Genomic DNA, 46,782 nt, shown 5'->3' with positions numbered 1-46,782 from the left:
TCCGAACCGTCCGGCGTTCGCCCCGGCGGTGAAGACGATGAAGCCGAGCAGCAGCAGCCAAGGGTTCGTGCTTACGGTGCCGGCCATCAGGAACATGAAGTTCAGCATCATGCCGAAGAATGCCGCCGTCAGCGTAAGTCCGCCGAGAATGAGTCCGAGGCCGATCAAGAATTCGCCAAGCGGAATCATTACGTTAATCACCTTCACATTCGGTAAAGCGAAGTGTTCGAGGAAGTAGGTGAAGTTCGGGAACAGCACCGCATTCGTGGCGTGATCCGCGACCGGCTTACCGACAGCTCCCTTCAAAAATCCGCCGGCGTCAAAGCCGCCGCTCAATTTATGCCAACCTGCATCTATCCACTGCCAACCTACGTAAATCCGCAACAGCGTAATCGCAGCAGCCGCCCACACGTTTTCTTTGAACCATCTCATGATGGTCATCTCCCTTCAGGGATTAAGATTTGTTTTCCTTACATCCTCAGTATGGAGGAGATTGGAATTGCTGGATGTGAAGTTCATCACACTTGGGGTGAAAAAATTGTGAAATTAGGCACAAGTATAGGCGATCAAAACAAAGTCATATTCTCTTAGTCTTCGAAGTGCCATCATTATGCTATAATTAGTTCATCTACTATCGGGAAAATAGTGATACACTATGATAGGATTATATTGTCGAGAAAAGTTGTGTGACTAGGGCTTGCTGCGGCGCCCAAACAGGCGCGCCTACATCTAATCTGCAAATCTTAGGATATAAGGAAGGTTAAAATGAGCAACAGAGAAACGACGAAAACAGACGTTATCTTAATCGGTGCCGGAATCATGAGTGCGACTTTGGGTTCTCTTCTGAAGGAACTCGTACCGGACTGGAAAATTACCGTGTTTGAGAAGCTCGCGAGCGCAGGAGAGGAAAGCTCTAACGAATGGAATAACGCGGGAACTGGGCATTCCGCTCTGTGCGAGCTTAACTACACCGTGCAAAAACCGGACGGATCCATAGATATAAGCAAAGCTGTACAAGTGAATGAACAGTTTCAGGTTTCAAGACAATTTTGGTCTTATCTTGTACAGAGAAATCTGATCCGCAATCCGCAGGACTTTATTATGCCGCTGCCTCATTTGAGTTTTGTAAGAGGGGAACAAGATGTCACGTTTTTGAAAAAACGTTTTGAAGCTTTGTCTCACAATCCCCTGTTTCAAGGAATGGAATTTTCCGACGACCCGGACAAGCTGATGGAATGGATCCCGCTCATGATGAAAGACCGCAAATCGGATGAACCTGTAGCGGCCACAAAAATCGACTCTGGCACGGACGTCAATTTTGGCGCCTTAACGCGCATGTTGTTTGACCATTTAAAGAGTAAAAACGTCGATATCCATTACAAACATAAGGTTGATGATATTAGACGTTCGAGCGACGGATCATGGGAATTGAAAGTACGGAATATCGACAGCGGCACCGTCCAACGCTACCATTCAAAATTCGTATTTATCGGCGCCGGCGGCGGAAGCCTGCCGTTGCTTCAAAAAACGGGAATTCCAGAAAGCAAACATATCGGCGGTTTCCCGGTAAGCGGACTATTCCTCGTATGTAACAAGCCGGAGGTTGTCGCGCAGCATCATGCCAAAGTGTACGGCAAAGCTGCTGTCGGTGCTCCTCCGATGTCCGTTCCTCATCTGGATACAAGATTCATCGATAACAAAAAGTCATTGCTCTTTGGACCGTTTGCCGGCTTCTCGCCTAAGTTTTTAAAAACGGGTTCAAATTTTGACTTATTAGGCTCCGTAAAACCGAATAATGTCATCACGATGTTAGCGGCAGGCGCCAAGAACGTTGCCCTGACGAAATACTTGATTCAACAGCTTATGTTATCGAAAGAAAAGCGGATCGAAGAGCTGCGGGATTTTATTCCGAACGCCAAAAGCGAAGATTGGGATATCGTGGTAGCCGGACAACGTGTGCAGGTCATTAAGGATACTGCCGCCGGCAAAGGTACGCTTCAATTCGGGACGGAAGTGATCAGTGCCGCCGATGGGTCGATCGCCGCATTGCTCGGCGCTTCTCCGGGCGCTTCTACTGCTGTTTCCGTCATGCTTGAGGTTATGAGTAGATGCTTCCCGCAGCATATCAAGGCGTGGGAGCCGAAAATCAAAGAAATGATTCCTTCTTATGGCGTGTCACTGCTGAAAAAACCGGAGCTGATCGACGAAATTCATCATTCAACAGCGCGGACGCTTGGTCTTAGCCAACTCCAAGCTGTCGGCGTATAAACAATGACAAACAAAAGCTGCCCTCCGCGATGGATCGGGCAGCTTTTTTATCCCCAAAAAAAGTGACCCGCAGCATTGCGGGTCTAAGCTCACGCCGGGAGTTCCCGTCTGGCCATTGCTCCGGCAAGCTCGTAGTCTTCCGGTTTGTGAATCGTGAACGTGAACGCTCCGACGTTGTCTTCTTCCGTCCAACCGTCGGCGGGTATTCCCAGCCACGGAATGCGGCCGAGGAAAGCGTCTAATCTCTTGTCGCCGGCCATGAGCAGCTTGGCGGCGGCGTCTGCGTTCCGTTTGTCGTATACGCCATGCAGCGGGAACGGCTGTTTTCCGATGATCGGGATGGCGGCTTCGGATATCTGTGTTTTATCTTCGGCCAACCGACGAGCCGCTTCAGCCGAGATGAAAGGCATGTCGGAGCCGACCACCCAGACAAGCGGATTGCGCGCCAGATGCAAAGCGGCATGAAAGCCGCCTAACGGACCGCAGCCGGGAAAATAATCGGTAATGAGCCGCACTTGATGATCGAGAACCGGAAAAAAGGGTCTGGGCGTGTTGGTCACCACGATAATTTCCCCGCATATCTTTCTCATTTCCCGGATTTGCCGCGCGATCAGGGGCTCGCCGCCAATCGGCAGCAGCGCTTTTAACGCGCCGGACATTCCGCTGTTCGGACCTCCCGCGAGAATTGCTCCGGTAATGGATGACGATCCCATTGTACTCCCTCCTTCGCAGCGTTTCTTCTTTTCGCAATTAGCCGGTACGATGTGTACTCTCCTCCCATATCCGGCGAAGTCATCCGCCAGTCGGATCAACAACGGTTATATTCGATTTCTTCCATCAATTTTTCGGTGACCGGTACGACGGATTCGTCTTCTACTCGAAAATGCTCAGCCACGATCATCAGCACCTGAAGCAGCAGAGCGAGCGCTTCTTCCGGAGGTGCGCCGCTTTTGACCGCATCCAGGTACTCCTGAAAGAACGTTTCCGCTATCCGGCCGTCCTGCTCCAGGACAGCCGCCGGACCCATCTTGCCGCCGCAAATGGCGGATTGGGCAATCGGGTAGATCGCATTGCGTTCTTTGGCCAAGTGCCGCTTCCAGTCCCGCATGAAAGGCAGAAACCACAGATCCTTCACCTTGCGGTGATGAGCTTCCCAATTGGCGTGTTCGTAATTGCCCGGGTTCCATTTCATCAACCGGCACAATTCAAGCAGGCGGGATTGCAGCGCATCATGCTCTTCTTTCCACTCGTCATAGTTAAGATAGAGCTCTAGCAGCGGGGAATCCTTTCGTTCCATGGACAGTTCCTCCTTCATTACCGCCCGCTCAGTGGGGCAGGACTTTGCCGTTCAGCGCACCGCCGTTGCCGGTACCGGTTTTCCGGGTCAGCTTCGTCCAGCCTTTGCGAAGCAGCGGAAGCAAGTAGGCGTCAATCCCGAACCGTCCGGCGTTCGCCCCGGCGGTGAAGACGATGAAGCCGAGCAGCAGCAGCCAAGGGTTCGTGCTTACGGTGCCGGCCATCAGGAACATGAAGTTCAGCATCATGCCGAAGAATGCCGCCGTCAGCGTAAGTCCGCCGAGAATGAGTCCGAGGCCGATCAAGAATTCGCCAAGCGGAATCATGACGTTAATCACCTTCACATTCGGTAAAGCGAAGTGTTCGAGGAAGTAGGTGAAGTTCGGGAACAGCACCGCATTCGTGGCGTGATCCGCGACCGGCTTACCGACAGCTCCCTTCAAAAATCCGCCGGCGTCAAAGCCGCCGCTCAATTTATGCCAACCTGCATCTATCCACTGCCAACCTACGTAAATCCGCAACAGCGTAATCGCAGCAGCCGCCCACACGTTTTCTTTGAACCATCTCATGATGGTCATCTCCCTTCAGGGATTAAGATTTGTTTTCCTTACATCCTCAGTATGGAGGAGATTGGAATTGCTGGATGTGAAGTTCATCACAACAACTTCGAATAGTGGGGAATCAATAATCTTATCGATTCGACCGGTCGGTTAGCTCTTCCATCACTTCCTCTTCCTCTCGGAACCGGTTCTTCAGCACCGCATAAGCTTGGATCAAATAGGACGCCATTCTGCGGGCTTCCTCGCGGGGAATCGGAATATGAGAGCGCTGGAGTTCCTGCAAAAATGCCCGGATATACTGCTCGGCCAGTTCGTATTCTTGTTCCATCAATGCGAAGCAGTCCGGCTCCGTTCCCAAGTACCAGCTTGCATAGGGAAAGAACTCGCGATCCTCCCAAGATGTATGGTCGCCCCAGTGCTTCATGAAGTGTTTAACGCTGTCGTTTAACTGCCCGATCTGCCGGTTTAATCGTATTTCGTCTTGGCCGGAACGGATGGCGCAAACCTGTCCGAAAATGTCCTGAAGCTCCTCTTTCAGCAGCTCATGCTCTTGTTTGGCGCGGTCAAGCGCATTTTGCAAAACGAATTCGCTCATCCGAGACGGTTCGACGTGGATATGCGTTGTCATCCCGCATTCCTCCCTCACTCGTTTTATGACCTCAGTGTATCTCGGGGGGAGGCCCATTTATGTGAATAAAATCACATGTTTGGCGTTGTCAAACAATAGTCACATGTACTGCATCGAAAAAGAAAAAGCCAACCGGTTTCCCGATTGGCTGCATCATTTGCTTAACCTTCCACGATCAGCGTTCCGACCATGTCTTTGTGCCCTGCGCCGCACATGATCGAACATTCGAATTTGAATTCGCCCGCTTGATCGGCCGTGAAAGTGACCGACTCATTTCCCTTGACTTCCTTATCGTAGCCTTCGATTTTCAATCCATGATTGCCTTGGCTGTTTTTGAGCGTGATCGTGACCGTTTCGCCTTTCTTGACTTTGATTTCTTTTTGGTCGAACTCGAAGTTTTTGGCGTCGACCGTTATCGTTTTACCGCCCCCCGCTGCTTGACTAGCCGCCGGAGACGAAGCCGGCTCCGACTTTTTGCCGCCGCACCCCGCCATCACCAAAGCAGCCGTCAGCAGCAGACCGAGCGTCAATATCCATTTCTTCATTTTTGTGTCCTCCCTTGATTTAGGTTCGGATTCATCATACATGCGCCGGTCTTCCGTCAACTGTGACAATCGTCACATTGGCAGAGAATCCATAAAACGGACACAAAAAAAGACCGCCCAGGGAACAAAACCCGAACGGCTCTCCTATCATCGATCTGTCGGCACGCTAAGCGTCACGGTCGTTCCTTCTCCTGGTACGGAACGGATCCGGAGCTGGCCGGACACCGCTCTCGCCCGTTCTTCCATACTGAACAAGCCTACTCCGCGCCCCGCTTGATCTGTCGTGAAGCCGACGCCCCGATCCTCGATCACGGCTTTCACAAACGAGTCCACCTCACGAAGCGTAACGCTCGCTTCCGACACCCCCGCATATTTGGCGATATTGGTCAGCGCCTCTTGTACAACCCGGTAAATGGCAGTCTCCGTCAGAAGATTCGGCCTCCTGCGAAGCTCGCTGACGAAGCGGACTCGTATGCCGTAATGGCTCTCATAGCTTTCTACGTAGGTTCTGAGTGCGGGAACGACGCCCAAATCGTCCAAAACCGATGGACGCATCTCCCAAGCGAGGCCCCGCACTTCCGCCATCAGCTGCTGCACTTGCCCGCTGAGCGCCTGAAGTCCCTTCGAATCTCCGTCCTCCGAGATCATGCGATCCAAAGTGATCTTCAGCGCAAAAAGACTTTGTCCGATGCCGTCGTGCAAATCCCGGGAGAATCGTCTTCTCTCCTCTTCCTGCACCTGCATCAGCTGGGCCATCATCGACTGCAGTTGGGCTTCCGTCTCCTTGAGCTGCGTGACCTCATGGCGGATCGCCAAGTACTGATATGGTCTTCCTTCCGCATCCACGAAGGGAACGATGGTCGTGTCCACCCAGTATTCCCGGCCATCCTTGGCGCGGTTTTTGATTTCTCCGTGCCATACTTGTCCGGAAGAAATCGTTTCCCACAGCTCGCGCATGAACGCTTTGCCGTGATAGCCCGAGTTTACCACCCGGTGATCCTTCCCGAGCAATTCCTCTCTGGAGTAGCTGGAGATTTCGCAAAATTTGTCGTTCACATATTGGATCTTCCCTTTGTGGTCAGTCACCGCCACAATCGAGGCCTCATCCAGCGCAAACTTGACGTCGGCCAGCTGTTTCAGCGAACGCTGCAATGCTTCCCGAAAACTGGAATCGGTAATATGCTGCTCTAATTGTTCCAGCAGCAAATCGACATTCGACGCAATATTTTCCGAGGGGTAGCGCGCTTTGGCGTTTTGGTCACTCAAAATTCAGCAACCCCTTTTTCATGGCGAATTTGACCAGATCCGGGCGCGTCTTCAAATCCAGCTTCTCCATCAGGTTGCTCTTGTGGGATTCGACTGTTTTGACGCTGATAATGAGCTGCTCGGCGATTTCTTTATTGGAGTAACCTTGCGCCACCTTGGCCAAAATTTCTTTCTCACGGTCGGACAAAGACTCGTAAGTGCCCGCGTGTTCGCCGCTTTTCATTTTTTCGAGATAATCGCTCATGAGCCGCTTGGTCGCTGTCGGATGCAAATAGGCGTTCCCCGAGGAGATGTGACGGATCGCCGTCAACAGTTCATCGTGGGGAGCGCTCTTCAAAATATATCCGGATGCTCCGGCTTGAATGGCGCGGAACAAATATTCCTCATCATCATGCATCGTCAAAATCAAGATGGCGATGTCCGGCAGCAGCTTCTTCAGCTCCCCGGCGGCCGTTAATCCGTCCTTGCCGTGCGGCATGCTCAAATCCATGAGCACCACATCCGGCTGAAGCTCTTCCGCTTTGGCGATCGCTTCGTCGCCGTCCGCCGCCTCTCCCACGACCTGCATGCCGTGTTTTCCATCAAGCAGCATGATCAGTCCTGAACGGACCACCGCATGATCGTCTACCACCATAATTCGAACCATCCGTCGTCTCCCTCCGCAAGCATGCCGCTATCCTTTTTTCATTTTAGCATAAAGGATTAGGAAGAAGCCGCTTCGGACGAGTTTTCTGCGAATTTGCGCGATATCCGTTCCGCCGCCAGCTTGATGCAGTTTCGTTCTTCCGGCCGGTACACGCGCTTCCAACGGTCGCCTGCGAGCAGAACACCCATCACCGATGCGCCCTCCGTCAACGGAACCGCATAGGCGGAGCGCAATCTCTCTGCGGTCATAATCGGATATTCATGAAGCGTTCGGGACATGATCAGATCCGCGAAGTTGACCGGCATGGCTCTGCCCACTTTCACGACGGTTCCGGTCAATCCCCGCCCAGGGCGATCGGATATGCTGCTATAGCGTTCGCCTTCGTTGCCGGAGGCCGCCTTCCAATGAAGAGACCGCGATTCGCCCTCCACAAGGCCTACGCAACAGAAGTCGCAGTCGATTTCGGTCCGCAGCTGCTCCATCACTTCGAGCCAAAATGCCGATTTCCCGCCATCCACGCCGGATCCCCCCCTTCTTCCTTATCATGTTCTTTTAGTGTAGAACCGCACCGCGGGCAAGTCAGTCAGGGAACTCCCTGAAAAAGCCGGCGGGAATTACCTGATTTTATTCTCCGGTGTGATTTTTCTCACAACAAAATAAGGGAATCCCCGCCGAGGTTTTCAGGAAATTCCCCGATAACGGTTTTTAGCTCAAGCGATTATGCTATTCCCATAAGGTCAAAAGGAGTTGGCGGACATGGCGATGAGCGTGGAAGCGATCGAACGGAACGGCAAAGCGGCGGAGAAGACGAACAATCCCCTCGGGATCGATAACTTTTTCTCGGAAGAACAATTCGAACGGCTGCAGGAGCTGATGTATCCGAAGCAAGCCGAAGCGGGCAGCTACTTGTTTTGGGAAGGCGAGCCGACAGGAAAGCTTTACTACATCAAATCGGGCAAAGTGAAGCTGCGGAAATCGACGGAGGAAGGCAAAGACTTCATTCTGTCCATTCTGCAAGCCGGCGATTTGCTTTGCGAGCCCGAGGACGGCATGCGGGCGGTCCACAGCTTCAGCGCGGAAGTAGTGGAAAATGCCGATATCGGCGTCATCCAGTGGAAAGACCTTGAGATTTTGTTGTATCGGCACGGGGAATTCGCGGTTCGGTTTATGAACTGGATGGCTTTGATGCACCGGGTGACGGATTCCAAATTCCGAGATCTGCTGCTCTTCGGCAAACCTGGAGCGCTGGCCTCCACCCTGATCCGACTCGCCAACACGTACGGAGTCGCCGGGCCGGACGGCATTCGCATCCGCTTGAAGCTGACGAACTCGGAGCTCGCCGATTTCATCGGCACGACGCGGGAAAGTGTGAATCGGATGCTGAGCGGCCTTCGGGATGAAGGCACAATCGACATTCGGAAAGGGCGCATTGTAATTCTCAGCCTGAACGCCTTGAAGCAAATTTGCCACTGCCCGTCTTGTCCCGCCTGCCCCAAGGAAGTGTGCCGTATCTGATCGCAATCCGCCGACTCACGCCAATGAAATGCCCGCAAACTCCTGGGAGTTGCGGGCATTTTTATTATTCCGAATGCTGCTCCAGCCGCTTCATGAAATCTTCCACCGCACTGTAACCTTGCTGCCGGAGGTACCAGTTGTTCGCAGCCGCTTCAACTAATCCCGCAACGTCTCTTCCGGGCTGGAGCTGGATTTCAAGATGCGGGATTCGAATGTCCAAATATTCGGTAAACATCGGCTCCATCTCCAGTTGGTTGTTGAGCGCCTGGTCCTCCCACTTTGTCAACTCGATGTCCAGAACGATGGGCGTTTCGTCCTGAAAAGCCTTGCGCCCATATAGCCGGGAAACGTTGATGAGGCCGATGCTTCGCAGAGCAAGAAATTCTTTCGTTTTTCCGTCATGCGTGCCTATAATCGTGTCCGGACTTATTTTTTTCAAGACAACCGCGTCATCGGCGACTAGACGATGACCTCTGCGAATCAGCGTGTGCGCCGTTTCGCTTTTTCCAACGCCGGAAATCCCGCGAAGAAGAATACCGATGCCGGACACATTGACGCAAACGCCGTGGATCGTCATCTCGGGCGCCAGCTGTTTCGCCAAATAATCATCGACCAGTTCCATGAACTTGGACGTCGGTTCCTTCGTTCGCAGAAGAGGAATCCCCTCTTCCTCACAATATTTGATCAAATATTTCAGCCCGCCCTGATTCCGGGTCACGATAAAACAAGGCGGATGGTACCTCACGATGTTTCCGATCCGACTATTCCGCTCTGTCTCGCTTAAAGTGTGTAAATAATTGATCTCTTTTTGCCCCAGGATCTGCACATGGGCATGTGAAAAAAACTCGAAATACCCTGCAAATTCAAGTCCCGGACGATTCACCCGGGACTTGGTAATCGCTTGATTCAGGTGCGCACTTCCTGCCAGAACTTCCAACGAAAACCGCTCGACCAAATCATGGATGGTGACACATTTCATCTTTCCCAGTCTCCCTCACTTACGATCAATCGGCTCTGATCAAGCCGTACGTACCGTTATGGCGCCGGTATACGACTTCCGTTTGATGGGCACACCCTTGATGCGTTCCACTTGAAAATATTCTTCGGGCGCTTCTTCCTCTTGATAGTCCTGCACCGAATCGTTGAATTCCGCCCGCTTCAGCCGGGTTCTCAGCTTCTCTCTCCATCTGCGGAACTTGCTGTTCAATTTAACGGCGGCTTGATCGATCGAAGTATACATATCCTCTGTCACCTCTTCGGCCCGAATCACGGTACCTCCGTCGAGTAAAGTCACCTCCACTTTATGAAGCGGTTGATGGCCAAGTAAAGACAGGATCACGTGTATTTCCGCCTCTTCGACCGGCGCCTTGTTCAACCGGCCCAGTTTCAGCTCGGCGTATTCCTTTAAGGCTTCGGTAACCTCTACGTTTTTACCGCGAATGATCATTTTCAATGAACTCATCCCCTTTTCTCTTGGCTGATTTCATTTTATACGCTGCTTGCGCCGCCGGCTGTGAGATGCGTCACAGTTCCATTAATCGATAGTTGAAAAAAGCCCGGCTGCGCGAAGGGCTTTCCTTCCGCGCAAACAGGCTTTGAATTCATGAAAACTCGTCCGGACTTCGCTTGATTACTTCACGATTAACACGGGAATTTGCGCCCGTTGGACAACATAATGGCTGACGCTTCCGAGCATCCACTCCCTGACGGCTCCCAGCCCTCTGCTGCCCATTACGATCAGATCACAGTTGTTTTGTTTGGCATATTCCAAAATCGCGGAAGCCGGGTAACCTGTCAAGACCGCAAAATCGACATTCGACAGGGAAGCCGCTTGATCTTTCGCTTCATCCAGCAGCTTGGCCTCATATTCCTTTACTCTCCTGTCATAGTCCTCCGGCGGGATAAAACCGAACTCTCCGAAAGCGTACGTAGGCTGATAAAGGGCGTGGACAACCGTTAGTTTTGTGCCCGGCGCGCCTTTCGCGATCGCAACTGCCTGTTGCAAAGCTTTCCGGGATGCCTCCGATCCGTCGTATGCAGCCAAAATGTGTTGATACATCCTAACCCCTCCGTTTCTTTGATACTTGTAATGTACCCTTTTGAACCGGCCCAGTCTGTGATATTGATCACACCAAAAAATCCGCATTGCGCGGATTTTCACAAATTTGTTACATAATCCAGTTCTTCACGATAAGACGGATGACATCGCCTCTGCTGATTACGCCTACAACTTTTTGCTCGTTGTCTAAGACCGGGACTTTTTTGAAGTGATGCCTGGACAAAACGGTAACGGCTTCTTCCAGGTCATCGTCTTGAGACAAGGTAATGAGGTTTTTCCTTTTCATGCAATCCTTTACCGGCTTTTCTAAATCGGAAAGAATCTTTTCCTCCATGTGAATTTCCCACTCTAAGTAATACAGAAAAAAGTCGTTATGCTTGGCCGAGATGGGCTTTACAAAACGTAAAACATCGCCGTCGCTTACCATCCCGGCCAGTCGATTGTTCTCGTCGACGACCGGTACGCCCCCGATTTTGTGTTCCACCAGCTTGACAAGCAATTGCCTCAGGGTGGTTTCGGGGTGTACCTTGACAACCTCTGTAATCATAAAATCTTTAACCTTCATAGGAGTCCCCTGTTATTCTTCATTCAAAATCGCGGTCGGGCTAAACACTTCATAATGCATATTTCCGCTTTCCGTGGGAGACGTGTAACAGGCAGTCGATTGTACCATTTCAATCGTTTTGCTGTCGAGCATTGCCGAGGTACCATCCTTTGCTTGGTCAGTTATCGCTTTAAGCATGACCAAGTAATGGAACGGCTATTCCGTTTTCATCCCGCTTCAATCTGTTTTAATAAAACAGAGAGAGGGTGGGGTCTGTGGAGACGTCGAAGCCGAGAGATTATTTCTTCGATAATTTGAAATTTATATTGATCGTGCTGGTCGTCGTCGGGCATGTGCTGGAACCTCTCTGTTCCGTTAGTCGCACAGCGAATACGATGTATAACTTCATCTACTTTTTCCATATTCCGCTGTTTGTTTTCGTTACCGGGCATTTCTCCAAAAAGCTGGACAAGCTCGGCCATCTCGTCGCATTATACGTGGTCTTCGAAACGTTGTACGCCATTTTCGATTTTTATGTGAACCGCCGCACCGAGTTCAACATCACCTTTTTTACACCTTATTGGGTCAATTGGTACTTGCTCGCGGTCGTATTGTGGAAAATCATATTACCCTATTTCACCAGGTTGAGATTCCCGGTGTTGATCGCCGTCGTAATCGCCGTCTTGGCGGGGTACACTTCATCGGAACTCGGTTATTTTTTGTCTATCATGAGGGCCGTAAACTTTTTTCCCTTTTTCTTGGCGGGATACTACATGAACAGGGAATCTCTTAACGTGCTGTTTCGGCGCTCGGTAACAATTGTTTCGGCGATTACGGCGGCCGTTACCTATACTGTCCTTTACGCTTATGGTCAGGAGCTGAAATGTGAGTGGCTTTGGGGCAGTTACAGCTATGAGGCGATCGGCCATCCCGAGTGGTACGCCGGAGTCTATCGCATTGCCGTTTTCTTGGTCACGGTCATTTTATCGGCTGCGGTGCTCTCCCTCACTCCGGCCGGCAAGACGCGGGTCAGCGAGCTGGGGACGAGAACGATGTACCCTTTCTTGCTGCACGGCTTTCTGTTGAAATATGCGATCGCACAAGGTCTCTATAAGTACATCGATACCAGCCTGGAGCTTTGGCTGCTGGTCGCCGCTGCTGTTGCGGCAACGATTCTTCTCTCGATGAAATGGATTGCCGCCGGATTCGTATGGTTGTTCCGTCCCAACCTCTCTTTCTTGGTGAAGAAGCGGGATCCGGCATCCGGTCATGTGCAAACTTAATAAAAACTTCCCTGTCGGTGCGGGTAATTGCGGATTCTGTGCAAAATGTGCGTTCGTACTGTCCGCACTTGGGGCATCGCACATAAACTGACAGCGTGATGAATCCATCACAAAATTTTCAGCCGGTGGTGATGATCATGAGTGCAGGAGTCGGTTTCGGGTTCGGCATAGGCCGCTTTGCTGCTTTCGTATTGGTGCTTTATATCCTGCTGGTCATTGTTTTAAGCGCAGGCTTGTGGATCTAAGACGTTTCCCCTTATTCCTCTCCCTCGTCAACCCGAAACGGTTTGGCGAGGGATTGTCTTTACAAGAACGGATGCGGATGCGGGTTCAAATCTTCTTCCGTCAGCTCGCGGGTCGCGTAACCCAACTCCACCGGAACTTTCCGCCATCTGTCCAATCCGGTCAAACGTTGGAACGGATGTCCGAACGACATCGGCAGCATGCCCGGGATGATGACTTTCACACAACGTAGCCCAAGGTGAGACAATTCAGGAGCGGTTTGGTCTACGACAATAATGTCGAGTCCCAGCTTACGGAATTGTTGCAGCACGGATTTCAAATCTTCGGTAAGATCCGAATGCGTCGGCATCCATTTAAACTCCTCGGTGAATGACCGGGCCTCACGGCCGGATTCGAACAAAAAATCGAATCGCGCTTCCGCGCCGGGAACGGTGTACAAGCACGCATGATCCGGCATTTCCGCCACCAGCTCCGGTTCGTTCAGCATCCTGGAAAATTCCTCACCACGGGTGTTATACATATCATCCAAATAGGCGGCATGACCGGCCAATTCGAAAATGGCGCTCTTCGCGGCGCGGACCGGATCCAAATGGGCGCCGGCCGCGCAGATGAGATTGGCGCCGGTGTTTTTTCGGTTCTTAGCGACCGCCCAAATGCTCGGAATCCGGTTTTCCGTTGTGGCGTTAAATAAAGCAACATCGAAACCGGAAACGGCTCTCACGCGCTCGATCATGAGCATCAACTCCGTATCCTGCGCCGTGTCGGGTTCGAGCCGGGGAATAGGCATCCGCGCATACCAGGCGAGCAGAAAAGCATCTCTTTCCACGACCTCCAGCAGCCCGTGCAATATCGCTTCCTCCATATTTCCTCCCACGGCGCATCCGTTCGATCCCTCCATCACGAATCTGGCTCCTGAAACAGTTCCGTAGTAGGCGAGCTCTTGCGGGACCAAAATCGGGCGATCCTCCGTCAACGATTGTCCCCATACCCAAGGAATGACGGCTTCCTCATCGAATTTCTCAAACGGAAAATCCGGCGATGCGTACTGTTCCTCGGAATACAACCCTGCCGAGACAAGATGGAGCGCCTGTTGCCGCACTTCGCGGTAACTGGATTTGACCACGATTCGTTTGCCGCGCGGCATCATGCCGCAGTATCGTTCTAGGCCCTCCAAGATCGCCGTATCCCCGCTTTTCTTGTAGGAGTGGGAGCGGCCGGCGGTGATTTCGTTGCCAGTGCCTGACGGCAGCGTTACAAGAACATCGCAGAACGGAGACTGCGAATCCTTCGTTTTCGTGTGGAGCAATCCTGTTCGTTCGTCCTCATACGCTTCGATTAACGTCTCCGCAAGCTCGTCCGAGGACTTGCTCCGATAGGCATCCTTATGCATTTTAGCTCTCGGTAAGAGAGTGATTCGAGCGCTGTCCGGCGAATCCTCAGACAGTGAACCGCATACCGGACATGCCGGATCCGGCAAGAAACGGTGCAGAGAACCGGTGAAGCTGTGCAAGTCCAGTAAATAGATTCGCTTTTCGGTGCGCGCCGTCTTTCCTTGAAGAAAGAGTCGGACCTCGTCGCGAATAAAGCAACCCAACTGCCATATCGCGGCATCGGAGATCGTGGGATCGAGCCGGATGACTCCGTCTTTCCATAGCGCCATTAGGCGGATAATTGATTCCTCTCTGCCGCTTTCCGCTTCCATCTGCCGGTTTTGCGCACATAACGAGCAGCCTGTAATACCCGGGCGCACGAGAGGGCCGGCCGCTCCTTCGCTGGAAGCAACAAAGCCGACAAGCCACGGTTTATTCGTTTTGTACAGAACCTCTGCCGCCGCCTGATGATCGGAAGGCCGAAATTCGTCGCTCATCACGAGACACAAAGACGCCGATGCCGGAATTTCGGACCGGAAATCCCGGTTGCATACCACCTTATAGGTTTCCGACAATTGGCGGATGACCATCTCCGCTAACCGGCCGGTTCCGATGACCGCAATCACGGCACTCATCCGATCGCCTCCTTTTTTCAACTCCCAAAATACATATGTTTCCGGTGCGTCCGATGTGACTTAATAAAGCTCTACATTTACTAAGTTGCCGTTCTGTGGTATAATAGGACGTTCCATTTCCCGATAGAAAGGTGGCCCATCATAATGACCTTGTATCGTATTTTACTTTTTTATAAATATGTCGCCATTCCCGATGCCGAAGCCTTCGCGGCGGAGCATCTCCAATATTGCAAGGATCTCGGAGTCAAAGGACGAATTTTGATCGCGAACGAAGGCATCAATGGTACGTTGTCCGGCACGGTGGAACAAACAGAACGTTACGTGACGGATTTGCGGCGCAATCCCCTGTTCTCCGATGTCGTGTTCAAAATCGACGATAGCGAAGAACATGCCTTCAAGAAAATATTCGTACGTTACAAAAAAGAACTGGTCACGCTGCGTTACGACAAGCCGCTGAATCCGAACACCGACGGTGGAGCACGGCTTAAGCCCAAGGAGTTCCACGACCTGCTGCAGCGGGATGACGTGATTGTGCTGGACGGACGCAGCGGTTACGAATACGACCTGGGCCACTTCCGCAACGCCATTCGGCCGGAAGTCGATTCCTTCCGTGAATTTCCGCAATGGATTCGGGATAACCTTACGGACCATAAGGACAAGAAAATATTGACCTATTGCACCGGAGGAATCCGTTGCGAAATGCTCACCGCGGTTATGCGCAATGAAGGCTTTGAAGACGTGGCTCAGCTGGACGGCGGAATCGTCACTTACGGCAAAGACCCGGAAGTGAAGGGGCGGCTGTTCGACGGGAACTGTTATGTTTTCGACGAGCGTGTGTCCGTGCGGATCAACCAAACGGATGAGCATGTCCTGGTGGGCAAATGCCATCATTGCGGCGAGCCGACCGACCGCTATATCAATTGTGCGGACGATACCTGCCACCTGCAGCATCTCGTATGCAGCGACTGCGAAACCGAATTCCAAGGCTATTGCTCCTCGGAATGTGCGGAGAACGATCACGCGGTGTCCATCGGATAATCCAAACGCCATCTCAACCGCTAAGGTGAGATGGCGTTTTTTTCGTTGTCAACCGACATTTACTTTGTTCCTGCCTTCCGCTTTGGAACGGTATAAGGCGGCATCCGCCGTTTCGATGAGTTCGTCGGGAAAGAGATCTCCGCCGTCATAGGAGGAAATGCCGATCGATACGGTCACCGCAGCACCGGTAGGGGAGATTGACTCTGCAAGCTTTGCTCTTAAACGTTCCGCAATCTCCGCGGCCGTTATCGCATCCGCCTTTTTCACCAAAATGCCGAATTCCTCCCCGCCGAAACGGAAACATAAATCGTGCTCCCTGGAGACCGTGGGCATGATGGAAGCGAGAAACTGCAGTACATGGTCGCCGGTCAAATGGCCAAAAGTGTCGTTTACATCTTTAAAATGATCGATATCCAACAATAGGAGTGAAAAAGGAACTTTGGCATTCACCCATTCGTGGATCGTGAGGTCGAACGCTTTTCGATTCGCCAGCCGGGTTAAGCCGTCCATTTGAATTTCATGGTTTAATTGATTTAAATGCTGAAGGATTCTCTGGTTCAATTGGTTGACTTCATAAATCCTGGATTTCACCACAGGGGGAGAAGCCGCAGTTTCCGAACGGCCTGAGGCCGCTTCTTCCGAATACTTGGCCAGCTGATAAAGCGGCTTTGCCATGTAGTGCGCGACTAGCCACACGAACAGCAAGATCAGCCCGAGCATCGGCAGCGATTCCAGCAGCATTCGGTTGATCAGCCGCTTTTGCGGCCCTTCTATCACGGTAATGGGCGTTTGCGACACAACTCCCCAGCCGCTTTTCGGCACGAAGGCATACCCCGCAAAGAAAGGGTCTCCCTTGGAGTTAACGACTTCCTGTGCGCCGCTCTGACCCCGCAGTACATTTTCAATGACGGGATTATTCTTCACCGCTTCGTTTATCCGATTTTTGTCCGGATGGAAAATTAAATGTCCGGTCGCATCCACGACGTACATGTAAGAGCCGTTCCCGTAAAAGTGATGGCCTAGCAATCTGCTTAACGCATTATCTTCCTGCAGATAGATCGTTCCCCCGACGAAACCGGCATACGTTCCGTCCTTACGAAAAACCGGGCTCGTGATCAGAAGAATTAACCTTCCAGTCGTCCCGATGTAAGGCTCGGAAATCAGCGGAACCTTGGACTCGTTCGCCAGTCGGGACGCTGCAGAAGTCAATTGGGTGCCTTTGGTCACCTGATTTTGCAGACTCGTCTGCCGCACCACCCGATTGGAATCCACATAGAGGATCGAGTTGAAATACTGCTGGGTTCGGGTGTATTGAAGATTGAATTCCGTTTCGCCGAAATGGGGGTTTGCCGCCGCTTTGGCGATATCTCCCAAGCTTTTTTGCATGATCCCCAACATATCGTTCGTATCCATGGCGAGTTTTTTCGCATATTGGGAGTTGCTCTCCAAATAACTGGCAGCCAATGAATTCCGGATTGCTTTCATACTCGTATAACCGCCTACCAGTCCCGTCAATAAAACCGAAAAAATGACGAGCAGGCTTAAAGCAGTTCGAAGCGTAATCCCTTTACTTGACTGCATGTTTGTTGTTCTCTCCACTTCCCTGACCGTGCTGTTCACGGATGACGTTCGTATACGCGATGGTATTTCCTTTCTTATCCCGGACCGGCGATATGGTCACCCGAATCTCCGCTTGTTTCCCGTTTTTGAGCCGCAGCGAAGTGTGATATTCCTTCACGATATCCTTGCAGATCCCTTCGAACAGCTCCGGCTCCAACGGTGCCGTTCGGCCGGCCAGCTCTCGGAACGTCCAGCCGAACCGATGCTCGAAAGCCGAATTCACCCTCAGCACGGCATGCTTCCAATCCGTAATGCATACCGCTTCCCCCAGGCAGTCCAGTAAGGAATACAATTGCCCCTGGGCCGCAATCCGTTCCACCTCCGAACGGACTCGTTCGGTAATATCGACACAGGACACGATGATCTCGGCAACGGTACCGCCTCGTCGAATCGGGCGCAAAAAGGCCATATACCAAATCCCGTTTAGCTGGCCTTCATCAATCACTTCTTCTCCCTGCCATGCCCTTTGCAAGTAATCCATCATCCGTGCCGCGTCGGCGGCAGGCAGAAATTCGTGCATCTCTTTGCCAATGACCTGCTGAGGGACGAGTCCCAACCGGTACAACAATTCTCCGTCGCATAACGTATGGATGAATCGGCCGTCTTTTTTGGTTATTCTGAGCGTCATGCCCTGCTGTTGCCGAATCGTATATTCATAATCCCGTCTGACCATGCGAAGCTTCTCTTCCATCCAAATATGATCCGCAAACTGCGGCTCGATTCCATTACGCGCGAGAACTTGTGGAATCTCCGGGAATCTGCATTCCAACTCTTCGGCCGGAAGCGGCCGGCTGAACAAATATCCCTGCGCCTGATCGCACAAGTTCTGCTGCAGGAACATGAGATGTCCCGGGTGCTCGACCCCCTCGGCAATGACATGGAGATTCAAATTGCGCGCCATTGAGATGATGGTCTTGACGATGGTGGCATCCTGAATGTCACTCATGCATTCTTGTACGAAAGATCTGTCGATCTTCAAAGTATCGATCGGGAATCTTTTCAAATACGCAAGCGAGCTGTAGCCTTTGCCGAAATCGTCCATGCTGATCGACACGCCGATTGTTTTGAGCTTCTGCAGCGTATCGATCGAACGGTCAACATCCATCATCATGCTTTCGGTGATCTCCAAATCCAGGTACCGAGGGTCAAGGCCGGTCTCCTGCAAAACCGCTTCGATCTTCTCGAACAAATCGGGCTGGGCAAATTGACGCGCCGAAAGATTGACGGATACCGACATCGGCGGATGTCCCTGATCCTGCCATCTCTTATTTTGCAAACAAGCGGTTTGGAGCACCCATTCGCCGATCGGGACTTCCAAGCCGACTTGTTCGGCAACCGGAATAAATTCATTCGGAGACACAGTGCCCCATTTCGGATGGTTCCACCGGAGCAATGCCTCGTTACCCGTTACGACTCCACAGCGGAGATCCACTTTGGGCTGATAGCAAAGTGACAATTGGCCGCGATTCAACGCTCGGCTTAGTTCCTTCTGCATGGCGGTCATCGAACGTCGAATCATTAGGTATCACCTGCATCGATATATTTCAACAAAATTCGACAACAATGGAAAAGACGAATTTCTATTCTTTTTTATCGGTAGAACGACACGAATCCGTGAGGTATAATCAGCATAATCTTCGGTCGGCTGCAAGGAGTACGTGAACGTTGAACAAAGTACAATTTTTCCGTGGTGTAAGAGATTGCATTCCTACTTTGCTGGGATATTTGAGCATCGGTTTCGCTTCCGGCATCATCGCCAAAAGCGCCGGATTAAGCGTGGCGGAAATCGCGCTGCTCAGCATTTTGGTGTACGCCGGATCGGCCCAATTCATCTTTGCCGGAATGATCGCCTCCAACCATTCTGCGGCGGGTATAGTGGCGACCCTATTTTTTGTGAATTTGCGGCACTTACTTCTAAGCGCGGCGCTGTCGCCCTATTTTCAGAAATTGACGCCCTTCAAAAACTTGCTGATCGGATCGCTGCTGACCGATGAAACCTTCGGCGTCTCTTCGGCGCAAGGGGCCAAGGAAGGCGCCATTCATCCGAGCTGGATGCACGGCTTGAATCTGGCAGCCTATTTGAATTGGATCGCGGCCAATGTGGCCGGTGCTTGTTTGGGGCAATGGATCTCCGATCCCGAGCGGTTCGGACTGGATTTTGCGCTGCCGGCCATGTTCATCGGTCTTCTCGTTCTTCAGATGATCAGCCGGAAGAAATATAAGTCGGATATATTAGTCGCGCTCTGTGCCATCATCGTCGGGGTAGGCTGCGAAGCCCTCTTCGGCAAAAGCGTAAGTATCATCGCGGCGACGATCACGGCAGCGACTTTGGGATTGGTGGTGGAAAAATGGAGGTAAGCCGGAGCATTTTCATCCTGATTGTGTGCTGCTCCCTCGTGACGCTGCTTCCGAGGGTGCTGCCGCTGATGGTCCTCAGCCGGTTCTCCTTGCCGGATTGGGCGCTTAGATGGCTGAGCCATATTCCGATCGCCGTTATGGCTGCCTTGGTCGGGCAGGAGCTGCTGCAGGTGAAAGACAGTTACCGACTTGCGGATCATATGGACCTGCTGGCCGGAATCCTGACTTTCTTCGTAGCCGCGAAAACCAAAAGTTTGCTGTGGACCGTGATTTTCGGCGTCATGTGCACGCTCGTCCTGCGGTGGATGGCCGCATGACGGCGTCTGCAGGTTAACCCTGCATGTCCTTAGCTAAAGCGCAAAGCTTATTCATTGTGTTCCAGTTGCGTACGGTCACCGGAACGCCGAGCTTTTGCAAATTGTTCCCCAGCTTGGAGTCCGCTTGGCCTTGGCGAAAGAGCAGATGAATTTCGCGGCCGATCACTTGATAATCGTCCGGCCCCTTATACGGTGCAAGCCGGTCAATCGCTTCCGGAGGCGGTGCTTGCCGGAGCAGGCCGACATTCACGTTTTTGCCGTCCGGCGCAACTTCCGACTTGTACGGGCACTCTTCCATGATGCGTTCCAGTTCTTCCGAAGTTCTTAAGATGACCGGAATGGTCAGCCCGAATTTGGACTCGATTCCCGCTTCAATTTCCCGCTGCATCGAAGCTTCATCGGACGCAGACTCGAATATCACATTCCCGCTGTTAATATAAGTCTGCACCCCGCCGAATCCCATCGATTCGAACAGCTGCTTCAATTCCGCCATTTTGATCATGTTCTTCCCGCTCACATTAATGCCTCTTAACAACGCGACGCACATCGCCATTTGTATGGCCTCCTCCTCGGTTAACCTTTAGCTTTCCTCAGCTTAAACTCCGCTCGGATTTCTCCCGCAACTTTGCCCGCCATGTTGTGTATCGGAGGGTTCGTATACTCGGACAAAGCATCCAGCGCTCCCCCCGCCCCGATCCCTAGCTGACGCAGCACTTCGTTGACCACCGCGTAGATCGCGCGTGCTCCTCCGTCTTCGATTTTGACGGCGATCCCGAATCCGGTCTCCCTGTCGCCTAAACAGTACACGGACTCCGCGCCTGCCTTGCCGAAAATTCGCCCGCAGAAAGCCCGCATCAGATCCGTGCAGTAACGGCTCTTGCCGCCGACCAGGCATCACCATATTCATATAATAGATAACCGCTTGCATCAACGACCGCAATGTGGCCAAGGTGAGAGCTTTCCACCACACCTCCGCGGTACACGTTGGCGACCCGATTCATGAGACAGCTCCTTTAAGCGTAATGTGTAAACTTTCAGCAACTGTTTATTTCGGTCGGCACCATCGGTCTTCCTCTCATGTAAGCAAAAAATCCCTTGCTGAGCAAGGGATGCTAAAAATGCTGCTGGGGGTTAGTGAATCCACTTTTCTTTCAGAAGCTTGATATAAATACCACCTACGACGCTGCGGTGTTGAAAATTCATTTGTCTGGCCGTCTTCGTATCATACCAATCCGTAAAGGGAACGCGATCCGGAGTTTCATTCAAAAACTTCCACAACGGTTCCATCAATTTCATAAAATCTTGTTGCTCTGTCGCCAGAGAAGCGGCCCAAATCAACCAATCGGCTTTCGTGTAGGCTTCTCTGCTATCCAACGGGACGCCATATGGATTCTGCCGCGTAATATACCAGGCGATTTCCTTATTTACGATCTTTCGATCGAAGATGTCGGTGCCAAATAGAGTATCCCATATCAAGTTATACTTGAGGCTCCAAGTACCTTCCTGACCAAAGGCCAGCTTGTAGTGATCCTGATCATTCGCCAATTTCCCCCACTCAGCCGCCATATTCTTAGCCGCTATCCTATACCGTTCCGCTTCATCGGAATGACCCCGCATGCCATTCAGGAGAGAATAGCTGGCAACACCCATGATGGCCTTCACGGACAAGTTGGCATTACGAGCTAAGTGGCCGGCAAAATCATCGGTACATAATTGATTTTCGGGATCGAGACCGTGCTCGATCAAATAGTCCGCCCACTGAGTCAAGAGCTCCCAATCCTCTTCGGTAAAGTCCGTTTGCCGATCCGCTGAACAAACTGCAGCTGCCATGATCAGCATATTACCGCATTCCTCAACCGGCATTTGCCCTTCCCTTGCGTTGTCCGAATAAACCTGCCCGTTGGCCAGCGGATATTGTCCGACATCATGCGGAGCAAACTCGAACGGCCAAGCTTCGCTTGCAGCATATTTCATGATGGGCCTCATCATCGCTCGCACCAATTCGGGTTGATAGAGTAAAAACAAGGGAATGGAAGGGTAGCTCACATCGACCGTTGCGATACAACCGTTACTGAAACACTCTTTGGATAAAAACAAAAGCTTCCCATCCCGATCAGCCACCAGCTTGTGCGCGGCAATCGCCTGCCGATAGGCCAGCATCAACAATTCGGCATATTTCACTCCGCCGGCCTGGACGCCATCTTCCCACAGTTGCCGATCGAATGCGGCACAGCGCGCCAAGATTTCAGGATATTCGGCGAATGCCGCCGATAGGAGGCCGGATACCGTCATACCGTTTCTTTTCCAATAAGCCTGCAATTTATCGCCGAAATATTCGATTGAGTAGACATCATCGTAAGCCAGTACGATAACATTTGACTTTTCTTCAGCCGTCACATCGCCGCAATCCCAGGTACACGCCATGACCAGATTATTTTCGCGAACAGCTTGAGGCATCTCCAGCCGATGGGCTGAAATCATCTCTCCTCTATTCACAAATTGTTTACGAATGGAAGCTGAATCTATGTAGGTTCGCAGGCCGTCGGATTTGTTCACCGCAAAATAAAACCGGCCCCAATCGATTCTGACATCGTCACCCGAACGGTTTAAGTAAGCCTGCTCTTCATGACCCACTTGCAGAACGACAAGCCCCTCTTCCTGATCCTGCCGCCAAACCACCTTCTGATCGCTGGAATTTACGCACCATTCCGCTGTGACATCAAAGTAAATTTGCACACGGTGGGGTTTGCCGTCAATCGAGCGTACAGAGAGCCCGACATAGGATGCGGGTCTGGATAAGAGATCCAGATCATCCAAGAGCAGCGGGCTTGTGAAACTCACCTTCAAGCCGATCCCCAGTTCCTCATAATCATAAGTGCTGGAAAGCGCCGTTAGCCGAAAATCCTTTTGTGTCATGGCTTTCGGCTCACTGTAGTAGTTTTCAGCGTTCGGTTCAACCAAGCCGGCAAATCTCCGGGGGACTCCATCGATCAGGATCAGGCCCGTCATGGCGTTTCGTTTGCCGGTCCAATGCCTTGTAAAATCGTCAGTCAGTCGGTCCGCCATCGACCAAACGCTGAAATAAGGATCGATGGTAACTAAAGGCACAGCAGGCGGGCGAAGGTTGGTTTTCATTGTCGTGTTCCTCCTTTGATAATCGTAATCCGGATGCCGCCGGAACGATGTTCATATTGAAGAAGCAGCGTTCGAGTCTGCTCATCCCAATCGATAGAAAGCGGAATTTCGATACCGTCGGCATGCATGATGATACGGGCCGGCAGCGCCGAGCAACGGATTCTGGCGACCGCATTCAACTGTATCGGCCCTTTGGCTAGGAACTCGATGCTGCTAGAATCTTCGATAAAATTTTCGATTCTAGAGGAAGCTGCAACGATGCCGCTGCCCGCTTCTTCTGTATATTCCAGGTCATACAGCAAAACCTGGTTTCCGGGTTGTACCGCAACTTGACGAACGATAGGGAGACGAGGACGCAGTAAATCGACGAAACAGCCCTCCAGTTCGAGCGGCCGCTCGTGAACGGACTCATTCATGACCGATGCGATGACATAAGGACCTCTCTTCATCATGAAATGATTCGTGGGATTCCAGCGCATTTCGCCGACATTCAAAGCTGCCATCGTTTCCCGAACCGCCGCCCGGAGCCGTTCAGCCGACTCGGCGCTTTCCGCCAATCGATCCGGCCGAACGCGCAGGAAGTTGACCCACCCCTTGCCGACAGGTGTCAGGCCTTCCTGCGAGTTTACAGCCAACCCCAGACATTCGAACAAATGCTCTCTGGGTGAAGGATAGACTCGCTTTCCTTGGTTCCACCACTCTTTCACCTTGTGATACGGATCGCTGTCATCCCCGACATAAATTAAGGCTCCGCCGTCTCTCACCCACTGAGCCAATGCGTTGTGAAGATCCGGGAATTCCGGCTTCATGAATTCGTAACTCAAAATCAGCAGCCGATAGTCCTCCAAATAACCGGGAAAACGTCTTACATTATCGAGTTGAACCGGTCTTACCGGCAGGCCATGCTTGATCAAAGGCAGCGTCAATCCGTAAAAGGATGAGAAATTCAGCAATTCCAACGCGTACTCGTCCGTCAATTCCACTTCGTTCGTGCCGTCGTATTTCAGCATGAAGCCGGCGGTATCTACGCCCGGACGCATGCGTTGATACATCGCAGAATCGGCCAGCAGGACGCCCACCTTGGTTTCGTTGCCGAAAACTTTCACGTCCGGCTGATCCATGTTGCCAAGCGTATGCATTACGGTTAACAGCACAGTCGCATAATCCGCCGGAATGCCTTCCTTGCCGTTTCTGTCTTCGCGGGGATACAGCCCCTCAAATACGCGCTTCGGCCATGGGGCGACTTCGTAATGGGAAACTTCCGGATGCAGCAACGATGCCGTCAACGTTTTAAAGTAATTTTCCTGATAGTCTTTCCATGTCCGCTTCGGGTCGTCCTCGATCGGATCGTGCAAAAACCACATTCGGCGGCCGGTTCCCCGTACGAGCTCCTGCATCATGCCATACTCCAAATAGGCGGTTTCGAATGTTCTTTCCGCCCTCTTGCCCTCGTAGACATTCGCGGTACGGGACGTGCCGGTCCAAATCTGTGCAATATATCCGTTAATGGACGGCACATCGAGAAGTTTCGATTCCGGACTGACGATCCGCCACTGGGTATAATTAATGAGACTGTGAGTCGGCACGAAAAACCGGATCGGCCGATTGTACCGCACCATCGAATATTCCTTGAGCGCCGAGCAAAGGCGATCCAGGCATCGGGTGTACAAATAAGCCTTCAATTTCGAAGCGCGGTACTGAGCATCCTCCGACTCATGCGGCGCGATCCACGGCTCGTTGTAATGGTTTTGCCACTCCCGTTTGAAGGCTTCCGAGTACCCTCCTTCTACCCAAAATTCCGGTTCCTCCAGATGAATGGCGTCGACACCGGCATCCACGGCAGGGCGAATCCGATCGATTAAAAACTGGGAGTAAGCGACCGTAGGCACCATATAGGGGATATCTACCGACGTGCCATGAATGATGTACTCCCCGCTCTTGTACTTTTGCGCTTCGTCCCAGTGGGAGCGGCCGTCAAATTTGCCGTTCAAATAATCCTGATAGCCTCCCCACGAAACCCCGGTCATCAAGTGCACGCGGTAGCCATATTCTTTCCATTGCCGTATCCGTTCGGGCATACTTTCATTTATACCGTAGACCATCACAAAATCCGTCTGTAAATCATACTTTGGCCCGTAACCGCTCCCTTCCTGAAACCCTGTGCGTTCTTCCTCACGTGCTCCTCTGTTCAACGCCTTCACTCTCCCTTCTCCACATTGTCCGCGGTCGCTCTAAATTGAACACGCAGAGTCTTGATCTCAAATGGGGTGAATGGCAATTCCACTCTGGAGTCGTTTTCCTTCAATTTCCCGATCGGGTTTTCCATCAGATCTGTCTCTTCTATTAATTGACATGGCATACCGAAGTACACCGTCGCGTTCGCCTCGGTTCCCGCCGTTTCAAACAAACGAAAGATCAAATGATCGCTGTCTTCCGCCTTCTTCACCGATTCCACCATCACGTACGGATGCTCGATTTGTACCAGTTGAACCGGCGATCGCTGCTCTACGTCCGCACGCCGCGCTTCCACGATGGTCAGGGGGATGTTGGATTCGTAGCCTTTGCGATAAACACCGGCATCTATAAAATCTCCCGCGTGCGGATAGAGAGCATAAGTGAACTCGTGTATAGCACGATCCGCGTTCGGATCCGGATACGACGGGCTCCGGAGCAAATTCAGATCCAGCACGTTCATTTGCGCGGTGTGACCATATTTGCAGTCGTTGATCAGCGCGACACCAAAGTCGGGTCGGGATAGATCGATATATTGATGGGCGCAAATTTCGTCTTTCGCAAATTCGATCATCGTATTGCGGGTGGTTGGCCGTTTCAAATAGCCAAACTGAATTTCGCAATTCACTAGATCGCTCGACACGGTTGTCGGGAAAGACACCCGAAGCATTTTTCCGGATTCCCGCCAGTCCGCTTTCGTTTGAAATTCAACTGTTGATCCGTCCATTGTCAGCGTGATTTTTTGTTCAAGTGTCGATTCCCCGTACCGGTACTCCTGCTCGACGATCGCTTTAGGCCCGTTAATATAAGCTGTTGTTCTTTCCAGATTCATCGTCCCGGCCGCCATATCTCGATAATCCCGCGGAAAATCCCAAGCATCCCCGTTATCATGATAGACCGTAAACACGTTTGCCTTGCAGCCCGGCTGAATCGCCTCCCGTCCGATCGTCTTGTCGTACACCGACAAAATGCTGCCGTCTTCATCGAAACGGATAGACAGCCGATTGTTCTCCAAAGCGCGATCGTCCGCCCTTAACCCGTCGATAATAGGTTCCTGCGCGGCCTCCCGAAGCGTTCGGTAGCCCATCGCAGGAATAAGGACGTCATACCATTCCCCATTCCATTCGACCCACTCCCGCCGATCCCACGGCAGTGAATTGAACAGCACCGGCTCGTGCGCCCATCCGGTCAGCCCGGCTACGGAACAGTACGTCTCTTCCAGCATGGAACGCACTTGCGTCAACAGCGTCTCATACCGGATCAGCGACTCATCGTATACTCTGCCGATCGAGGAACCGGGCAAAATATCATGAAATTGGTAGAGAAGCACTTCTTTCCATATTTCTTCGAGCCTGGCGGCAGGATAGGATTCGCCGCAGAGCATCCATAAGAGCGATGCTGCGAACTCCAGCTCACGCAGACTTTTCTCCAACTTTCGGTTATATCGTTTGTTTCGCGCCTGGGTGGTCAGCGTTCCTTGATGCTTTTCCAGGTATAATTCTCCTTTGTACGTTTGAAAGCGCGAAGCCTCTCGCTCTAATCGCCTGAAGAAGGAGATGGACGGCTCCTGAACGACCGGCGGAATACCCGACAAATTTTTCTCACGTGCCAGCCGTTCCAAATGCTCTTCTCCCGGACCCCCTCCCCCGTCGCCAATCCCGAACAGCATCAGGGCGTTCTCGGACACGCCCTTGTCCGCATAATTGCTTTCTATTTTGACCAGCGACCTGGGTGCGGCCGGACTGTTATAGGTCTCTTCAGGAGGAAGGTGCGTAAGCACCCGGCTTCCGTCAATTCCTTCCCATAGGAAGCTGTGATGCGGATGCGCGTTATACACATTCCAAGACAATTTCTGCGTCATCATATAGTCCACACCGGACTTTCGCAGCAGCTGAGGAAGACTGCCGGTGTATCCGAATACGTCCGGCATCCAAAGCACTTTCATTTCCTTGCCGAATTCCTTTTGGAAGAATCGTTTGCCATACAGAATTTGACGCACAAGCGCTTCGCCGCCGGAAATATTGGTGTCCGGCTCGACCCACATCGCGCCTTGAGCTTCCCATCTCCCTTCCATAACACGTTCTTTCACCTGGTCATAGAGCTTCGGGTGATGGTCTTTTATCCATTGATAAAGCTGCGGCTGGCTGGCGCCAAACACATAATCCGGGTATTTCTCCATATTGCGCAGCACCGTAGAGAATGTCCGCGCCCCTTTGCGTATCGTTTCCCGTATCGGCCACAGCCAGGCGAGGTCGATATGCGCGTGCCCGATGGCGCTGATCGTGAGAGCAGGATCTCCGCCGCGTTGGGCCAGTTCTTCGGAAACCTTGTTCTTTGCGCGACGCACACGACCGGCATCGATCTCGGCCAATTCGTTCGAAGCCTCGTAAAGACATTGGAGAATTCGTGCCCTCCTCGCGCTTGAGTCCGGCAAATGTTCGGCTAACTCGATCAACACTTCGAAATCGTAGTATAGCTCCCGGACCTCATCCTCACATACGGCGATATCGGCTTCCTTCAACGTCCCGCTTCTATAACTGCCGAACAAATCGTTGCAGCCTCCGTCCGCCCACAAATCGATCACTTCACCGCCTCTAGCCGAAGGAATAATGTCCACCACCCTCTTGCCGGGCAGACCAAGACGATAATCGAATTCCGAGTTGACATTGGTGAGTCCTTGCCGAGGAGTGCCCTCGCGATCTACCAAGCATAATTCTCCGTTAACGTCGATTAACAGCACAACATGGCTGCCGGCCAGGGAATCAGGCACGATCCCTTCAAAATGAAACCAGGCGCAGTCCCACAGTTTTCCCCATTGTTCTCCCGGTTTCAGTTGCACTTTCCGGCCTTGCGTTCTTTCCTCGAATGGAACCGGCTCTGAGGTGACCCACGCCGTTACAGTCAGGGAGGATACTGGTTTATATATGTGCCTTTGCAAATCGGAAAATATAAGTTTCGCCTTGTTCAGAATGATCTCATTTCTCTCGTATGGCATGGCTGATCCGCTCCTTCATGGCAACGAAATAAAGAGGACTGACGCGCGGCAGTCCTCTTTTTTCGTCTTCTCTGCGAGGTTACTTCGTTATGGCCTCCGCTCTTTTTTGAGCGTCATCCAATATGCCTTTGATATCGCCGTTTGTCATAATCGCCTTGGCCACGGCGTCGCCGAAGATTTGCCATACTTTCGAGCTTTCTTTGGCGAACGTCGGAAGCCCTTGTACGTTGCCAGCCATCGCCAGGTAATGCTGGTACATTTCCGGATGCTTGGTCTTATAATCTTCGGATTCCGCTACCGACTTCAGAACCGGTGAACGAACGCCCGTATCCGCAATGAGGTTTTGAATTTCTTCACTGTACAGCGTCTTGATGTATTCGAAGGCCGCTTGTTTGTTTTTGGCATCCTTCGGCACCGAGTTGAAAGCCGCTCCGATCGTAATATTGCCCGGTTGTCCGTCTGAAGACAGAGGAATCTGAGCCATGCCGTATTCGATACCGAGCGCCGCGCTTTCGGCTGCGCGCCAAGGACCGTCGATCAAGTAGGCGATTTGCCCTTTTTTGAAAGCGTCAAAATAAACGCCTTCGTTCGTATTCACCATGACTCCTGGAGGATGATTGGGATTCAGCTTCTTCAGGAACGTCACCGTTTCTACGTTGGCATCGCTGTTGAAGGTCGGCTGTCCCTGTGCGTCCGCGAAGCCGCCGTTATTGATGATCAGCAGGGTGCCGTACCGCAAAAATCCGCCGGCGTTCGGGCCTGCATACACACCGCCGCCGTAAAACTTTCCTTTGCCGGCTTCGGTAACCTTTTGAATGTTCGCGAGTAACTCATCCCAGTTTGCCGGAGCCTTATCCGGATCCAGACCGGCGTCTTTCACCAATTTCTTGTTCCAGAACAAGCTGTTCACGCCCGGTTGAGCGGCGAAGCCATAAATTTTCCCGTCATATTCCATCGGCTTCCAAGCTGCCGGCGCGACGTTATCGCGAATTTCCTGCGCCATATCGTCCGGGAACGGCTCAAGCAGTCCTTGCTGCGCAAATCCGGGCATCTGGGTCTCTCCGATAATGACATCCGGCATGTTTTTTGCGAGGAATCCCGCCGTCTGTTTTTGAATCAGAGGTTCGCCCCATCCCCAGTCTTCCGTTTTCAATGTGATGTTTTTGCTTTTCAACTTCTCGTTGATGATGGATTGGAAATGATAGCCGAATACGTTGGCATTCATGGTTTTGCCTTTGGTGTAAGTAAAATCTTCCTCGGTGACTTTCGGTTTCAGCGTGGCGTCTGCCAGCAGGCTTTTCTTTTTCGCACCGAGCAGATCCGAGATGATGCCAACGCCGATGCCAACGGATCCTTCGTTCAATACGGTGATGGTGGCGGCTCCTCCGGCCGCATCGGACGACGGCGGTTGGGATGCCCCTCCGGACGATGGCGCTTCGGATGAAGGCGATTCGTTCCCGGTCGATTCGCTTGCACTGTTGCTTTTCGTCGAGCAGGCGGCAATTCCGATTGTCAAGATGAAAGCGAGAATGACGACAGACATTTTTTTCAGCAACATTCTTTTCCCTCCAAATCAATTTGAAATGCAGAGCCTTTATCTTGGATGGGGTTACCCTTTGATGCCTGTGTTAGCCAAACCTTGCACGATGTATTTTTGCAAGAAGAAAAAGATGATGAGCGCCGGAATTGTGATGCCCAGACTCAATGTGATAATCATTGGATAGTCGATGACCGCGCCAGGACTGACGCCAATGGATGAAATTCTAGTGATCGCTGACGGAAGAGTCTGCAGATAATCGCTGTGAGTATAGAAAAATGGCGTAATGAAGTCGTTCCAGGCTGCGAGAGCGGTTGTGATGGCTATATAGGCCATAATCGGAAGCTGGAGCGGAAACAAGATTTGAAAGATCAATCGAAAGGTTCCGGCGCCGTCTATTTTGGCCGACTCGTCGATTTCGACGGGCACTTTTTCCAACGATTGTTTGACCAAAAAGGTGCCCATGATGTTAATCGCGGGACCGCCGATAAAATAAACCCACCAAGTATCCAAAATGCCACTGCCTCCTGTAAATACGTGATTCCCTCCAGCGAAAGGAAATCTGGCATACTCCAGGTATGTCGGAATGATAGCCAATGTTGTCGGTATCATTTGCGTTGCAAGCATAATGAGGAAAATCTGGTCTTTCCCTTTGAATTTCAGTCGGGCGAACACGTAACCGGCCAAAAACGAAGTGAGGAGCGCCCCAAACGTGTTGTAAACCGCCCGGATAACCGAGTTTCGCAAATATACCGCCGTCGCGGAATCCGTGGTACCGAATATCAACATTTTGAAGTTGTCCAATGTCGGCTCTTTGGGGATCGGGAACACCCCCAAAACCGTCGACATAAATTCGGTTTTATTGAAAAAACCGGCGAGCACCATAAATATTAGCGGATAGAGCAGCACAAGACCGATGCCGAAAAGTAGAATATGGCCGAGCAGATGAATGGGTTTGAACTGATTCATAATTTTTGCGCGCAACTCAGCCGGCATCATTTATTGCCCCCTCTTCAGCGGTTTTACCGGAATGGTCGTCTGCCGCTCCGCTTTCGACGACCGATTAAAATAAAGCACGGCTACCGCAATGACGACGATCGCCATGATCAAGGATGACGCCCCCGCCATTCCGAGGTTGAAATCCCAGAAACCGTCGCGATAAATTCGAAAGACGAGCACTTCCGTCTGTCCGTAAGGGCCTCCGTCCGTAATAAAAAGCACCTGTTCATAAATCTGCAATGCGCTTATGAGGCTGGTGATCACAATGTAAGTTGCGAATGGCTTGAGTCCCGGCAAAGTCACATAACGCAGCTTCCCCCACCGGTCTGCACCGTCGATTTCCGACGCTTCATACAAAGTTGGATCGACCGATTGCAAACCGGCGAGCAAAATAAGCGCCGTTCCTCCCACTCCTTTCCAAACGGAATAAACGACAATCCAAAAAATGCCCCAATTCACCGAATACTGCCACACTATCGGTTCTTTCCCCATGGATTTCAGCACATTATTGATTACGCCGTTATTGGTATCCAATAAGGTGTTGAACACCTGCGTTGTCGCTACCGTGGAAGTCACCGCCGGAATATACCAAATTGTCCGATAAAACCCTTTGGCGAATAACGGCATATTCATGAGCAGTGCTGCGCCGAAGCCTGCAATGACCGTAACCGATGTGACCAAACCGCCCAGCCAGATCGACCGCCACAATGCAGCCGTATAAACCGGATTTTTGAAAAAGCTTACAAAATTATCGAACCAAACAAAGTTGGGTGTATCATTCAAGCCGATCCAGTTAAAAAAACCGAGCAAGAAACCGAATAGGGTTGGAAACCCCGAAGCGATCAGCCAAAACAAAAACATCGGCGTAAGTATAGCGGCTGCGATCCAAGCATCTTTATTCCTTGTCTTTGCACGCTTGACCGAAGCTTCTCGGACTCGCAAGGCGGTTTGAGCCATATCTCAGCACCTCAATCTGTTTGTAGATACACCCATAATATATTATAACCATTATACATATTCAATATCTTTAATATTACAAAATCAAAAAAAGAACCTTCTCACGGAAGAGAAGGTTCTTGCGGTCAGCTTTTTTTGTTCAGATGGTCAGTGTGGAACCGGACCGGTCGTTTGCCGGACGACCAGCTCCGGATCGATCAAGGTTTTGGTGTATTTGCCGTCCCGGTTGTCTTCGCCGCGTATGAATTCAATCAATTTCGAGGCAGCTTGATATCCCATGTCGGATTCGAACTGCTTGATATGCGTGAATGTGCTGAACTCTTCGACAATCGAAGTGGGATCGTCAAAGCTGACGATGGACAAATCATCCGGCACGGATAAGCCGGCTTGGCGGGCCATCTGATAAATCTGCACGCCGAGCCTTCCGTTCAGCGTAATGTATGCGGTCGCCATCCGGTTGCGGATGTACCGGTACAAAGGATGTTTCGCAGCATCTTTTAAACTCTCCACCCGGAAACCGGTGATGATGTGCGCAGGGTTAATCAGCGCTCCCTTGTTTTTCAAGGCGTTCATGTATCCTTCGATCCGCTCCTGGATCGTTACGGTTTGAAGCGGCGAGTCCGAACAGATCGCAATTTCACGGTGACCGAGCTCCCAAAGGTGATCGACCGCGAGTCCGGTACCTTTCCGCCCGTCGGCGGCAATGTAATTCGTTTCGACGCCCGGCAAATAACGATCAATCAAGAGGAATGGGAAGCCTGCAAACTTCATGCTCAAGATTTCCTCATTGTACTGTTCTTCGTCCACCGGAAAAATAAGAAGTCCTTCCGCGCCAATCTCTTTCAACGTCGTAATGGCTTCTTTCTCTTTATCCAAGTCGCCCTCGGAAAGCAGAATCATGCTTCGATAGCCATTTTTTCTCAACGCGGACTGTATGCCGTCGATGAGCCGGATGGCGAAGTAATCCACGATGCTCGGCATCACGAGGCCAATGATGCGCGTTTGCAGACCGCCCTCCTGCCGTTCGGGCTGTTGTGCGCCGCCGCCGGAAGACATGGATTCGGCAGCAGCATCATTGACGAAGCTCCCTCGGCCGGGGACGCGGCTGATTATTTTTTCGTTGGCCAATCCGGACAACGCATTGACCACCGTAATTTTGCTGACGTTGAATTTCTCCATCAACTCTTTCTCCGTCGGGATCCGGTCGCCGGCCTTCAGTCCTTCCGATTCGATCTGATCGCGGATATAGTCTTGAATTTTCTGATAAAGCGGAATACGGTCCGTCGTATTCATTTCTCTTTCATCACCAAACTTCTGTCTCAATTTGTAATATATAATATATCCTTTTATCGAGATGTGCAATAACTATGTCCGCAGAGCACAATAGGAGTGAAGGAATATAGGAGTTACTTCATTCGCATTCCATTCGACCTATCCTGTACTTTGAAGAATGTTTTTATTTGAAAAGTTTTGTCGAATCCATTGAATAATACATATGTAATATATTTAATATGAATTGAGTCAGGTCGTTCATGGGTTCATCCTACATAGCCACGGGGGAGGTGCAACGAGCTGGCAGAACGATCACTCACCATTCCATCGGCAAATGAGGTGCTCATTATGATTCGAAAGCTGACAACCGTTAGTCTCGCTTTGCTGTTCGCCTTGTCCTTATCACTGCCCGTCTCAGCCGAACAGGCTTCCGGCCGGCAACCATCCTCCGTTGTTTGGCCTGAGAAACAGGCGCTTCCAAGCTTTGCGAAAGTCAAACACCTCACCGTGACGGACGTCTATGACGCACCAGGAGACATGAAGCTGCTGCTCGCTACGCTGCAGGGTATCGTGAACCGGGAAGAGCCCCGGATCTATTTGCTTGAAAGTGAGGAGGAAGGTAAATTTACATGGCTCAATGACCTGCACGTCCCTTACCAAGTCGTTGACGATAACTGGGATGTCGTTAAACAGTTCCAAAACGAAATCAAGGGCGTTATCGTTTACGACCCGAAAGTCCCGGACTCCATCAACGTCGCCACCACAATGGCCGGTCTTAAGGACGCTGTTGTCGCCAGCCCGGAGCTGGCAGCCAAACTCTCTTCTGCCCCCTACAACTTCAAGGTGCTCGACGATTTGCGCGGAAAATTCAAAAATCGAATGGACGCCTATACATGGCAGTATGAGAACCTGTGGAACCAGACAACCCATCGTATGCTGATCGGATTAAGTCCCGACACGTCCGTCAAAGTGCCTCCGGGGCTTCCTCCCTCCTTCCGCACGATTGCGCAAGAGACCACCCAGGAGCGGAACGCCGCCAACCGTAAAACGTATGAATTCGACTTATCCGAGTTTCTCGGGAAAGAAGCCATCTATCTGCGCTTTGATGACGCGTTCCCGCAAGACGGCTGGGGACCTGCCGTACATGAAGTCACTGTGAAGGCGGACGGTAACGTGATCGCGCGGTTCATTCCAGGCACGCCGGAAGAAGAACCGTTCCTTTATGACCGCCAAAACTCGCAGCTTTCCTCCGGAAACGGCGGTCACCGGTTCGCAGACAACGGAAGATATTTTGTCTACAAATTCACGTCCCCCGCCGGCACCAAGCAGTTGACCGCGTCCGTCGACATGTGGAACCAGTACAAGGTTTCCGCGGGCAACGAACAGCCTCCGTCGTCCGAGGGCAGAGAACCGTACGGTTTCCTGCGCGATTATGCGGTCGCCAACAAAGCGATGGTATTCTGGTTGGACGCCAACGTTCCGGAACAGAAAGCCTTGTTTGAGAAAATTTTGTCGGATGTACAACCCGGCACGCCCTATTTGGGTTGGTTCAGCAATGACGTGGAGGGTGAATTCAGCGGAGTTGAAATCACTTCGAGCCACGGCGTGTATGTGCTGGCGGCCGACTGGTTCAGCAACCTGACCGTTTTCTCCGGAAAGACAGCACCTTCACCTGCTCCGAAAAAAGTGAAAACGCCTAAGCTGGAGAACAAAATATATGTTACGTATACGTTCAGCGAAGGCGACAACCTGCAATACAACCAGCACCGGATGCGCAACCTCTGGAATGACCCGAACCGCGGCAAAGTCCCGATTAACTGGACCTCTAACCCGCTTTTGTATGATGCGGCCCCAGCTATGCTCAATTACTACCGGTCGACCGCCACGGACAATGACCAGCTGATCGCCGGTCCTTCCGGAGCCGGCTACTTTTATCCCGCGGTCTGGCCGAAATCTTCATTCGCCGACTACCTGAAGAGGACCTATTCCTATCTCCATAAGACCGGCATGACTATTCCTTATGTACTCAACCGGATCAACGGGCAAAACGTACCGCTGAGCAGCGACATTGCCGCTGCCTACCGGGACGGATACAAAGCTCCGGGACTGTTCCTGAGCTGGGAAGACCGCTACGGCACCGAGGTGATGAACGGTAACCTCCCCGTATCGACCATTCAAGGCGTCAGCACCGTGCAGGATGCCAAAAACGTCCTGTCGGCAGCCAAAGCGAAGTGGGATGGACAATCTCCGTTGTTCGTCTCTCTCGGATTGCTGGCTTGGAGCATGACGCCTACGGATGCCCTCGCCATTACCGAGTCACTCGGACCGGAATATTCCGTCGTGAGAGCAGATCAATACTTCTCGCTCCTCCGCGAAGCCAATGGATTGGCGAAGCAGCAGTCCGAAGACGATTAATGCCCCGCCTGTTCCTGTATCCATGAAAAAGACCCCTGCAAAGGGGTCTTTTTCGCTTAAGCGGGGGTTCGATACACTGCCGGAATCGTGATCCTGACGGTTGTTCCGATTCCGGGGCGGCTGTAAACATTTACCCCGTAATCTTTACCGTAATGAAGCTTGATCCTCTGATCCACATTTCGAACGCCGTATCCGGACTTTCCCGTCTCCTCCGGGTCCAATATCTCATGAATCCGCTGAGCCGTCATGCCGACGCCGTCGTCGATAATGCGGTAGACGATTGTATCCCCCGACAGCTCTCCGGTAATCCGGACATGAATCCGATCCGCGCACCAGGCGTGCTTCAACACATTTTCCAAGAACGGTTGCAAAATCAATTTCATCGTATCATACCGGATCACTTCCGGCTGGATATCGAACTGCACGCTTAGGCGTTCTTCGTATTTGACCTTCTGAATGTCCAGGTAGGCCTGCGCCTGCTCCAGCTCCTTGCCGACCGGGATGATCATCCGCCCGTCATTCAAAGACAAGCGATAGAACGTCGCGAGATTCATAATCATTTGATGCTGCTTCTCCACCTCGCCGAATTTGGCCAGTCGGCTGATGGACGAGAGCGTGTTGTAAAGAAAGTGCGGATTCACCTGCGCCTGCAGCGATTCCAGCTCCGCTTCTTTCTTTTTCAGATTCGTCACGTACACTTCTTCGATCAATTGATGCGTATTTTGACCCATCTCGTTCAAAGCCTGAGCAATATGATAAAATTCGTCGTTCCCTTTCAAATACAGCCTTTTGTGGAAGTCACCTTCCCGGAACGCTTTCAGCACCGCCACTATCTTCATTACGCGTTTCGTAAAATAACGGGAAATGAAGACGGCCACCACCGAGAATACCAGGAAGCAAATGAGACAGACGACCGCTGTCAGCGTCGTCACCTTTTGGGCGTCCTTCTCCAGGATGTCGGCCGATACGGAGGCAATGAGCTGAAAAGGCAGCCCCGGCAGCGGCTGACGAATGATCAACCGGTCGCTCGCCGTATATTGATTCCAATCGATTCCCTGTAAAGCGGAGGGATCTCCTGAGGAATAGATCGCCCGGCCACGATCATCCGCCACGACCAGCGCGCTGTTTTTTCCGATCTCATGATGATCGACGCTTTGAAACAACTCGGATAAATGCACGCTGACGCGCATGAACCCGACTTCCTGTATTTGTGGCGGGAACGGTACGTCTACCAGCCGGCGAATAAAGGAGACTCTGCGAAACCGTTCGTCATCTTCGATCTGCTGCCACTGTTTGGTCGTTCCGTACTCTTCTTTCGGAAAATGAAGGTACCAATCCTTGTCGGCAATTCGTCGAATATTGTATATGTCCAGCAGTTGCGCTTCTCTCAAAAGCGGATCCGCCGCCCCGTAATCATGATAGATTTCCGGCATCAGTTCATTGTGCACGTACACGGATAACCAAATATTTTGCGTCGTGGTCTCGAGAGCCGTACGAAATTTCGGCAGCGAATATTCGGTGAGCGCATAGTATTTTTCCCATCCCGGCTGATAGCTTCGCAGATGTTTGGCAAGTGTTCCATCTCTGTAGAGGACATCTACAACCCGCTCGATATCCTCCTGCTGATAGGCGATGTTGTCCTCCATCTGTTTCAACGTGCCTTGGATGTTGACTTGGGTCTGATTCCGTATCGATTCGTTGAAAATGGAATAGGAAAAATACCCGACGACGAGTACGGGAATCGTGATGAAGACAACATAGGAGAACATCAGCTTGTAGCCGAACTGAACAAACCTCCGCACGGTTAATGTCTCCTTTTGTACTCGACGGGCGTCATTCCGTATGTATCCCGGAATTGCTTGCTGAAATAGGGCATATAGCGGTATCCGACTTGATCCGCCACTTCATAAATCTTGAGCTTGGTATCGCGCAGCAGCTGAGAGGCCTTCTCCATGCGAAGAGAAATCACATATTCGTTAAAGCCTTTTCCCGTTTCTTTCTTCAGCAAATGACTCAGGTAATTCGGAGAAAATTCAAAATGCTCCGCTACCTCACGCAGCGTAATCGATTCGCGGAGCCGACTCTGGATATGCGCAACGACTTCATGGATCAGTTTCCAGTTCTTATTCTGCTTTTTGCGGTAAAGCGTTTCCGAAATTTCATAAATTCGATGCACAAGCCAGGAACGAATATCGTCGATCGTCTCGAATTGCCGAATGATGTCCAGACTCTTGAAGTCCATGCCGAGAAGCTTGAACAAATCCTCGTTCTGCGTCTGTAAATAGTTTTCCAATTTCAATAAGATATACATCGCAAAATTATGAACCGACCACTTCGACTTCAGATTGACACCAAGCCGGAACAGTGCGTCGACCTCGTCGTGTATCCTGACAAGTTCATATCCGGACATGGCTTCGAATAAGATGTCCAATTGAATGTTGAGATTTTCCGTTTGATCCGTCTCGGCCAGGCGTACTTCCGCAAAGTCGATTACTTTGCCTTTGCCTTGAAACATTTTATATTCGAGCGCCTGCAGAGCCTGGGCGTACGAGAATTGGATGTTCGCAACGTCTTTCGCCGGTTCCCCGAAGCCGATCGTAATGCTGAACGGATACCGTTCCTTGGTGTAGGTGATCAAATCTTTCAAAAAAGTTGAAGGAGCGGCGCTGCCCAAAATAAGCGCCCATCGGTACTTGGCGATTCTCCAGACGCACGCGACGTCCCTCTCTTCCGAGATCCGAACCAAATCAAGCGAATATTCGTTCAGCAGCGCGGATTTATCTATATCTTGACCGGAACTGAATTTCCAGGACAAATCGTCGGTCTCCAGCACGGCGACGTTGGCCGGCCATCCGATATCGCCGAAACCGTATTGCTCGCTCAACACTTTCAACGTCTCGGGATCGAACGAGCCCTCCAGCAGCTGCAGCAGCAATTCGTTTTTGACCATCGGGACCATTTGCCGGTAAGCGGCTTCGGTCTCCCGCTGTTTTCGTTCCTGATTCAATTCGTCCGTAATCTTCCGCAAAGAATCGATCAGCTCACGGTCGTCCATCGGTTTCAGCACATAGCTGGCCGCATTCATGGAAATCGCCTGTTTGACATAATGGAAGTCTTGGTAACCGCTTACGAAAATCACTTTGAGATCCGACCAGCATTCTCTTGCTTTGCCGGCCAGTTCGAGTCCGGTCATGTTCGGCATTTGGACGTCCGTGACAAGAATGTCGATCTTTTCCCGCTTTATCACTTCCATCGCTGCGAAGCCGCTGTTCACGGCATCCACGACTTCAAGCCCCATCTCATCCCAGGGGACGAACCGGCGCATTCCTTCCAAGTCCAGCCTCTCGTCATCGGCAAGTAAAACCTTGTAGATGGTCATCATCTCCGAAAATAGAGTAGAGCAAAGAGTATACGTTAAGTATACCCTTTGCCCTTGTTTTGGAGAATGTGCTTTATTTACCGTTCATTTTCTTCACGTTATCCTGCCATTTGGTCGTCATGAAGGACAGCACTTTCTCATAGCCCATCGCCTGCGCGTCGGATTCCGCCTTGTCGAAGATGGAGAGAACATCGGCTTCGCTCTTCGCCATCAGCGCTTTCGCGCGTACTTCCTTGAACATTTCGTCGAGCTGAGTCCAGATGATGCCTTCCTCGCTGTCCGGAGCCGGTGAAAGGTTAATGTACTGCGTCGAGTTTGCCTGTGTTTTCCAGGTAATCTCGGATTGCCATTTCGTCGCCCAGTTTTTGCTATCTTCCGGCAGCGACGCTTCGAATGCGGCTTTCGACTTGTCAATATACACCGTGTTGCCGTTCCATTGGAAGCTGTTGGTGATGTTCATCAGTTTATCGCGGCCCTCATGATCCGTTACATATTTATCCGTGAACTTGGCGAATCCGTCCGGACCGCCTTCTCCGCCGTCTTGATACAGTCCGGGAGGTCCCCAGAAAATCGTGCGCTGGCCTTCAGGCCCCGTAAACCAGTCGAGGAACGCGAAGATTTTTTCCGGATCCTTGGCGGCTTTTGTGATGACGCTCACGTTCCAACCCAACTGATTGTAAGAACCCGGAAAAATCTTATTTTTGTCAAGTCCTTCTTTGTGAATCGGCCAAATCATGAAATAGCCGGCCTTCGGGTCTTTCGCCTTCAGCGTCACGTTGCCGATATCGCCGAATTCCGTCGGACTTGAATCTGCAAACACAGCAATTTGACCGTTCAACACTTTCTCTTTGTACTGGTCTCTTGTTTGGGTCAGCGCGTCCTGCGTCATCAATTTCTCACGGTACAGCTTGTTCGCGAATTGCATCGACTCGCGGAACACCGGGTCGGTGAAAATCGACGTCAACTTGCCGTCTTTTGGAACAGCGCGGTTTGCGACGAAGGTCGGAAAATGATCTTCGCCGAAAGCGGAGTACAGAACGTCCAGTGCTGCGCCGTCCTTGGCCAAGCCGCTTTCGAACGGAACGACTTTCGGATATTTCGCCTTTACTAACTTCAGGTAGTTGTACAGATCGTCCGTCGTTTCCAGCTTCGGAGAGCCAAGCTCCTCGTAAATTTTCTTGTTGATTACATAACCGGCGTTGCCGTTCGGCTGGTTCGTGTACCAGTTCGGGAACTGATACAGCTTGCCGTCTTCGGAGCGGAGCATGTTGATGCCGGCATCACCCAGCCAAGTTTTCAGGTTCGGATACTTGTCCAGGTAATCGTCGAACGGAACCAGCATATCGGCTTGGCGCAGCTTCTCTACGTCCGGGCCGCGTTCCATCCACATCACGTCCGGGAGGTCGTTGGAAGCGATCATGGTGTTATATTTCGTTTTGGCGTCGCCGCCCGATTGAACCGGGATGACGTTAATCTTCTTGTTTTCCTTGATCCATTTGGTGGCGAGGTCATCGCCCCAATTCGGCATCGTATACCAGTCGTAGTTGCCGTAAAAGGTGAATTCCAGCGGTTCGGATCCCAGCTCGAACTTGTCTCCGGCGGCGGCTTGGCTGGCCGGTGCGCCTGCGGAGCTGGCGGGTGGTGTTCCGGATGCTTGCCCGGCGGACTTCGTACCTTTGTCGGATGAGCATCCGGCCAGTGCCGTAGCGCTCACCATGACCGCCACGACCGAAGTCAAAAGCAGCTTCTTCATGCTTTGCATTCCCCTCTCTTGTTTTGGAGCTTATATATGTTTAAAGGCCCGAAAGCCTCAAACACCATACGTGACGTGCAACGGATTCTACTCTTTCAGGGAACCTACCAAAACACCTTTTACGAAATATTTTTGGACGAAAGGATACACCATGACGATCGGCAAGGTCGCCACCATCATCGTAGCCATGGAGAGCGATTTGGTCGTGATGCCTCTCATTCGGCTCGCTGCCCCTTGCGCGGCGGAATCCAACTGGGCCATTTGCTCGGTCATGATATTGGAATTCAGAATCTGCTTCAGCATGGTCTGTATAGGGAGCAGGTTCTGTTTGGTAATGTAGATTCCGGGCGTGAACCAGTCGTTCCAATGATAAACGGCGGTAAACAGCGACAACGTCGCGAGAACGGGACCCGAAAGCGGCAGCACGATGCGAAAAAAAGTGCCCCAGTGCCCGCATCCGTCGATTTTGGCTGATTCGTCCAAGCCGGCGGGAAGCCCCATGAAAAAGGTGCGGAAAATAATCATATTCCAGACGCTGATGGCGCCCGGGATGACCATGACCCAAAAGCTATCCCGCAAGCCAAGATCTTTGATGAGCAGATAGTAAGGGATCAAACCGCCGCTGAAATACAGTGTGATAATGCCGAAAACCATATAAAACTTCCGGCCGATCAGCTCGCGTTTGGTCATACCGTAAGCGAAGATGGCGGTGCAAATAATAGAGAGCACCGTACCGGCGGCCGTTCTGAGCAGCGCGATCACGAAACCGTTCAAAAGCCGTTTGTCCTGAAATACAATGTTGTAATTTTCGAGCGTAAACTTCCGGGGCCAGAACGTGATCCCGCCGAGCGAGGTGTCCAAACCGTTATTAAACGAGATGGCGAGCGCGTTCCAGAACGGATAGAAGGTCGAGAACGCCAGCAGGGTCAGCAGGATATAAATCGTGACGGACAATACCCTGTCACCGAACGTGTAGTGATGCATCTACAACCCCCGCTTTCGTGTGGATTACCATAAGCTGTTCCCGGTTCTGCGGGCCAGCAGATTCGCAATGGTAAGAAGAATGACGCTGATGATCGCTTTAAACAAACCGACAGCCGTCGCATAGGAGAACCTGGAGCTTTGAATGCCCATCCGATACACGTAAGTATCCAGCACGTCGGATACGTCCCGAAGAGCAGGGTTCGTGGCGAGCAGCAAAATGTCTTCGAATCCGGCGTTGAGCAAATTGCCGATGGCCAAGATCATGAAGATGATGATGACCGGCAAAATGGACGGAAGCGTAATCAGGAACATTTGCTTCAACCGGTTGGCGCCGTCAATGGCGGCCGCTTCGTACATATCCTGGTTGACTCCGGCAATAGCCGCCAGGTAGATAATGGAAGCGAAACCGATATCTTTCCAAACGTTGGTGCTGACCAGAATGGTCCAAAAATATTCCGAAGCCGACAGCCAGTTGACCGGCTCGTCGATCAGGCTCAATTTTTGAAGCATAATGTTGAAGCTGCCGTTATCGGTTGAAAGCATCGAGATGGTGAACCCGGCCACGATGACCCAAGACATGAAGTGCGGCAAGTACGTGATCGTCTGGACGACCCGTTTGAACACCATTTTCCGGACTTCGTTAAGCATCAAGGCGAGAAGAATCGGGGCGGGAAATCCGATGAGCAGTTTGAGAAGGCTGATCACGAGCGTATTCCGCATGACCGGCCAGAAATCCCGGGAGTGGAAAAACATTTCGAAATGCTTAAATCCTACCCACGGGCTGTCCCAAAAGCCTTTAAAAATGTTGTAATTTTGGAACGCCATCAAAGTGCCGTACATCGGGATATAGCTGAAAATGAAGATGAAGATGATCGCGGGAACCACCATCAGCTGGAGATCCCATTGTTTGAAGAAGCGCGTGATGGTGCGGGCTCGTAACCGTTTTTGGGGCACGGCCTGCAGAACTTCGACTGTGGTTTCCGACAACGCGATCCCTCCCGGCTATCATGTACATAGTGAAATAGTATAGGAATGAAAACGCTTTTACTATGGGAGGATTCAACTAAAAATGATACATTTCACGGATTGGCGTTTCGAACAATTTTCTTTTTGAGCCGTCTCAACTTTTGCGGAGTTCAACCGTTATAATAGAGAGGAATTATTTGTAAATTGAGAGGAAAAGGATGGATGATGTGAAAAAGGAATGGAGAGAACGTAAGCGGTTGAAGAGGAAGGCCATCGTGGTCATGACGGCGCTCAGTCTGTTCCTCATGCAAAACGGTGCTTTCGCCGCTTCCTCAAGCGTCATGTTTGCTTCGTCGAGCGCAGGTGTGTCGACGGCGGCGGACACGGCGGATTTCGAGAAGCCGGCCGAGCCTAAGATCACAAAGGATGAAGCCGTTGCCAAAGTCCGGTCACTGTTCCCCCAGCTTGCCGGCGCCCAGGTTCAGGACGTTCAACTGGGAAATCCCAACCGCTACCCGCCTGGCAACCCGAATGTGTGGACGATTCAATGGAACTACACCAAGGGAACGAGCAGCTACGGCTTCAACAGCGCGGTGGATTCCCTGACCGGCGAACTGCTGGAAACCTCACTTTTCTATCCGTTTGATGAAGGCAACGAAGTGTACTATCCTCCTAAAGTTTCCAAAGAGGATGCACTCAAGCTCGCAAAAGCGTTCATCGGCAAAGCTGCCCCTGCTCTTCCTGCAGGCAGTTTGGCGCCGTCGGACCAGATGAAGTACTACAAACAGGCGTTGTTCGGTCCGGTGCGCTATGATTTTAACTTCAACGTATTCGTAAACGGAATCAAATCATCATCTGAAGTCGTTTATGTTTCCATGGACGGCAATGGACAGGTGGTGAGTTACCATCGGAATAAGTTCGCGGGAGCCTATCCGCCGGCCGCTCCAAAATTGAGCATGGACCAAGCCCGGCAGAAGTATTTTGATGCCGCGGATCTGATGCTGCAATATATCCCGGTATACGATTCCAATAGCCGCGACAAAACTTGGTTCCTCGGCTGGGCGCCGCCGCTTCTTACGGAAATGAGCGTCGATGCTGAAACCGGAGAAATTTTGAACGGCTTCGGCGAAGCCATTCAACCGAAAGAGGTCAAGTATCTTGATATTCCTGCGGCGGGCAGCGTGTTTGCCCCTGCCAAGGGAACCGGAGCCGGTTCCCTCTTGACGGCTGACGAAGCGGCTGCGGCGGTGCAAAAGGTGCTCCGAATTCCGGAAAACCGCAGTCTCTCCTCAAGTATTCTCGACCGGAATGAATACGGGATGTCGGGAACGGCCAACCGGAAAATTTGGCGCCTTCAATGGTCAGAGCAGATGAAGTCGCCGTCTCCGTATCCTAAACAGACCACGGCTTCTGTCGATGCGCAAACCGGCCAGCTGCTCGAGTTCACGATCGACGGTTTCCGCCCGATTTGGCAGGAATCACAAGATGAAGATCAGGACAAAGTTCAAGCGACGATTAACAAAGAACAAGCAAAAGCAAAGGCGATGCAGCTGATTAACGAGTTGTATCCCGATGCGCGGTTGGAGCTCCTGTTGGTCGACCCCGACCCAAGCGCGATATATAAAGAACCGAAGGATTCCATTACGTTTGTGTTCCAACGATATTACGACGGCAAACCGGTCGTGGACGACAGCGTAAGACTCACGTTGGATGCCTCCGGTCAGCTGATCGGGTACAACGTCACGCGTTCCGGCGGTTTGGAGAAATCCGCGGCAACGCTGACCGCCCGGGTGTCAAAGGACAAAGCCGCCGAGCTCTACCGCGACCAAACCTCCTATGTGCTGCAATACAGAGTGTACGGAGGTTTTTACACGGAGAGGGAGTTCGTGAAGCCGAAGCTGAAACTGGTATATATTCGCGAGAATAAAAACGCCGGAGACCCGAACAGATACGTATTGGATGCCTCAAACGGCCAGTGGAGAACGACGTTTACGGATACTGCCTCTTCCGGAGAAGCCCCCATGGTGTATCCGAAAGACATCAAAGGTCACTGGGCACAAAAAGATTTGGAGACACTCGTGCAATACCAAATCCTGAAGCTTGATTCGGACGGCATGCTGAAGCCTGACGATGCGATTACGTTGGGCGATTGGATAAATATGATGGCCTACGCGGTCAATCCTGGTTACGTTAACAGCTATTCGTACCGGGATTCCTCTGATGCTTCCGGGCAATTCCGGGACGTCGACGCTAAAAGCCCTTACTACGCCGCTTCCCAGTGGTTTATCCAAAACAAGTGGCTCGATCCGGTCAAGACGCCGGTGTTGAAGCCGGAGCAACCGTTAACGAGAGAGCTTCTGGCCGAATTGCTCGTCTCTATCGTCAAGTACAATAAGCTTGCCGGCTACCTGCAGCAGCCGTTGCCGTTTAAGGACGCGAATCAAATTACCAATAAAGGTGCTGTCGCGATCGCGGTTTCGTTGGGCCTTTTCAGCCGAGAAGCCGACAAATTCTATCCGAAGCACAAGGTTACGAAGGCACAGGCCGCCACGGTGCTGATGAATCTTGTTCGCCTGCAGGGCAAACTGGATCAACGGATCACCTAAACACCATGAAAAAAGGGGCAATCTCTCGGGTTCTTAGACTCGAGGGGTTGTCCCTTTTTCATTTGCTGCAGCCTGATACTCATCAGAGGATTACGTGAAAAAATTCTCATCTATTTCTCATATTGGTTACGCATGCCTGTCCCCCCATGCATTTCCACTCTAACAGGTAAATTTTAGGTAGTTTAACTTGTGGTAATGTGGGTTCAACGCAAGCTAATCAATGACTAATGGAGGGAATAGCCGTAGTGTTTTCGTTTAAACCGCTCGCCCGTAAAATCCTCGGCGCCAGTTTGTTTGCATCCCTGACTCTTACCGCCATCGGTTTCGCACATACAGGAAGTGCCGCTGCCGCATCGTCGGCTCAGGCGGAAGGTATTATCAGCACAGGAACGAAATTTCTCGGCATCCCCTACCGGTTCGGCGCGCCTTCCGGCCTGACCACCGCGTTCGACTGCTCGTCCTTCACGCAATATGTGTACAATTACATTGGGATCAAGCTGCCCCGCACTTCCTCGTCGCAAGCTACGATCGGCATTCCGGTGCCGAAAAACGACCTGGAAATCGGCGATCTCGTCTTCTTCAAAGATCCGAACCGGGCGGGCAGTATCGGCCATGTCGGGATTTATGCCGGCGATAACAAAATGCTGCACACCGGCGGCGCAGGCGGCGTCAAATTTTCCGACATCAATTCCACCTATTACAAAAAATATTATGTTACTGCACGACGCGTAGTTTAACACATCATTTACCTTGCATGAGCAGAGAAGCTCGTGGTTCCGACTTCCGGATCCGCGGGCTTCTTCGTTTTGTCGATGGATATTGTTTTCTTGGCCGAGGAAACGACAGACTTTTCGAGATACATAATGTATCATAACGAAGACTTTTGAAAAATTTCCGATCGATCGGGTGCGCAAACCTGCACAACTTGGGTAGGAAATAGTAAGCACTCCGCGCCCCGATTCCGATCCCGAGGTGATAAAATGAAAATAATGCCGGCGCACCTGCCTCCGACAAAAGTGGCTTACACCGATCCCACGGCTTCGCTCCAGCTGGCCGGATGCCTTAGCGGATACATTGAGGAACTCCATCCCGACACAAGAATTACCGTCGTATGCCTGGGAACCGACCGGTCAACCGGCGATTCTCTAGGCCCTCTGACCGGTTCGGCTTTGCGAAAATTTCATTCAGATACTTTTGACGTGTACGGTACACTCGAGGAACCGGTACATGCCAAAAATTTGGACGAGTCTCTCCTCCACATTCGACGCAATGTCCGGCATCCGTTCATTATCGGAATTGACGCCTGTCTGGGCCAACCGGCCAGCATCGGATGCATCCAGATCGCGAGCGGACCGATCCGT

41 protein-coding genes and 1 pseudogene (1 of these 42 running past the window's edge) are annotated in these 46,782 nt (G+C 51.6%); 11 read left to right on the top strand and 31 right to left on the bottom strand.

The features are described 5' to 3' along the window. Nucleotides 1-432: DoxX family membrane protein (locus E5161_RS15715; protein WP_136778816.1), on the bottom strand; the 432-nt coding region annotated here is incomplete at its 3' end. Between the two features lie 333 nt (nt 433-765). Between E5161_RS15715 and E5161_RS15710 the strand changes: the two genes are divergently transcribed. Continuing rightward, the gene (locus tag E5161_RS15710; protein WP_136778767.1) at nt 766-2,268 is read left to right on the top strand and encodes a malate:quinone oxidoreductase; all 1,503 of its coding nucleotides are present in this window, start codon (nt 766-768) and stop codon (nt 2,266-2,268) included. A gap of 89 nt (nt 2,269-2,357) precedes the next feature. On the opposite strand, the gene mobA is transcribed toward E5161_RS15710, so the two are convergent. From mobA to E5161_RS15670, 8 genes are all read right to left on the bottom strand, one after another. Continuing rightward, complete coding sequence (mobA, locus tag E5161_RS15705) at nt 2,358-2,981, bottom strand: molybdenum cofactor guanylyltransferase (RefSeq protein WP_136778766.1); 624 nt, start codon at nt 2,979-2,981, stop codon at nt 2,358-2,360. 95 nt (nt 2,982-3,076) lie between these two features. Continuing rightward, on the bottom strand, nt 3,077-3,565 hold the full coding sequence (locus E5161_RS15700) for a hemerythrin domain-containing protein (protein ID WP_169306716.1): 489 nt from the start codon (nt 3,563-3,565) through the stop codon (nt 3,077-3,079). Between the two features lie 28 nt (nt 3,566-3,593). After that, entirely contained in the window at nt 3,594-4,142 is a 549-nt protein-coding gene (locus E5161_RS15695; protein ID WP_136778764.1) for a DoxX family membrane protein, read from the bottom strand. A gap of 112 nt (nt 4,143-4,254) precedes the next feature. Next, a complete protein-coding gene (locus tag E5161_RS15690) occupies nt 4,255-4,752 on the bottom strand; it encodes a hemerythrin domain-containing protein (protein ID WP_136778763.1) in 498 nt (165 codons plus the stop codon). A 161-nt stretch (nt 4,753-4,913) separates the two neighbouring features. Then, nucleotides 4,914-5,297 carry a cupredoxin domain-containing protein gene (locus E5161_RS15685; protein WP_136778762.1) on the bottom strand — a complete coding sequence of 128 codons (384 nt, stop codon included), beginning with the start codon at nt 5,295-5,297 and terminating at the stop codon, nt 4,914-4,916. A 147-nt stretch (nt 5,298-5,444) separates the two neighbouring features. Next, complete coding sequence (locus E5161_RS15680) at nt 5,445-6,563, bottom strand: PAS domain-containing sensor histidine kinase (protein WP_136778761.1); 1,119 nt, start codon at nt 6,561-6,563, stop codon at nt 5,445-5,447. Beyond that, the gene (locus E5161_RS15675; RefSeq protein WP_136778760.1) at nt 6,556-7,209 is read right to left on the bottom strand and encodes a response regulator transcription factor; all 654 of its coding nucleotides are present in this window, start codon (nt 7,207-7,209) and stop codon (nt 6,556-6,558) included. Before E5161_RS15675 ends, E5161_RS15680 begins: the two co-directional genes overlap by 8 nt. A gap of 56 nt (nt 7,210-7,265) precedes the next feature. After that, nucleotides 7,266-7,727 (bottom strand): GAF domain-containing protein, encoded by a 462-nt coding sequence (locus tag E5161_RS15670; protein WP_136778759.1) that lies wholly within the window; start codon nt 7,725-7,727, stop codon nt 7,266-7,268. A 238-nt stretch (nt 7,728-7,965) separates the two neighbouring features. On the opposite strand from E5161_RS15670, the gene E5161_RS15665 reads away from it, so the two are divergent. Then, the gene (locus E5161_RS15665; protein ID WP_342773875.1) at nt 7,966-8,724 is read left to right on the top strand and encodes a Crp/Fnr family transcriptional regulator; all 759 of its coding nucleotides are present in this window, start codon (nt 7,966-7,968) and stop codon (nt 8,722-8,724) included. 64 nt (nt 8,725-8,788) lie between these two features. Here E5161_RS15665 and hprK read toward each other — a convergent pair whose 3' ends face one another. From hprK to E5161_RS15645, 4 genes are all read right to left on the bottom strand, one after another. Beyond that, nucleotides 8,789-9,703, bottom strand: a complete 915-nt coding sequence (gene hprK / locus E5161_RS15660; protein WP_136778758.1) for an HPr(Ser) kinase/phosphatase — start codon at nt 9,701-9,703, stop codon at nt 8,789-8,791. 39 nt (nt 9,704-9,742) lie between these two features. After that, the gene (hpf, locus tag E5161_RS15655; RefSeq protein ID WP_136778757.1) at nt 9,743-10,186 is read right to left on the bottom strand and encodes a ribosome hibernation-promoting factor, HPF/YfiA family; all 444 of its coding nucleotides are present in this window, start codon (nt 10,184-10,186) and stop codon (nt 9,743-9,745) included. A 168-nt stretch (nt 10,187-10,354) separates the two neighbouring features. After that, entirely contained in the window at nt 10,355-10,783 is a 429-nt protein-coding gene (locus E5161_RS15650; RefSeq protein WP_136778756.1) for a universal stress protein, read from the bottom strand. 109 nt (nt 10,784-10,892) lie between these two features. Next, the gene (locus tag E5161_RS15645; RefSeq protein WP_136778755.1) at nt 10,893-11,348 is read right to left on the bottom strand and encodes a CBS domain-containing protein; all 456 of its coding nucleotides are present in this window, start codon (nt 11,346-11,348) and stop codon (nt 10,893-10,895) included. 254 nt (nt 11,349-11,602) lie between these two features. On the opposite strand from E5161_RS15645, the gene E5161_RS15640 reads away from it, so the two are divergent. Both E5161_RS15640 and E5161_RS15635 read left to right on the top strand, forming a co-directional pair. Next, the gene (locus tag E5161_RS15640) at nt 11,603-12,610 is read left to right on the top strand and encodes an acyltransferase family protein (RefSeq protein WP_136778754.1); all 1,008 of its coding nucleotides are present in this window, start codon (nt 11,603-11,605) and stop codon (nt 12,608-12,610) included. Between the two features lie 137 nt (nt 12,611-12,747). After that, nucleotides 12,748-12,855: a sporulation protein YjcZ gene (locus tag E5161_RS15635; protein ID WP_136778753.1), complete on the top strand. Its 108-nt coding sequence runs from the start codon at nt 12,748-12,750 to the stop codon at nt 12,853-12,855. Nucleotides 12,856-12,914: 59 nt separating this feature from the next. Here E5161_RS15635 and E5161_RS15630 read toward each other — a convergent pair whose 3' ends face one another. Beyond that, nucleotides 12,915-14,858, bottom strand: a complete 1,944-nt coding sequence (locus tag E5161_RS15630; protein ID WP_136778752.1) for a TOMM precursor leader peptide-binding protein — start codon at nt 14,856-14,858, stop codon at nt 12,915-12,917. A gap of 144 nt (nt 14,859-15,002) precedes the next feature. Here E5161_RS15630 and trhO point away from each other — a divergent pair, with 144 nt between their 5' ends. Next, nucleotides 15,003-15,896 carry an oxygen-dependent tRNA uridine(34) hydroxylase TrhO gene (gene trhO / locus E5161_RS15625; RefSeq protein ID WP_136778751.1) on the top strand — a complete coding sequence of 298 codons (894 nt, stop codon included), beginning with the start codon at nt 15,003-15,005 and terminating at the stop codon, nt 15,894-15,896. A gap of 48 nt (nt 15,897-15,944) precedes the next feature. Here trhO and E5161_RS15620 read toward each other — a convergent pair whose 3' ends face one another. Continuing rightward, nucleotides 15,945-17,477: a sensor domain-containing diguanylate cyclase gene (locus E5161_RS15620; protein ID WP_136778750.1), complete on the bottom strand. Its 1,533-nt coding sequence runs from the start codon at nt 17,475-17,477 to the stop codon at nt 15,945-15,947. After that, a complete protein-coding gene (locus tag E5161_RS15615) occupies nt 17,464-19,035 on the bottom strand; it encodes an EAL domain-containing protein (RefSeq protein ID WP_136778749.1) in 1,572 nt (523 codons plus the stop codon). Before E5161_RS15615 ends, E5161_RS15620 begins: the two co-directional genes overlap by 14 nt. 146 nt (nt 19,036-19,181) lie before the next feature. Between E5161_RS15615 and E5161_RS15610 the strand changes: the two genes are divergently transcribed. Together E5161_RS15610 and E5161_RS15605 are read left to right on the top strand one after the other, a co-directional pair. Then, nucleotides 19,182-19,874 carry an AzlC family ABC transporter permease gene (locus E5161_RS15610; protein WP_136778748.1) on the top strand — a complete coding sequence of 231 codons (693 nt, stop codon included), beginning with the start codon at nt 19,182-19,184 and terminating at the stop codon, nt 19,872-19,874. After that, on the top strand, nt 19,865-20,191 hold the full coding sequence (locus tag E5161_RS15605) for an AzlD domain-containing protein (protein ID WP_136778747.1): 327 nt from the start codon (nt 19,865-19,867) through the stop codon (nt 20,189-20,191). The genes E5161_RS15610 and E5161_RS15605 overlap by 10 nt, the downstream gene beginning before the upstream one ends. A gap of 13 nt (nt 20,192-20,204) precedes the next feature. Here the strand turns inward: E5161_RS15605 and E5161_RS15600 are convergent, their stop codons facing one another. The 10 genes and pseudogenes from E5161_RS15600 to E5161_RS15555 form a co-directional block, all read right to left on the bottom strand. Next, the gene (locus E5161_RS15600) at nt 20,205-20,744 is read right to left on the bottom strand and encodes a DUF1697 domain-containing protein (protein WP_136778746.1); all 540 of its coding nucleotides are present in this window, start codon (nt 20,742-20,744) and stop codon (nt 20,205-20,207) included. Between the two features lie 20 nt (nt 20,745-20,764). After that, nucleotides 20,765-21,082, bottom strand: a pseudogene (locus E5161_RS15595) (asparaginase); the annotation flags it as partial. Next, the gene (locus E5161_RS15590; RefSeq protein WP_136778744.1) at nt 21,046-21,192 is read right to left on the bottom strand and encodes an asparaginase; all 147 of its coding nucleotides are present in this window, start codon (nt 21,190-21,192) and stop codon (nt 21,046-21,048) included. The pseudogene E5161_RS15595 and the gene E5161_RS15590, both read right to left, overlap by 37 nt. 130 nt (nt 21,193-21,322) lie before the next feature. After that, nucleotides 21,323-23,326 (bottom strand): glutaminase family protein, encoded by a 2,004-nt coding sequence (locus E5161_RS15585; protein ID WP_136778743.1) that lies wholly within the window; start codon nt 23,324-23,326, stop codon nt 21,323-21,325. After that, nucleotides 23,323-25,518, bottom strand: coding sequence for a hypothetical protein (locus E5161_RS15580; protein ID WP_136778742.1), 2,196 nt, complete (start codon nt 25,516-25,518; stop codon nt 23,323-23,325). Before E5161_RS15580 ends, E5161_RS15585 begins: the two co-directional genes overlap by 4 nt. Before the next feature lie 5 nt (nt 25,519-25,523). Further along, nucleotides 25,524-28,553: an alpha-mannosidase gene (locus E5161_RS15575; protein ID WP_136778741.1), complete on the bottom strand. Its 3,030-nt coding sequence runs from the start codon at nt 28,551-28,553 to the stop codon at nt 25,524-25,526. Nucleotides 28,554-28,632: 79 nt separating this feature from the next. After that, nucleotides 28,633-30,111, bottom strand: a complete 1,479-nt coding sequence (locus tag E5161_RS15570) for an extracellular solute-binding protein (RefSeq protein WP_136778740.1) — start codon at nt 30,109-30,111, stop codon at nt 28,633-28,635. Between the two features lie 51 nt (nt 30,112-30,162). Then, a complete protein-coding gene (locus tag E5161_RS15565; RefSeq protein ID WP_246042308.1) occupies nt 30,163-31,089 on the bottom strand; it encodes a carbohydrate ABC transporter permease in 927 nt (308 codons plus the stop codon). Beyond that, nucleotides 31,090-32,046 (bottom strand): carbohydrate ABC transporter permease, encoded by a 957-nt coding sequence (locus tag E5161_RS15560; protein ID WP_136778739.1) that lies wholly within the window; start codon nt 32,044-32,046, stop codon nt 31,090-31,092. A gap of 147 nt (nt 32,047-32,193) precedes the next feature. After that, entirely contained in the window at nt 32,194-33,339 is a 1,146-nt protein-coding gene (locus E5161_RS15555; RefSeq protein ID WP_136778738.1) for a GntR family transcriptional regulator, read from the bottom strand. 327 nt (nt 33,340-33,666) lie between these two features. On the opposite strand from E5161_RS15555, the gene E5161_RS15550 reads away from it, so the two are divergent. After that, nucleotides 33,667-35,733 carry a GxGYxYP domain-containing protein gene (locus tag E5161_RS15550; RefSeq protein WP_136778737.1) on the top strand — a complete coding sequence of 689 codons (2,067 nt, stop codon included), beginning with the start codon at nt 33,667-33,669 and terminating at the stop codon, nt 35,731-35,733. Between the two features lie 56 nt (nt 35,734-35,789). Here E5161_RS15550 and E5161_RS15545 read toward each other — a convergent pair whose 3' ends face one another. From E5161_RS15545 to E5161_RS15525, 5 genes are all read right to left on the bottom strand, one after another. Continuing rightward, nucleotides 35,790-37,535, bottom strand: a complete 1,746-nt coding sequence (locus tag E5161_RS15545) for a cache domain-containing sensor histidine kinase (protein ID WP_342773874.1) — start codon at nt 37,533-37,535, stop codon at nt 35,790-35,792. A 2-nt stretch (nt 37,536-37,537) separates the two neighbouring features. After that, complete coding sequence (locus E5161_RS15540; RefSeq protein ID WP_246042304.1) at nt 37,538-39,112, bottom strand: response regulator; 1,575 nt, start codon at nt 39,110-39,112, stop codon at nt 37,538-37,540. Nucleotides 39,113-39,185: 73 nt separating this feature from the next. Continuing rightward, on the bottom strand, nt 39,186-40,874 hold the full coding sequence (locus E5161_RS15535) for an extracellular solute-binding protein (protein WP_136778736.1): 1,689 nt from the start codon (nt 40,872-40,874) through the stop codon (nt 39,186-39,188). A gap of 78 nt (nt 40,875-40,952) precedes the next feature. Continuing rightward, nucleotides 40,953-41,849, bottom strand: a complete 897-nt coding sequence (locus E5161_RS15530) for a carbohydrate ABC transporter permease (protein WP_136778735.1) — start codon at nt 41,847-41,849, stop codon at nt 40,953-40,955. Between the two features lie 24 nt (nt 41,850-41,873). Next, complete coding sequence (locus tag E5161_RS15525; RefSeq protein WP_136778811.1) at nt 41,874-42,737, bottom strand: ABC transporter permease; 864 nt, start codon at nt 42,735-42,737, stop codon at nt 41,874-41,876. A gap of 296 nt (nt 42,738-43,033) precedes the next feature. Here E5161_RS15525 and E5161_RS15520 point away from each other — a divergent pair, with 296 nt between their 5' ends. From E5161_RS15520 to yyaC, 3 genes are all read left to right on the top strand, one after another. Then, complete coding sequence (locus tag E5161_RS15520; RefSeq protein WP_136778734.1) at nt 43,034-45,421, top strand: S-layer homology domain-containing protein; 2,388 nt, start codon at nt 43,034-43,036, stop codon at nt 45,419-45,421. Nucleotides 45,422-45,666: 245 nt separating this feature from the next. Next, nucleotides 45,667-46,158, top strand: a complete 492-nt coding sequence (locus tag E5161_RS15515; protein ID WP_246042303.1) for a C40 family peptidase — start codon at nt 45,667-45,669, stop codon at nt 46,156-46,158. Between the two features lie 243 nt (nt 46,159-46,401). Further along, nucleotides 46,402-46,782 carry the 5' portion of a spore protease YyaC gene (yyaC, locus tag E5161_RS15510; RefSeq protein ID WP_136778732.1) on the top strand. 225 nt of this gene lie beyond the right edge of the window, so 381 of the gene's 606 nt are visible here — the first part of the coding sequence; its start codon is at nt 46,402-46,404; its stop codon lies beyond the right edge, outside the window.

Source organism: Cohnella pontilimi (genome assembly GCF_005049045.1).
GTDB lineage: Bacteria > Bacillota > Bacilli > Paenibacillales > Paenibacillaceae > Cohnella > Cohnella pontilimi.
This window is presented reverse-complemented; position numbering and strand designations above follow the sequence as displayed.

Coding starts and splice junctions, on each gene's coding strand:
- E5161_RS15710 (WP_136778767.1), top strand. CDS start 766: ATGAGCAACAGAGAAACGACGAAAACAGACGTTATCTTAATCGGTGCC.
- mobA (WP_136778766.1), bottom strand. CDS start 2,981: ATGGGATCGTCATCCATTACCGGAGCAATTCTCGCGGGAGGTCCGAAC.
- E5161_RS15700 (WP_169306716.1), bottom strand. CDS start 3,565: ATGGAACGAAAGGATTCCCCGCTGCTAGAGCTCTATCTTAACTATGAC.
- E5161_RS15695 (WP_136778764.1), bottom strand. CDS start 4,142: ATGACCATCATGAGATGGTTCAAAGAAAACGTGTGGGCGGCTGCTGCG.
- E5161_RS15690 (WP_136778763.1), bottom strand. CDS start 4,752: ATGACAACGCATATCCACGTCGAACCGTCTCGGATGAGCGAATTCGTT.
- E5161_RS15685 (WP_136778762.1), bottom strand. CDS start 5,297: ATGAAGAAATGGATATTGACGCTCGGTCTGCTGCTGACGGCTGCTTTG.
- E5161_RS15675 (WP_136778760.1), bottom strand. CDS start 7,209: ATGGTTCGAATTATGGTGGTAGACGATCATGCGGTGGTCCGTTCAGGA.
- E5161_RS15665 (WP_342773875.1), top strand. CDS start 7,966: ATGGCGATGAGCGTGGAAGCGATCGAACGGAACGGCAAAGCGGCGGAG.
- hprK (WP_136778758.1), bottom strand. CDS start 9,703: ATGAAATGTGTCACCATCCATGATTTGGTCGAGCGGTTTTCGTTGGAA.
- hpf (WP_136778757.1), bottom strand. CDS start 10,186: ATGAGTTCATTGAAAATGATCATTCGCGGTAAAAACGTAGAGGTTACC.
- E5161_RS15650 (WP_136778756.1), bottom strand. CDS start 10,783: ATGTATCAACACATTTTGGCTGCATACGACGGATCGGAGGCATCCCGG.
- E5161_RS15645 (WP_136778755.1), bottom strand. CDS start 11,348: ATGAAGGTTAAAGATTTTATGATTACAGAGGTTGTCAAGGTACACCCC.
- E5161_RS15635 (WP_136778753.1), top strand. CDS start 12,748: ATGAGTGCAGGAGTCGGTTTCGGGTTCGGCATAGGCCGCTTTGCTGCT.
- E5161_RS15630 (WP_136778752.1), bottom strand. CDS start 14,858: ATGAGTGCCGTGATTGCGGTCATCGGAACCGGCCGGTTAGCGGAGATG.
- trhO (WP_136778751.1), top strand. CDS start 15,003: ATGACCTTGTATCGTATTTTACTTTTTTATAAATATGTCGCCATTCCC.
- E5161_RS15620 (WP_136778750.1), bottom strand. CDS start 17,477: ATGCAGTCAAGTAAAGGGATTACGCTTCGAACTGCTTTAAGCCTGCTC.
- E5161_RS15615 (WP_136778749.1), bottom strand. CDS start 19,035: ATGATTCGACGTTCGATGACCGCCATGCAGAAGGAACTAAGCCGAGCG.
- E5161_RS15605 (WP_136778747.1), top strand. CDS start 19,865: ATGGAGGTAAGCCGGAGCATTTTCATCCTGATTGTGTGCTGCTCCCTC.
- E5161_RS15600 (WP_136778746.1), bottom strand. CDS start 20,744: ATGGCGATGTGCGTCGCGTTGTTAAGAGGCATTAATGTGAGCGGGAAG.
- E5161_RS15590 (WP_136778744.1), bottom strand. CDS start 21,192: ATGAATCGGGTCGCCAACGTGTACCGCGGAGGTGTGGTGGAAAGCTCT.
- E5161_RS15585 (WP_136778743.1), bottom strand. CDS start 23,326: ATGAAAACCAACCTTCGCCCGCCTGCTGTGCCTTTAGTTACCATCGAT.
- E5161_RS15575 (WP_136778741.1), bottom strand. CDS start 28,553: ATGCCATACGAGAGAAATGAGATCATTCTGAACAAGGCGAAACTTATA.
- E5161_RS15570 (WP_136778740.1), bottom strand. CDS start 30,111: ATGTTGCTGAAAAAAATGTCTGTCGTCATTCTCGCTTTCATCTTGACA.
- E5161_RS15565 (WP_246042308.1), bottom strand. CDS start 31,089: ATGATGCCGGCTGAGTTGCGCGCAAAAATTATGAATCAGTTCAAACCC.
- E5161_RS15560 (WP_136778739.1), bottom strand. CDS start 32,046: ATGGCTCAAACCGCCTTGCGAGTCCGAGAAGCTTCGGTCAAGCGTGCA.
- E5161_RS15555 (WP_136778738.1), bottom strand. CDS start 33,339: ATGAATACGACGGACCGTATTCCGCTTTATCAGAAAATTCAAGACTAT.
- E5161_RS15550 (WP_136778737.1), top strand. CDS start 33,667: ATGATTCGAAAGCTGACAACCGTTAGTCTCGCTTTGCTGTTCGCCTTG.
- E5161_RS15540 (WP_246042304.1), bottom strand. CDS start 39,112: ATGACCATCTACAAGGTTTTACTTGCCGATGACGAGAGGCTGGACTTG.
- E5161_RS15535 (WP_136778736.1), bottom strand. CDS start 40,874: ATGCAAAGCATGAAGAAGCTGCTTTTGACTTCGGTCGTGGCGGTCATG.
- E5161_RS15530 (WP_136778735.1), bottom strand. CDS start 41,849: ATGCATCACTACACGTTCGGTGACAGGGTATTGTCCGTCACGATTTAT.
- E5161_RS15525 (WP_136778811.1), bottom strand. CDS start 42,737: ATGGTGGTTCCCGCGATCATCTTCATCTTCATTTTCAGCTATATCCCG.
- E5161_RS15520 (WP_136778734.1), top strand. CDS start 43,034: ATGGATGATGTGAAAAAGGAATGGAGAGAACGTAAGCGGTTGAAGAGG.